Source organism: Kribbella turkmenica, from assembly GCF_004348725.1.
GTDB classification, from domain to species: Bacteria; Actinomycetota; Actinomycetes; order Propionibacteriales; family Kribbellaceae; genus Kribbella; species Kribbella turkmenica.
The window spans coordinates 1-57,671 of the sequence record NZ_SMKR01000004.1; the positions used below are offsets into that span (position 1 = coordinate 1).

General features: G+C 69.9%; 51 protein-coding genes and 1 pseudogene (1 of these 52 running past the window's edge). 15 read left to right on the plus strand and 37 right to left on the minus strand.

From position 1 onward, the window contains the following. Together E1218_RS01530 and E1218_RS01535 are read right to left on the minus strand one after the other, a co-directional pair. A pseudogene (locus tag E1218_RS01530) lies at positions 1–562 on the minus strand (prolyl oligopeptidase family serine peptidase); the annotation flags it as partial. A gap of 292 nt (positions 563–854) precedes the next feature. Then, positions 855–2,378, minus strand: coding sequence for an alkaline phosphatase D family protein (locus tag E1218_RS01535; protein WP_132315409.1), 1,524 nt, complete (start codon positions 2,376–2,378; stop codon positions 855–857). A gap of 125 nt (positions 2,379–2,503) precedes the next feature. On the opposite strand from E1218_RS01535, the gene E1218_RS01540 reads away from it, so the two are divergent. Both E1218_RS01540 and E1218_RS01545 read left to right on the plus strand, forming a co-directional pair. After that, positions 2,504–3,214 carry a GAF and ANTAR domain-containing protein gene (locus tag E1218_RS01540; RefSeq protein WP_132315411.1) on the plus strand — a complete coding sequence of 237 codons (711 nt, stop codon included), beginning with the start codon at positions 2,504–2,506 and terminating at the stop codon, positions 3,212–3,214. A 121-nt stretch (positions 3,215–3,335) separates the two neighbouring features. Beyond that, positions 3,336–4,415 (plus strand): fatty acid desaturase family protein, encoded by a 1,080-nt coding sequence (locus tag E1218_RS01545; protein ID WP_132315413.1) that lies wholly within the window; start codon positions 3,336–3,338, stop codon positions 4,413–4,415. A 3-nt stretch (positions 4,416–4,418) separates the two neighbouring features. Here the strand turns inward: E1218_RS01545 and E1218_RS01550 are convergent, their stop codons facing one another. Genes E1218_RS01550 through dapA form a run of 3 tightly spaced genes read right to left on the minus strand, consistent with a single transcriptional unit; the run spans position 4,419 to position 8,084 of the window. Next, positions 4,419–5,450 (minus strand): LacI family DNA-binding transcriptional regulator, encoded by a 1,032-nt coding sequence (locus E1218_RS01550; protein ID WP_132315415.1) that lies wholly within the window; start codon positions 5,448–5,450, stop codon positions 4,419–4,421. A gap of 28 nt (positions 5,451–5,478) precedes the next feature. Further along, entirely contained in the window at positions 5,479–7,173 is a 1,695-nt protein-coding gene (locus E1218_RS01555; protein ID WP_132315417.1) for a ribonuclease J, read from the minus strand. Next, a complete protein-coding gene (dapA, locus tag E1218_RS01560; RefSeq protein WP_132315419.1) occupies positions 7,170–8,084 on the minus strand; it encodes a 4-hydroxy-tetrahydrodipicolinate synthase in 915 nt (304 codons plus the stop codon). The genes E1218_RS01555 and dapA overlap by 4 nt, the downstream gene beginning before the upstream one ends. Before the next feature lie 228 nt (positions 8,085–8,312). On the opposite strand from dapA, the gene E1218_RS01565 reads away from it, so the two are divergent. Then, on the plus strand, positions 8,313–8,801 hold the full coding sequence (locus E1218_RS01565; RefSeq protein ID WP_132315421.1) for a hypothetical protein: 489 nt from the start codon (positions 8,313–8,315) through the stop codon (positions 8,799–8,801). On the opposite strand, the gene E1218_RS01570 is transcribed toward E1218_RS01565, so the two are convergent. Then, positions 8,795–9,589 carry a metal-dependent hydrolase gene (locus E1218_RS01570; RefSeq protein WP_325052800.1) on the minus strand — a complete coding sequence of 265 codons (795 nt, stop codon included), beginning with the start codon at positions 9,587–9,589 and terminating at the stop codon, positions 8,795–8,797. The genes E1218_RS01565 and E1218_RS01570 overlap by 7 nt on opposite strands. A gap of 119 nt (positions 9,590–9,708) precedes the next feature. Here E1218_RS01570 and argG point away from each other — a divergent pair, with 119 nt between their 5' ends. Further along, positions 9,709–11,142, plus strand: coding sequence for an argininosuccinate synthase (gene argG, locus E1218_RS01575; protein WP_132315423.1), 1,434 nt, complete (start codon positions 9,709–9,711; stop codon positions 11,140–11,142). Positions 11,143–11,388: 246 nt separating this feature from the next. Here the strand turns inward: argG and paaE are convergent, their stop codons facing one another. The 5 genes from paaE to paaA are packed head-to-tail and all read right to left on the minus strand — an operon-like array spanning position 11,389 to position 14,888. After that, complete coding sequence (paaE, locus tag E1218_RS01580) at positions 11,389–12,477, minus strand: 1,2-phenylacetyl-CoA epoxidase subunit PaaE (protein WP_202865707.1); 1,089 nt, start codon at positions 12,475–12,477, stop codon at positions 11,389–11,391. After that, the gene (paaD, locus tag E1218_RS01585) at positions 12,477–12,956 is read right to left on the minus strand and encodes a 1,2-phenylacetyl-CoA epoxidase subunit PaaD (RefSeq protein WP_132315427.1); all 480 of its coding nucleotides are present in this window, start codon (positions 12,954–12,956) and stop codon (positions 12,477–12,479) included. The genes paaE and paaD overlap by 1 nt, the downstream gene beginning before the upstream one ends. Continuing rightward, complete coding sequence (paaC, locus tag E1218_RS01590) at positions 12,950–13,690, minus strand: 1,2-phenylacetyl-CoA epoxidase subunit PaaC (protein ID WP_132315429.1); 741 nt, start codon at positions 13,688–13,690, stop codon at positions 12,950–12,952. Before paaC ends, paaD begins: the two co-directional genes overlap by 7 nt. Then, on the minus strand, positions 13,687–13,968 hold the full coding sequence (gene paaB / locus E1218_RS01595) for a 1,2-phenylacetyl-CoA epoxidase subunit PaaB (protein ID WP_132315431.1): 282 nt from the start codon (positions 13,966–13,968) through the stop codon (positions 13,687–13,689). Before paaB ends, paaC begins: the two co-directional genes overlap by 4 nt. Beyond that, the gene (gene paaA / locus E1218_RS01600; protein ID WP_233711928.1) at positions 13,965–14,888 is read right to left on the minus strand and encodes a 1,2-phenylacetyl-CoA epoxidase subunit PaaA; all 924 of its coding nucleotides are present in this window, start codon (positions 14,886–14,888) and stop codon (positions 13,965–13,967) included. Before paaA ends, paaB begins: the two co-directional genes overlap by 4 nt. A gap of 199 nt (positions 14,889–15,087) precedes the next feature. Between paaA and E1218_RS01605 the strand changes: the two genes are divergently transcribed. Beyond that, a complete protein-coding gene (locus E1218_RS01605; protein ID WP_132315435.1) occupies positions 15,088–15,693 on the plus strand; it encodes a GNAT family N-acetyltransferase in 606 nt (201 codons plus the stop codon). A gap of 30 nt (positions 15,694–15,723) precedes the next feature. Here the strand turns inward: E1218_RS01605 and E1218_RS01610 are convergent, their stop codons facing one another. Both E1218_RS01610 and E1218_RS01615 read right to left on the minus strand, forming a co-directional pair. Beyond that, positions 15,724–16,161 carry a VOC family protein gene (locus E1218_RS01610; protein WP_132315437.1) on the minus strand — a complete coding sequence of 146 codons (438 nt, stop codon included), beginning with the start codon at positions 16,159–16,161 and terminating at the stop codon, positions 15,724–15,726. Beyond that, on the minus strand, positions 16,148–16,723 hold the full coding sequence (locus E1218_RS01615; protein WP_132315439.1) for a DinB family protein: 576 nt from the start codon (positions 16,721–16,723) through the stop codon (positions 16,148–16,150). The genes E1218_RS01610 and E1218_RS01615 overlap by 14 nt, the downstream gene beginning before the upstream one ends. A gap of 135 nt (positions 16,724–16,858) precedes the next feature. On the opposite strand from E1218_RS01615, the gene E1218_RS01620 reads away from it, so the two are divergent. Next, positions 16,859–18,592 carry an alpha/beta hydrolase gene (locus E1218_RS01620; protein ID WP_132315440.1) on the plus strand — a complete coding sequence of 578 codons (1,734 nt, stop codon included), beginning with the start codon at positions 16,859–16,861 and terminating at the stop codon, positions 18,590–18,592. Positions 18,593–19,035: 443 nt separating this feature from the next. Here E1218_RS01620 and E1218_RS01625 read toward each other — a convergent pair whose 3' ends face one another. From E1218_RS01625 to E1218_RS01700, 16 genes are all read right to left on the minus strand, one after another. Continuing rightward, the gene (locus E1218_RS01625) at positions 19,036–21,507 is read right to left on the minus strand and encodes an ATP-binding protein (RefSeq protein ID WP_233711929.1); all 2,472 of its coding nucleotides are present in this window, start codon (positions 21,505–21,507) and stop codon (positions 19,036–19,038) included. Positions 21,508–21,674: 167 nt separating this feature from the next. Further along, on the minus strand, positions 21,675–22,118 hold the full coding sequence (locus tag E1218_RS01630; protein ID WP_233711930.1) for a hypothetical protein: 444 nt from the start codon (positions 22,116–22,118) through the stop codon (positions 21,675–21,677). Positions 22,119–22,125: 7 nt separating this feature from the next. After that, positions 22,126–22,872: a 4-hydroxy-tetrahydrodipicolinate reductase gene (gene dapB / locus E1218_RS01635; protein WP_132315442.1), complete on the minus strand. Its 747-nt coding sequence runs from the start codon at positions 22,870–22,872 to the stop codon at positions 22,126–22,128. A gap of 59 nt (positions 22,873–22,931) precedes the next feature. Beyond that, entirely contained in the window at positions 22,932–24,725 is a 1,794-nt protein-coding gene (locus tag E1218_RS01640) for a hypothetical protein (protein ID WP_132315443.1), read from the minus strand. 80 nt (positions 24,726–24,805) lie between these two features. Further along, complete coding sequence (locus E1218_RS01645; RefSeq protein ID WP_132315445.1) at positions 24,806–25,243, minus strand: GNAT family N-acetyltransferase; 438 nt, start codon at positions 25,241–25,243, stop codon at positions 24,806–24,808. Beyond that, entirely contained in the window at positions 25,243–26,247 is a 1,005-nt protein-coding gene (locus tag E1218_RS01650; RefSeq protein WP_132315447.1) for an ABC transporter ATP-binding protein, read from the minus strand. The genes E1218_RS01645 and E1218_RS01650 overlap by 1 nt, the downstream gene beginning before the upstream one ends. Then, the gene (locus E1218_RS01655; protein ID WP_132315449.1) at positions 26,247–27,248 is read right to left on the minus strand and encodes an ABC transporter ATP-binding protein; all 1,002 of its coding nucleotides are present in this window, start codon (positions 27,246–27,248) and stop codon (positions 26,247–26,249) included. The genes E1218_RS01650 and E1218_RS01655 overlap by 1 nt, the downstream gene beginning before the upstream one ends. 115 nt (positions 27,249–27,363) lie before the next feature. Further along, complete coding sequence (locus E1218_RS01660; RefSeq protein WP_132315451.1) at positions 27,364–28,260, minus strand: ABC transporter permease; 897 nt, start codon at positions 28,258–28,260, stop codon at positions 27,364–27,366. Then, complete coding sequence (locus tag E1218_RS01665; protein WP_132315453.1) at positions 28,253–29,179, minus strand: ABC transporter permease; 927 nt, start codon at positions 29,177–29,179, stop codon at positions 28,253–28,255. Before E1218_RS01665 ends, E1218_RS01660 begins: the two co-directional genes overlap by 8 nt. Then, the gene (locus tag E1218_RS01670) at positions 29,176–30,759 is read right to left on the minus strand and encodes a peptide ABC transporter substrate-binding protein (RefSeq protein ID WP_233711931.1); all 1,584 of its coding nucleotides are present in this window, start codon (positions 30,757–30,759) and stop codon (positions 29,176–29,178) included. The genes E1218_RS01665 and E1218_RS01670 overlap by 4 nt, the downstream gene beginning before the upstream one ends. A gap of 295 nt (positions 30,760–31,054) precedes the next feature. Then, positions 31,055–32,770 (minus strand): ATP-binding cassette domain-containing protein, encoded by a 1,716-nt coding sequence (locus E1218_RS01675; protein ID WP_233711932.1) that lies wholly within the window; start codon positions 32,768–32,770, stop codon positions 31,055–31,057. Positions 32,771–32,934: 164 nt separating this feature from the next. Continuing rightward, a complete protein-coding gene (locus E1218_RS01680) occupies positions 32,935–34,314 on the minus strand; it encodes an FAD-binding oxidoreductase (RefSeq protein ID WP_132315459.1) in 1,380 nt (459 codons plus the stop codon). A 77-nt stretch (positions 34,315–34,391) separates the two neighbouring features. Continuing rightward, positions 34,392–35,705: a M16 family metallopeptidase gene (locus E1218_RS01685; protein WP_132315461.1), complete on the minus strand. Its 1,314-nt coding sequence runs from the start codon at positions 35,703–35,705 to the stop codon at positions 34,392–34,394. Continuing rightward, positions 35,702–37,933 (minus strand): polyribonucleotide nucleotidyltransferase, encoded by a 2,232-nt coding sequence (locus tag E1218_RS01690; protein WP_132315463.1) that lies wholly within the window; start codon positions 37,931–37,933, stop codon positions 35,702–35,704. The genes E1218_RS01685 and E1218_RS01690 overlap by 4 nt, the downstream gene beginning before the upstream one ends. Positions 37,934–38,229: 296 nt before the next feature. After that, on the minus strand, positions 38,230–38,502 hold the full coding sequence (gene rpsO / locus E1218_RS01695) for a 30S ribosomal protein S15 (protein ID WP_131351575.1): 273 nt from the start codon (positions 38,500–38,502) through the stop codon (positions 38,230–38,232). A 115-nt stretch (positions 38,503–38,617) separates the two neighbouring features. After that, complete coding sequence (locus E1218_RS01700) at positions 38,618–39,595, minus strand: bifunctional riboflavin kinase/FAD synthetase (protein WP_132315465.1); 978 nt, start codon at positions 39,593–39,595, stop codon at positions 38,618–38,620. Between the two features lie 120 nt (positions 39,596–39,715). Here E1218_RS01700 and E1218_RS01705 point away from each other — a divergent pair, with 120 nt between their 5' ends. Beyond that, positions 39,716–40,753, plus strand: coding sequence for an SGNH/GDSL hydrolase family protein (locus E1218_RS01705; RefSeq protein ID WP_132315467.1), 1,038 nt, complete (start codon positions 39,716–39,718; stop codon positions 40,751–40,753). Positions 40,754–40,819: 66 nt separating this feature from the next. Here the strand turns inward: E1218_RS01705 and E1218_RS01710 are convergent, their stop codons facing one another. From E1218_RS01710 to rimP, 8 genes are all read right to left on the minus strand, one after another. Continuing rightward, complete coding sequence (locus E1218_RS01710; protein WP_132315469.1) at positions 40,820–41,698, minus strand: NAD-dependent protein deacetylase; 879 nt, start codon at positions 41,696–41,698, stop codon at positions 40,820–40,822. A gap of 60 nt (positions 41,699–41,758) precedes the next feature. Continuing rightward, positions 41,759–42,616: an LLM class flavin-dependent oxidoreductase gene (locus E1218_RS01715; protein ID WP_132315471.1), complete on the minus strand. Its 858-nt coding sequence runs from the start codon at positions 42,614–42,616 to the stop codon at positions 41,759–41,761. Between the two features lie 313 nt (positions 42,617–42,929). Continuing rightward, a complete protein-coding gene (truB, locus tag E1218_RS01720; RefSeq protein WP_132315473.1) occupies positions 42,930–43,832 on the minus strand; it encodes a tRNA pseudouridine(55) synthase TruB in 903 nt (300 codons plus the stop codon). Further along, positions 43,813–44,250 carry a 30S ribosome-binding factor RbfA gene (gene rbfA / locus E1218_RS01725; RefSeq protein ID WP_202865708.1) on the minus strand — a complete coding sequence of 146 codons (438 nt, stop codon included), beginning with the start codon at positions 44,248–44,250 and terminating at the stop codon, positions 43,813–43,815. The genes truB and rbfA overlap by 20 nt, the downstream gene beginning before the upstream one ends. Positions 44,251–44,350: 100 nt before the next feature. Continuing rightward, positions 44,351–47,467, minus strand: coding sequence for a translation initiation factor IF-2 (infB, locus tag E1218_RS01730; protein WP_132315477.1), 3,117 nt, complete (start codon positions 47,465–47,467; stop codon positions 44,351–44,353). Positions 47,468–47,601: 134 nt separating this feature from the next. Then, the gene (locus tag E1218_RS01735; RefSeq protein ID WP_132315479.1) at positions 47,602–47,904 is read right to left on the minus strand and encodes a YlxR family protein; all 303 of its coding nucleotides are present in this window, start codon (positions 47,902–47,904) and stop codon (positions 47,602–47,604) included. 45 nt (positions 47,905–47,949) lie between these two features. Next, entirely contained in the window at positions 47,950–48,942 is a 993-nt protein-coding gene (gene nusA, locus E1218_RS01740) for a transcription termination factor NusA (protein WP_132315481.1), read from the minus strand. Position 48,943: 1 nt separating this feature from the next. Continuing rightward, positions 48,944–49,477 carry a ribosome maturation factor RimP gene (rimP, locus tag E1218_RS01745; RefSeq protein ID WP_132315483.1) on the minus strand — a complete coding sequence of 178 codons (534 nt, stop codon included), beginning with the start codon at positions 49,475–49,477 and terminating at the stop codon, positions 48,944–48,946. Between the two features lie 155 nt (positions 49,478–49,632). Here rimP and E1218_RS01750 point away from each other — a divergent pair, with 155 nt between their 5' ends. The 8 genes from E1218_RS01750 to E1218_RS01790 form a co-directional block, all read left to right on the plus strand. Next, positions 49,633–50,181 carry a cell division protein FtsK gene (locus tag E1218_RS01750; RefSeq protein ID WP_132315485.1) on the plus strand — a complete coding sequence of 183 codons (549 nt, stop codon included), beginning with the start codon at positions 49,633–49,635 and terminating at the stop codon, positions 50,179–50,181. Next, positions 50,178–50,588 carry a ferritin-like domain-containing protein gene (locus E1218_RS01755; RefSeq protein ID WP_132315487.1) on the plus strand — a complete coding sequence of 137 codons (411 nt, stop codon included), beginning with the start codon at positions 50,178–50,180 and terminating at the stop codon, positions 50,586–50,588. Before E1218_RS01750 ends, E1218_RS01755 begins: the two co-directional genes overlap by 4 nt. A gap of 281 nt (positions 50,589–50,869) precedes the next feature. Then, positions 50,870–51,223 carry a cupin domain-containing protein gene (locus E1218_RS01760; protein ID WP_132315489.1) on the plus strand — a complete coding sequence of 118 codons (354 nt, stop codon included), beginning with the start codon at positions 50,870–50,872 and terminating at the stop codon, positions 51,221–51,223. Beyond that, positions 51,216–52,568 (plus strand): class I tRNA ligase family protein, encoded by a 1,353-nt coding sequence (locus E1218_RS01765; RefSeq protein WP_132315491.1) that lies wholly within the window; start codon positions 51,216–51,218, stop codon positions 52,566–52,568. Before E1218_RS01760 ends, E1218_RS01765 begins: the two co-directional genes overlap by 8 nt. 4 nt (positions 52,569–52,572) lie before the next feature. Further along, entirely contained in the window at positions 52,573–54,927 is a 2,355-nt protein-coding gene (locus E1218_RS36495; protein ID WP_202865709.1) for an FAD-dependent oxidoreductase, read from the plus strand. After that, positions 54,924–55,298 carry a hypothetical protein gene (locus tag E1218_RS01780; RefSeq protein ID WP_132315493.1) on the plus strand — a complete coding sequence of 125 codons (375 nt, stop codon included), beginning with the start codon at positions 54,924–54,926 and terminating at the stop codon, positions 55,296–55,298. Before E1218_RS36495 ends, E1218_RS01780 begins: the two co-directional genes overlap by 4 nt. A 1-nt stretch (position 55,299) precedes the next feature. After that, positions 55,300–56,556, plus strand: a complete 1,257-nt coding sequence (locus E1218_RS01785) for an ATP-grasp domain-containing protein (RefSeq protein ID WP_132315495.1) — start codon at positions 55,300–55,302, stop codon at positions 56,554–56,556. Continuing rightward, on the plus strand, positions 56,553–57,671 hold the 5' portion of the coding sequence (locus E1218_RS01790; protein ID WP_132315497.1) for an MFS transporter. Its footprint extends 153 nt past the window's final position; the window shows 1,119 of its 1,272 coding nt (coding positions 1–1,119); it begins with the start codon at positions 56,553–56,555; its stop codon lies beyond the right edge, outside the window. The genes E1218_RS01785 and E1218_RS01790 overlap by 4 nt, the downstream gene beginning before the upstream one ends.

A 57,671-nucleotide genomic window follows, 5' to 3' on the forward strand; every position in this document is an offset into this window, starting at 1 on the left:
GGTAGAGATACGCCGAGCTGTCCGGCATCCACGCCGCCTCGCAGAACTTGGCCTCTGTCACCGTGTCGTCGACGGGCGTGCCGGTGGCGATGTCGAGCAGCCGGAACGTCGTCCAGTCGCTGCCGCTCTCGTTGATGCCGTACGCGAAGTACTTGCCGTCCTGGCTGACGGTGAACGAGCCGAGCGAGTCGGTGCGGTCCGCGGACAGCGTGTTCGGGTCGATCAGCACCCGACCGCCGGAGACGAGTTCTTCGAGTGACTCGGCGACGTACACGACGTCCTGCGCCTGGGTGCCGTCGTTGCGGCCGACGAAGTACCAGCCGGACTTCTTCACCGGTACGCCGGCGCGCGGCCGGGCGAGGATCGCGGACATCGTGCGCTGGAACCAGGCGCGCACCGGATAGGTCGAGAGCTCGGCTTCCGTGAAGGCGTTCTGCCGAGTGACCCAGTCCTGGGTGTCGGGTGAGTCGGGGTCCTCCAGCCAGCGATACGGGTCGGCGATCTGGTGTCCGTGCAGCGTCTCGACCAGGTCGTCGCGACGGCTCTCGGGGTACGCGGTCATAGGGTCCAACTTAATGCCGCAGAGCAACCGCTTTGCCCGCGAAGCCGGTGGGTTGTGCCGGACGATCGGTGCACCCGGATTCGCGGTCGAGTCCGCCTGCCTGCTGGCCGAGACGGTCGGCCCGTTGTGCTGCCCCAGTTGGAAGGGCCGGGCGCGACCCGTCCCGCTGAGCGGCTCGCGGCAGGCAACTCGCGGGTCTGACCGGTCGCGGCCCGGAAGTCTGCGTCGTACCCACCGGCCCCGGTGGGCGGCATCCCGCACAGGCGCCGGGGCCGATGAGTACGACGGGCCCTCAGCGGGCCGGGTGGATGTCCTTGGACCAGAGAACGGTGCCGTACAGGTCGCGCAGCGACGCGGTGAAGACTCCGGTGCGCGGGTCGATGTCGACGTGCCCGAAGAACTGGTTGCCGCCGCTCGGCGGCTGGTTCGGAAAGTCGGCCGCCTTGACGAACTCGACCTTCGGCCCGAACGTCGGGTCGAGCGCGTTCGGCCCGAACGTGCCGGCGTTGACCGGTCCGGCGACCAGTTCCCAGAAGGGGTCGAAGTCGGTGAACGACGCGCGCGACGGGTCGTAGTGGTGCGCGGCGCAGTAGTGCACGTCCGCGGTCAGCCAGATCGCGTTGCGGACCTTGCGCCGCTTGAACTGGCGCAGTACCCAGGCGATCTCGTGCTCGCGACCGCCGGGCGCGCCCGCGAGGCCGTTCGCGACCGCCTCGATTTCGGTGCCGTCCGGGACGAGTACGCCGATCGGCATGTCGCTCGCGATCACCTTCCAGGTGGCCTTCGACCGGGCCACCTCACGGACCAGCCACTCGGCCTGCTCCCGGCCGAGGATCGCGACCTCACCCGCCGCGTCCGGTCTCGGGTTGGCATCCCGGTAGGTGCGCATGTCCAGGCAGAAGAGGTCGACCAGCGGCCCGTAGCTCACCTTCCGGTAGATCCGGCCCCGGCCCGCGATGTGCTCCATCGGCAGGTACTCGAGGAACGCCTTCCGCGCCCGGGCCGCGAGCACGTCGACCCGCTTCTCGGTGTACCGGTCGTCGGCCAGGATCTCACCCGGGTACCAGTTGTTGACCGTCTCGTGGTCGTCCCACTGGCTGACGATCGGTACGTCGGCGTACAGCGCGCGCACGTTGTCGTCGAGCAGGTTGTACTTGTACCGGCCGCGGTACTCGGCCAGCGTCTCGGCGACCTTCGCGACCTCCTCGGTCACGACGTTCCGCCAGATGGTGCCGTCGGCAACCTTCACCTCGGCCGCGATCGGGCCGTCGGCGTAGATGTTGTCGCCGGAGTGCAGGAAGAAGTCCGGCCGGGTCTCGTGCATCGCCTTGTACGCCACCATGCCGCCGAGGTCGGGGTTGATCCCGTAGCCCTGGCCGGCGGTGTCGCCGGTCCAGACGAACGACAGTCCGCGGTTGCGTCCCGGCGTACTGAACGAACCCTCGAGCGACTCGCCGCGGCGGCCGTCGGAGTCCTCGAACGCGATCCGGTAGTCGTACCGCTGCCCCGGGCGCAGGCCCTTCAGCGGGAGCTGCGCGGTGTAGTCGTCCTCGGGCCCGGTGATCGGCCCGCGCAACCGGATCGCCCGGTCGAACCGGCCATGGCTGGTCAGGTCGACGACGAGACGGGCCCGGCGGTCGGTGCGGGACCAGACGACGGCGGAGTTCGCGCTCACGTCGCCGGACATGATCCCGTACGGCAGCGCGGGCCGGCCGCGGCGGACGAGCTGGGGCGTCGCGCCGGCGGTCCCCGGCAAGGCCAGGGACGCACCCGCGACGGTCGATGCGGCCAGGAGCTGGCGGCGGCTCAAGTTCATGGTCCCAAAGTCGGCTCCCTCGATGACGGTCAGGTGACGACCGGGCGAACTGGGTACCAAATCAACCCGTTCCGGAGCGGATGCGGACAATGGAGGAGCCGGCCGGGTCGAAAGGGAACGCTGGGATGAGACGGGAACGCCGCATCACGCAGGTCTTCGTCGAGCTTGCCGATACGTTGGTCGACGACTTCGAGGTGGTCGACTTCCTCCGCACGCTGGCCGAGGTCAGTGTCGAGTTGCTGGACGTCGACGCGGCCGGACTGATGCTGGCCGACGAGGACGGCGTACTGCGGGTGATGGCGTCATCGGAGGACCAGGCGGAATTGCTGGAGTTGTTCGAGCTGCAGCAGGACGAAGGTCCGTGCCCGGAGTGTTTCCGGACCGGCACGCCGGTGGTCAACGTCGGCCTGCGCCGGTGGCCGGACTTCGCGGCGGCGGCAGCGGCGGGCGGTTACTTCACGGCTCACGCGCTGCCGCTCCGCCTGCGTCAGCAGGTGATCGGTGCTCTCAACCTCTTCCGGACCAGTACCGAACCACTCGGCGAGGAAGACGTCGCGCTCGGCCAGGCACTGGCCGACATCGCCACCATCGGCCTGCTGCACGAGCGGCGGGTCCGCGGGCAGCAGGTGCTCGCCGAGCAGCTCCAGCATGCGCTGAACAGCAGGATCCTGATCGAGCAGGCCAAGGGAATGCTGGCCGAACGCGTCGGTCTGAGCCCGGCCGCCGCGTTCACCGCGATGCGCTCGCACGCCCGCGGCACCGGACAACGCCTGAGCGCCGTCGCACAGGGCGTTCTGGACGGCTCTCTGGAGACCTCGGAGCTGCAGGCTCACTAGTTGAGCGTCAGCTTGCGTGTCGCGACTGAGCGTGGTGTCGTTGAGTTGAAAGCCACTTCTCGTGGCGCTGCCCCGGACCCGGTAGCGCATCGACCGATGCACTCCGGACTGAGGCGTTGTCATGTCACAATTCGTAGCGGATGATCACACTCCGTCACGACCGCAGCAGCGGTACACGAATCTCTACACCGACCTCGCGCGAACCGTCCGGGAGCTCGGACTGCTCCGGCGACGACGCGGGTACTACTGGACTCGCATCGGCCTGGTGACAGCGGCCTTCGCCGGTGTGTGGGTCGGTGTCGGCCTTCTCGGCAACTCCTGGCTGCAACTGCTGATGGCCGCTGTGCTCGCTCTGGTACTCACCCAGGTTGCCTTTCTCAGCCACGACGGCGCGCATCGACAGATCTTCGACTCCGCGGCCTGGAACGACTGGACCGCACGCCTGCTGGGCGGTGGACTGATCGGGATGAGTTCCAGTTGGTGGCGTTCGAAGCACAGCCGCCACCATCAGGCTCCAAACCACGTGGACCATGATCCGGACATCGGCGCCGGAGTCGTCGCCTTCACCCCGCAGCACGTCGAGAAGCGCACAGGTCTCAGCGGATGGCTCACCCGCCGCCAGGGATGGCTCTTCTTCCCACTGCTCACCCTCGAGGGCCTGAACCTGTATGTCTCGAGCCTGCGTCATCTGCTCCGCCGCTCGGCGACCAAAGTGGAACGCATCGAGGCCGCGATCATCCTGACCCGGCTCGGCGGCTACCTGGCGGTGCTGTTGATCCTGCTGCCGGTCGGCAAGGCCGGCGCCTTCCTGGGGCTGCAACTGGCCGTGTTCGGGATCTGCCTCGGGGGCTCGTTCGCACCGAACCACAAGGGGATGCCACTCGTACCGGCGACGATGAAGCTCGACTTCCTGCGCCGCCAGGTGCTGATGTCGCGCAACATCCGCGGCGGTGTGATGATCGACTTCGCGCTCGGCGGCCTCAACTACCAGATCGAGCACCACCTGTTCCCGAGCATGCCCAGGCCGACTCTCAAAGCTGTCCAGCCGATCGTGCGCGAGTACTGCGAGCTGCACGGGGTCAAGTACACCGAGGTCGGCCTGTTCACGTCGTACCGGATCGTCGTCGACTACCTGAACAACGTCGGTCTCCGGGCACGCGATCCGTTCCAGTGCCCGCTCGTCGCGCTCTACCGGAAGTAGCGCTCAGCCGGCCGGCGGGATCTCGCCCGAACCGCGGATGGTGAGCTTGACCGGGACGCGGACGGTGCGGCCCGGCCGGTGGGGCTCAGGGAGGCGCTCGGTCATCAGCTGGATCGCCGTTCGGGCCATCACGTCGGCCGACTGCGCGACCGCGGTGAGACCCGGGCTGAGCAGATCCCCGAGGGCCAGGTCGTCGAACGACACCAGCGCGACCTGGTCGCGCCGGCCGGCCAGACCGCGCAGTACCTCGGCCGTCGTCATGTTGTTCGCCGACAGCAGCGCGGTCGCCGGCTCCGGACGGTCCAGTACGGCGGACAGCGTGATGCCGATGCCCTCGGTCGTCGGCTCGGACAGGTGAACCAGGTCCTCGTCCACCTCGATCCGGTGCCGCGCCATCGCCGCCCGGTAGGCGACCACGCGCTCGCGGGCGGTGAAGATCCGCTCGTCGTCACCGAGGTAGGCGATCCGCCGGTGGCCCTGCCGGACCAGGTGGTCGATCGCCTGGTCGATCCCGCCGGCGTTGTCGGCGAGGACGGCGTCCGCCTCGATCCCGTGCGCCGGCCGGTCGATCGTGACCACCGCCATCCCGGCGTCGACGTGCGGCGCGAGGTACTCCTGGGTCTCACCGATCGGCGCCATGATCAGCGCGTCCGGCCGACGGGCGACGAACTCCAGGCAGACGTCCCGCTCGCGGTCCGGGTCCTCGTCGGTCAGCCCGATCATCACCACCGAGCCGGACGACCGGGCCCACAGCTCGACCGCCCGGCCGAGCGAGGCGAAGAACGGGTCGCCGATGTCGCGGATGACCACCGCGATCGTCCCGGTCTTGCCCCGGCGCAGCATCCGGGCACTCTCGTTCGGGGTGTAGTTGAGCTCCTTGATCGCGGCCTGGACCTTCGCGGTCAGCTCCGGGCTGACGTTCGGCTCCTCGTTCACCACCCGGGAGACGGTCTTCAGCGCCACCCCGGCCCGGGCCGCGACCTCCTTCATGGTGGGCCGGCGCTGGCCCGTCCCGTTCACTCCGCTGATGGTCATCGCCGGCCCTCTCTCCCCTGGTGTCCGATCAGCTCTCGACGACGACCGGGATGATCATCGGACGGCGGCGGTGGGTGTCGCTGACCCACTTGCCGACCACCCGGCGGATCACCTGCTGCAGCTGGTACATGTCGTCCACGCCGCCGCCGATCGCCTTCTCGATCTCGGCCTCGATCCGCGGCTTCAGGTCGTCGAAGACGGTGTCGTCCTCGGCGAACCCGCGCGCCTGGATCTCCGGTCCGGCCGTCAGTTTGCCGGTCACGGAGTCCATCACGGCGATCACCGAGATGAAACCCTCGTCGCCGAGGATCCGCCGGTCCTTCAGCGAGGTCTCGGTGATGTCGCCGACCGTCGACCCGTCGACGAACACGTACCCGCAGTCGACCTTGCCGGCCACGACGGCCTTGCGGTCGATCAGGTCGACCACCACACCGTCCTCGACGACGACCACGTTCTGCGCCGGTACGCCGGTCCGGATCGCCAGCTCGGCGTTCGCGTGCAGGTGCCGGATCTCGCCGTGCACCGGCATCACGTTGCGCGGCTTGACGATGTTGTAGCAGTAGAGCAGCTCGCCGGCGCTGGCGTGACCGGAGACGTGCACCAGCGCGTTGCCCTTGTGGATCACGTTCGCGCCGTGCCGGGTCAGGCCGTTGATCACCCGGTAGACCGAGTTCTCGTTGCCCGGGATCAGCGACGACGCCAGGACGACGGTGTCGCCCGGCTGGATCTGGACGACGTGGTGGTCGTTGGCCGCGATCCGCGACAGCGCCGACATCGGCTCGCCCTGGGAACCGGTCGAGACCAGCACGACCTGCTCCGGCGGGTAGTTGTCCAGGTCGCGCATGTCGATCAGCGTGTCGCCGGGGACGTTCAGGAAGCCGAGATCGCGGGCCACACCCATGTTGCGGACCATCGACCGGCCGACGTACGCCACCTTGCGGCGGTGCTTCACGGCCGCGTCCATCACCTGCTGGACGCGGTGCACGTGCGAGGCGAAGCAGGCCACGATGATCCGCTGGTTCTTCGCCTTGGTGAAGACCCCGTCCAGCACCGGCGCGATGTCGCGCTCGTGGGTGGTGAAGCCGGGGACCTCGGAGTTCGTGGAGTCGACGCAGAACAGGTCCACGCCCTCCTCGCCGAGCCGCGCGAACGCGCGCAGGTCGGTGATCCGGTTGTCCAGCGGCAGCTGGTCCATCTTGAAGTCGCCGGTGTGCAGCACCAGGCCGGCCGGGGTCTTGATCGCCACCGCGAGCGCGTCCGGGATGGAGTGGTTGACGGCGATGAACTCGCAGACGAACGGTCCGATCTGGAGCGACTCGCCCTCGACCACGGTCTGCTGCGGCACGTTGCGATGCCGGTGCTCCTTCAGCTTGCCCTCGAGCAGCGCGAGCGTGAGCTGCGAGCCGATGACCGGGATGTCACCCCGCTCGCGCAGCAGGTAGGGCAGGCCGCCGATGTGGTCCTCGTGGCCGTGCGTCAGCACGACCGCGACGATGTCGCCGAGCCGGTCCCGGATCGGCTGGAAGTCCGGCAGGATCAGGTCCACACCGGGCTGGTTCTCGTCCGGGAACAGCACGCCGCAGTCGACGATCAGCAGCTTGCCGTCGTACTCGAACACCGTCATATTGCGGCCGACCTCGCCGAGGCCGCCGAGCGGGATGACCCGCAAAGCGCCCGGTGTCAGCGGCCCGGGCGCGTCGAGATCTGGATGGGGATGGCTCATGCAATCAGTCCTGCCGTCTTGAGGTCGGTGGTGAGCCAGTCCACTTGCTCGACGGTCGCCTCAACCAACGGCGACCTGAGTGTCGCGTGCTCGATGACGCCGGCCAGCGTGAGCGCGGCCTTCACCATGATGGCGCCCTGGGTCCTGGTCATGATCGCCTCGACGGCGGGCACCAGCCGTCGGTCGATCTCTCGTGCGGTGGCGAGGTCGCCGGCCACCACGGCGTCGATCAGTTGCCGGTACTCCGGGCTCGCGACGTGCGCGACGACACTGGCAATGCCCACCGCACCGATCGCCAGCGAGGCGAGATTCAGCTCGTCGGCACCGCAGTAGTAGAACAGATCGGTGTTCGCGAGCACCTTGGTGGTCCCGGCGAGGTCGCCCTTGGCGTCCTTCACCGCGACGATCCGAGGGTGCTCGGCGAGCGCGATCAGCGTCTCGGTCCGGACCTCCACACCGGCCCGGCCGGGGATGTCGTAGACCATGTTCGGCAGGCCGGTGGCGTCGGCGACCGCGGTGAAATGCGCACGCAGCCCGTCCTGTGGAGGCTTGTTGTAGTACGGCGTGACCACGAGCAGCCCGTGCGCGCCGGCGGCCTCGGCCTGCTTCGCGCACTCGATCGTGTGCCTGGTGTCGTTGGTGCCGACCCCGGCGACCACCTTGGCGCGGTCACCGACCGCCGCCAGCACCGCCTCGATCAGCTGAATCTTCTCCTGGTCCGAGGTGGTCGGTGCCTCCCCCGTCGTCCCGTTGACGATCAGCGCGTCGTTGCCCCGGTCGACGAGGAACGTCGCGACCTTCTGCGCAGCGTCGAGATCGAGCGAGCCGTCGGGCCGGAACGGGGTGATCATCGCCGTCGTCAGGCGCCCGAAGGGCGGCACCGGTAAGGCAGTGATGGCTGCTGAGGACATGGGGGTCAGATTACCGCTCCGAAGCCTCTGAGAATGAGTAGGCCTGGTGGCTGTCCGCTCGGGGGTCCGGGCAGCCACCAGGCTCACTCGTCCTATCGGGCCGGGCCCGGTAGGCGTTACAGCTTCTCTCAAAAAAGTCAGGAAAAATTCTGTGTGTACTTTCTGTGATTTTGCGCTCGCTCAGCGTAGACAGATCGGGTGACTGCGGGAGCCGTTACGCTCTGCCGCGTGCCTCCCGCTCAGAAAGCCCTGACCAGCACCTGCGCCGCGATGGCCGCAGCGATCCCGCTCATCACGCTGGCCCTGTGGTTCGTGCTCGCCGCCGACGGGATCGGCGACTTCCCGCCGCTGTGGGCGCCGTCCGTCGTACTGCTGGCCGCCGCCGTCGCCTACGCGTTCTGCGAGCTGGCCGGCTTCCGGAGCGCTCCGGAAGAGCACACCGGCCGGCCGGCGGCCGAGATCGGGGCGTCGTCGTGGCAGCGGTTCACGGCGTCGACGTTCCTGCGGTTCGCGGTCTGCGAGGCGTCGTTCCTGGTCTCGATCCCGCTCGCGTTCGTGATCGACAGTTTCTGGGTCGTGCTGATCGGGGCCGCGCTCGCGCTGCCGCTGTTCTTCTACGAGGTCTGGCCGGGCGCCCGCAACCAGCAGCGGTTCGCGGCGTCGCTCGAGGCTCGCGGCGTGCCGTCGTACCTGACCGGCCGGGTGCAGGACTACTGACCGGCGAGCCAGATCGAGGTGGCGGTGAAGAGCCGCTCCACCGCCTGCAGAGCACCTGGCAGAAGGAGTGCGGCGGCGCCGAGTAGGAGCGGTACGACGATCAGGCGCTCGAACCGGCCGTTCGTGCGGAACCGGAGCGGACGTGGAAGGCGGATCTCGTACCAGGTCTCACCGCGGATCGGCAGCGGCCACAGCCATGGGCAGCCTGCTCGGGTCAGGCTGTCGCCCAGACAGTGAGCGAACATCCCGAGCGCGACGGCCACTCCGATCCAGCCGCCGATGCCGGTGAGACCCGCTTGGACGGCGTCCGCGGTCGTCGTACCGGGTAACGCCGTACCGGTCGCGGTCCACGCGGTGGCACCGAGCACCGAGACGATGAGCCAGTCGCCCAGTACGTCGGCCGCCAGCAGAAGACCGGTGACAGCTACCGCGAGGACGGCCCACTTGCCGCGATCACCCGCGCCGGCGGCGAGCATTCCGAGCAGGATCGCGGCGACCAGTGTGTGCGTCGCGTGGCGGTGCTTGCCGGTGCTGTCCTCGTCACGTGGGCCCTTGGTGAGCCGGTAGAGGACGCCGGAGAAGGCACGGACCGCCTCGGAGACGATGCGGGTGATCGGCCCGACCAGGCGCGACGCGCGCGCGTGCGGGTGATCCAGGTCCGGCACCAGTGCGTAGCCGGCCGTCGCCGCGGCGAACGGCACCACCTCGGCCACCGTGCCCAGCCCGATCAACGGTGCCACCAGGAGCCCCGCACACCACCCCGTCAACGCATGCGACCGCCCCATCATGGCGCCTCACTTCCCTCCTGATCAGCGCCGATTCTCTCAACTGCAGTCCCACAAGCCTCACCTGCCACGCGGGCCTCGAGCCGTTTGCATAATCATTCAGGTGAGTGCATACTTTTCATGTGTCCAAGGTACTTACCTCCCTCCCTGTTGGTGAACGGGTCGGCATCGCCTTCTCCGGCGGTCTCGACACGTCGGTCGCGGTCGCGTGGATGCGCGACAAGGGCGCCGTCCCCTGCACCTACACCGCCGACCTCGGTCAGTACGACGAGCCCGACATCGCCTCGGTCCCCGGCCGCGCGACGGCGTACGGCGCCGAGATCACCCGCCTGGTCGACTGCCGGGCGGCGCTGGTCGAGGAGGGCCTGGCCGCGCTCGCCTGCGGCGCCTTCCACATCCGGTCGGCCGGGCGGACGTACTTCAACACCACCCCGATCGGGCGGGCGGTCACCGGCACGCTGCTGGTCCGGGCGATGCTCGACGACGACGTCCAGATCTGGGGCGACGGGTCGACGTTCAAGGGCAACGACATCGAGCGGTTCTACCGCTACGGCCTGCTGGCGAACCCGCACCTGCGGATCTACAAGCCGTGGCTGGACGCCGACTTCGTCACCGAGCTCGGCGGCCGGAAGGAGATGTCCGAGTGGCTGGTCGCGCACGGCCTGCCGTACCGGGACAGCACCGAGAAGGCGTACTCCACCGACGCGAACATCTGGGGCGCCACCCACGAGGCGAAGACGCTCGAGCACCTCGACACCGGGGTCGAGACCGTCGACCCGATCATGGGCGTCAAGCACTGGGACCCGGCGGTCGAGATCTCGCCGGAGGACGTGACCATCGGGTTCGAGCAGGGCCGGCCGGTGACGATCAACGGCAAGGAGTTCGGCTCCGCGGTCGACCTGGTGCTGGAGGCCAACGCGATCGGCGGCCGGCACGGGCTGGGCATGTCGGACCAGATCGAGAACCGGGTGATCGAGGCCAAGAGCCGGGGGATCTACGAGGCGCCCGGGATGGCGCTGCTGCACGCGGCGTACGAGCGGCTGGTGAACGCGATCCACAACGAGGACACGCTGGCGAGCTACCACACCGAGGGGCGGAAGCTCGGGCGGCTGATGTACGAAGGCCGGTGGCTCGACCCGCAGTCGCTGATGCTGCGGGAGTCGCTGCAGCGGTGGGTCGGTACGGCGGTGAGCGGTGAGGTCACGTTGCGGCTCCGGCGGGGTGAGGACTACTCGATCCTCGACACCACCGGACCGGCGCTCAGCTACCACCCGGACAAGCTGTCGATGGAGCGGATCGAGGACTCCGCCTTCGGCCCGGTCGACCGGATCGGCCAGCTGACGATGCGGAACCTGGACATCGCCGACTCCCGGTCGAAGCTGGAGCAGTACGCCGGGCTCGGCATGTTCGGCTCCGCCAACCCGGCGCTCGCCTCCTCCACCGACCTCATCGGCGCCATGCCCACCGGCGGCGCCGAAGCCATCGCCTCCCGCGGCGAAGCCTCCGAAGAGGACGAACTCCTCGACCGGGCCGCCATGGAATCCGGCACCGACTGACCTGCAGTCCTGGCCGGGCCGCTCACCTGCCGCCGACCATGCACGCGGGGCTCCTCGCCACGACGGCCGAGAAGGTCGAACGCCGAGCCCGCGGGCTGCGGTGGGCGGCTGCCCGGGCACGGCCGAAGCCACCTCAGTCGGGAGGTGGCTCCGCGTTCAGCCAGCTCGGCCGCAGCGGCGAGCAGGTCACACGGCCTTGCCGGCCGTATGGTGGCGGGTCGGGAATGTGACCTGCTGAAGCCTTGGTCAGGCGTCGAAGTCCAGAGTCACTGCGGAAGTGGTGGGGTGGGACTGGCAGGTGAGGACGTAGCCGGCTCGGATTTCGTCGGGTTCGAGGGCCCAGTTGGTGTCCATGCGGACCGTGCCTTCGAGCACCTTGGCTCGGCAGGTGCCGCAGACGCCGCCCTTGCAGGCGAAGGGCGCGTCTGAGCGGACCGCCAGGGTCGCGTCCAGGACCGGCTTGGAGTGCTCGGCCAGCGCGAACGTCGAGCGGCGGCCGTCGAGGATGACGGTGACCTGGGCGGCGTCCTCGTCGACCGGAGCTTCGTCGATCGGAGCCGCCGGAGCATCGTCGCCGACGTGGAAGAGCTCGGCGTGCACGTGCTCACGAGCGACACCCAGGCCCAGCAGCAACTCCTGCGCGCCGACGACCATCGCGTAGGGCCCGCACAGGAACCACTCGTCGACCGTCCCCACCGGCAGGATGGTCCGGAACATCCGCTCCAGCCGCTCGGCGTCGATCCGCCCGCTGAACAGCTCGACCTCGGTCGACTCCCGCGACAGCACGTGCACCAGGTGGAACCGCTCGGCGTACCGGTCCTTCAGGTCGGCCAGCTCGTCGGCGAACATCACCGACCCGGCCGTCCGGTTGCCGTAGAGCAGTGTGACCCGGCTCGACGGCTCGGTGGCGAGGATGGTCGCGACCAGTGACAGCACCGGCGTGATCCCGCTGCCCGCGGCGACGAAGGCATAGTGCTTCGCGTTCGCCGGATCGAGCGTCGTCCCGAACCGCCCGAGGGGCGTCATCACCTCGAGCTCGTCGCCGACCTTCAGCTCGTGCGCGGCGTACGCCGAGAACTCGCCGCCCGGGATCCGCTTCACGCCGATTCGCAGGATGCCGGACCCGGCCGGTGAACAGATCGAGTAGCTGCGCCGCACGTCCTCGCCGGTACGGCGGATCGTCAGATGCTGTCCCGCGGTGAACGCGTAGTCGTCCGCCAGCTCGTCCGGGACCTCGAACGTGATCGCCACCGAGTCGTCGGTGATCGCCTCGATCGCCGCGACCTTCAGCGGATGGAAGACAGCGCGCCGGCGCGGCATCGTGGTCGTCGCCATCACAAAGCCTTGAAGTGGTCGAAAGGCTCCCGGCAGCTGTTGCAGCGCCAGAGCGACTTGCAGGAGGTGGAACCGAACCGGCTGAGCTCGGCAGTGTCGGACGAACCACACAACGGACAGCGGACCGTCAGACTCAGCATCACCGGACCACCGACAGCACGCCGGCCGGTCGGCGGAGCGATCCCGTACTCGACCAGCTTCGCCTTCCCCGCGGCACTCATCCACTCAGTCGTCCACGCCGGCGACAGCACGGTCTCGACCCGTCCGTCGACGCCCAGGTGGTCGAGAGTCAACTCGACCTCGTGCCGGATGACGTCCATCGCCGGACAGCCGGAGTACGTCGGTGTGATCATCACGACGACCTCATCGCCTTCGTGCCGGACCCCACGCAGTACGCCGAGGTCCGCGATCGTCAGCACCGGCACCTCAGGGTCCGCCACCTCGCCAACGGCCTCGAGGATGGCCGTGTCGGTCACCATGTCGCCTCTGGGTGTGAACGCGCCACGTGCTGCAGCTCCGCGAGCAGATAGCCCAGATGCTCGGTGTGCCGACCCGTGCGGCCACCACTGTGCTGGTACGACGCCTCAGGCCGGGTGCACGTGGATTCGTCGACGACCGCCAGTACCCGGCGATCCCACTCGTCGTGGAGCGTCGACGGGTCGACAGCAACCGGAAGGCGGCGGACGAGGTCGTCGGACTCGAACATCTCCGCGGTGTACGGCCACAGTGCGTCGAGCCCGGCCTGCATCCGGCGATGGCTCTCCTCGGTCCCGTCACCGAGGCGCAGCACCCACTGGGTCGCGTGGTCGACGTGGTACGCGACCTCCTTGACCGCCTTGCCGGCCACACCCGACAGCGTCTCGTCGGCGCAGGAAAGCAGCTCTTCGTACAGCAGTTGCTGGTAGGCCGCGAAGTACAGCAACCGTGCCATGGCGTGCGCGAAGTCGTCGTTCGGGAGCTCGCAGAGCTGCAGGTTGAGGAAGTCCCGTTCGTCCCGGAAGTAGGCCAGGTCGTCCTCGGACCGCCCCTCCCCCTCGACCTGGCCGGCGTACTGCAGCAGCGACCGGGCCTGGCCGAGCTGGTCCAGCCCGATGTTGCCCAGCGCAACGTCCTCCTCGAGCTGTGGGGCGGCCGCGATCCACTCGGCGGTGCGCTGCGCCGCGATCAGCGCGTCGTCACCGAGGCGGAGTGTGTAGACGAAGAGGTCGTTCATAGGTGCTCGACGCCTTCCGGGACCTGGTAGAAGGTCGGGTGCCGGTAGACCTTGTCGCCGGCCGGGTCGAAGAACTCGTCCTTCTCGTCCGGACTGGAGGCGGTGATGTCGGCCGCGCGCACGACCCAGATCGACACACCCTCCTGGCGGCGGGTGTACACGTCCCGCGCGTTGCGCAGCGCCATGGTCGCGTCCGGCGCGTGCAGGCTGCCCACATGCGTGTGCGACAAACCGCGACGCGACCGGACGAACACCTCCCACAATGGCTCGATGCTCATGCGGCCCCCTCCCGCGCAACGCGCTTGGCCGCGTACGCCGCAGCCGCCTCACGGACCCAGGCGCCGTCCTCGTGCGCCTTCACCCGGTGCGCCAGCCGTTGCTGGTTGCACGGCCCGTTGCCCTTCACCACTTCGTACAACTCGGTGTAGTCCGGCTCGCTGAAGCGGTAGTGCCCGGTCTCCTCGTCGTACGCCAGGCCGTCGTCAGGCACCCGCAGCCCGAGTACGTCGGCCTGCGGGACGGTCATGTCGACGAAGCGCTGGCGCAGTTCGTCGTTGCTGTGCCGCTTGATCCCCCACGCCATCGACTGCTCCGAGTGCGTCGACGCGGAGTCCGGCGGACCGAACATCATCAGCGACGGCCACCACCAGCGGTCGAGCGCGTCCTGGGCCATCGCCTTCTGCGCCTCGGTGCCGTTGCACAGCGTGTGCAGGATCTCGAACCCCTGCCGCTGGTGGAACGACTCCTCCTTGCAGACCCGGACCATCGCCCGCGCGTACGGCCCGTAGGAGCAGCGGCACAGCGGGACCTGGTTGACGATCGCGGCGCCGTCGACCAGCCAGCCGATCGCGCCGATGTCGGCCCAGGTGAGCGTCGGGTAGTTGAAGATGCTGGAGTACTTCTGCCGGCCGCTGTGCAGCAGGTCGAGCAGGTCCGCCCGGTCCACGCCGAGGGTCTCCGCGGCGGCGTACAGGTAGAGCCCGTGGCCGGCCTCGTCCTGCACCTTGGCCATCAGGATCGCCTTGCGGCGCAGCGATGGCGCGCGACTGATCCAGTTGCCCTCCGGCTGCATGCCGATGATCTCGGAGTGCGCGTGCTGCGCGATCTGCCGGATCAGGGTCTTGCGGTACCCCTCCGGCATCGCGTCCCGCGGCTCGATCCGGCCGTCGGCGTCGATGGTCGCCTGGAAGCTGTCCATGCCGGCCAGCATAGCCGAGATGTGACACTTCCTGTCCAGATCAGCGAGTAAGTGTCACAAAGTCGGACGGGAGGACCGATCCTCCCGAAAGCGGTGGCAGCGCGCCGGGCTACGGACTGGTCCAACGGGCCCGGCGGCAAGCGGTCCGGCCGAGACCCTGCTGCGGAACCTCGTCTCCTGACTTGGGAGGATGGCGGGTATGAGTGACTTCGGCGTCCCGGAACCCGCCAACCTCTCCGAACTGTCCGGCGAGAGCCCGATCGCGGAGACGAGTGTGCGGCTGGCGCTTCCGGCCGAGGCGAACGAGATCGGCGAGATCCAGGTCGCGTCCTGGCGGTCGTCGTACGCCGGCCTGCTGCCGGCCGACGTACTCGCCGATCTCAGCCCGGCGCAGTTCGCCGCGCAGTGGCGGGCGGCGCTGATCGCACCCGGCGAGGCGCGGAACCGGGTGATGGTCGCGCTGGCCGGCCGGACGCTGGTCGGGTTCGCCGCGATCACACCGTCGGACGACCCGGACGCCGATCCGCAGCGCGACGCGCTGATCGCCGAGCTCGCGATCAAGCCCGACGCCACCCGGGCCGGGCACGGGTCCCGGCTGCTCAACGCGGTCGTCGACACCGTTCGCGCCGACGGATTCGGCCGGGTCACCGTCTGGGTCAACTCAACCGACGACGTGCTGCGCGCCTTCTACACCGAGGCCGGCTGGGCTCCCGACGGCGCCCACCGCGAGCTCGACCTGTACGGCGACGAGTCGGTCCGCATCAAGCAGATCCGCCTGCACACCGACCCGAGCGCAGCCGACTGACCCCGGCGCGCTCGGAGTCGGCCGGCCGTTTCAGGCCAGGCAGAACTCGTTGCCCTCCGGGTCGCGCATGATCAGGTGGAAGCCGTCGTCCTCCATGCGCTCCGCGACCGAGCCGCCGAGCTCGATCAGGCGGCCGGCCTCGGCCTCGATCGCCGTACGACGGTCGTCGGCGGACAGTCCCTGGGCGACCTTGATGTCGAGGTGCACGCGGTTCTTGACCTGTTTGGACTCCGGGACCCGGAGGAAGAAGATGTCCGGCCGAGTGCCGCGTTCGGTGTCGACCAGGGTGCGGCCGCGGTTGCGCTGATCGACCGGGATGCCGTTGGCGTCGGCCCACTCGTCCCAGGTCGCGAAGCCGTCCGGGACACCCACCGGGAAGTCGTAGCCGCCGAGGGCGGCCATCCAGAACCGGGCGACCCGGTCCGGGTCGGCGCAGTCGAAGACGATGTGCAGGTCAAACGCGGGCACGCCGATCACCCGCCGCTCCGGCACGGCAGAGGTCGCGCAGCAGACAGATCTCGGCGCCGTGGTGGATCGCCTCGCGGCTCACGTGGACGACGAGACCGAGCATATTGTCGTCGGCGAAGTAGGCACCCTTCGGGCCGAGCGGTCGGTGCAACTCTTCCTCGGTGAGACCACGGACCGCCTGGCTCCATCGCCGGTACCAGTGCTCGAGGAAGGCCAGCCCACCCGCCGCCGTCGCGGGCAGGTCGGCCGGGATGTGCCGCGGGTCGAACATGTCCGCGTCGTCCGGCACGCTTCCGTCGCCGAAGAACGTGCTCACCCGGGTGGCGAAACAGCCGACGCCGATATGAACCAGCCGCCAGGCGATGGTGGTCAGGGGCGGCGGATCCGGGACCGGGTCCTCGTGGTCGACCACCATCCGCCCGCTCGCGTCCGGGCGCACCGACCACGCGCCCTCGGCCGGCTCCCACAGGTACTCCTCGTCCGTCAGTCCCTGGAGTCGCGGCCAGAGGTGGACGTCCCAGTAGAACTCCAGCTGCCCGGTCACCAAGTCTGCGCAGTCCATGGGGAGAAGATAGAACCGGCCGCCGACATATCACGACGTCGATCCGCGACCGGCCGGGGGTGGTGCTCGACCGATCCACCCAGGCATGACAGATTGTCACGGTCCCGTCACGCAAGGCCATCCGCTGGAGCCTAAATGAAGTACCTTCCCCTGGCCGTGGGCCTCGGGCTGTCCGCTGCCGCCGTCCTCGTCATCCCCGGATCCGGGGCAACCGCCTCGATGGAGCAGGTGACCGCGGTCGACCGGCCACATCGGGTGGCCAACCGCTACCTCGAGCAGAAGCTCGTCTGGAAGCCGTGCGGCGACCAGGAGCTGCGGACGTACTGCGCCAAGATCACAGCGCCCCGCGACTGGGCCAACCAGTACGCCGGCCACGACATCCAGCTCGCGGTCAGCAAGGTCGCGCCGGTCAAGGGCAAACCGAGCCGGGTGGTCTTCGGCAATCCGGGCGGGCCCGGTGGCGCCGGACTCGGGATGGCGCCGTACCTGGCGAGTCAGGCGCCGCTGGCCAAGGACCACCTCACCGTCGGCTTCGACCCACGCGGCACCGGTGACAGTACGAACGTCACCTGCCAGGGCGCACCCGGCTACACGATGGACGCCCGCGATCGCGACCCGTGGAACCTCGACCTGATCGCCGAGGCGTCGCGCCTCAGCCAGCCGTACTGCGACGGCCAGTCCCGCGGCCTGCTGCCGTACGTGACCACCGCGCAGACCGTGCAGGACATGGACCTGATCCGCCGGCTGCTCGGCTTCGATACGATCGACTTCGTCGGGTACTCCGGCGGCACCTGGCTGGGCGCGTACTACCAGACGTACTTCCCGCAGCACGTCGGCCGCTTCGTGCTGGACTCGAACGCCGACTTCACCCGGCCGTGGATCGACACCTTCGCCGCCCAGCCGCAAGGGTTCGAGCGCCGGTTCCGCGAGGACTTCGCGCCCTGGGCGGCGAAGTACGACAGCCGGCTGCACCTCGGCTCCTCGCCACGCGCGGTGATCAGGACGTACGAGAAGCTCCGGGCGGCGCTGAAGAAGCAGCCGGCGATCGAGGAGTACCTCGAGGGTTCGATCAAGATCAGCTACGACCAGAACACCCTGGACGAGATCGTCTCCGGGGATATGTACACAAAGCTCGACTTTCCGTCGCTCGCGGTCGACCTAGCATTTCTGCGTGACCTTTCCGCCGCGCAGACCAAAGGCGGTCCGCGCGCCGCGCAACGCACGGTGGACGCACTGTCACCGAGCCGGCAGCGCGAACTCGTCCGCCGCGCCTCCCGGGACACCGTCGGCCTCCGTCCGCTCGGCCGGATCGTCGGCGACGACGCCGAGGGCGCGACCTTCACCGCGGTCACCTGCAACGACACCCCGTGGCCGCAGGGGCGCGAGCACGGCGAACAGTTGGCCGCTCGGCTCGGACCGAAGTACCCCTTGATCGGCTGGAGCATGAACGAGAACCCGTGCTTCTACTGGGACCGGCCGCACCTGACCATGCCGCAGCCCACCGGTCAAGGCCTGCCGACCACGCTGATGGTGCAGTCGGCGCACGATCCGGCGACCCCCTACGAGCTCGCGGCGTCCGCCCACAGCCGGTACGCCGGCTCGCGGCTCGTCACCGTCAGCCGCGAAGGCGACCACGGCGTCTACGGCGGCGTGAACAAGTGCGCCGACAAGATCGTCAACACGTTCCTCATCACCGGGAAGGCACCGGCCGAGGACGTCACCTGCGTCGGCGAGGGCATCCCAGCGCCGTCGGCACCGCAGCCCGAGGCGGAGTACGGCGAAAGCACCGCACAGCACGGGTACGACGGCCACACCCCGCTGCGCCGGATCGCCGGATTCACCGAAGCCGTGTCCGGATATCTGCACTGAGCCTGCGCAATTCCGCGTGCCCGAACGGGCAGTAAATCCACCGCATTTCCCAGTCTCCTGACGCACGGGAATTTCGCGGTCACGTTCGGCGAATCCGGTGCCGGAGAATCGTTGTCAGGACATATTTGTCAGGGCGATGTCAGGGTTGCGTCCCTGTGCGACGGAGCGTGATTTCGACAACCTTATGTCAGCGCGGAGGAACCAGCCGTCGACTGGGAGGGCTCGACGCGAGGTGCCATCGCCGACGTGGCTTCGGCCGGCTGTGAGGTGGGGGGACTGCCTGGGGGGTCAGACAGGGACACAGCCGGCCGGGTCCGTCACGTGGGGCCCGCGCTCTCAGATCCCTCGCGGGGTACCGTCGATCCCCCAGGTCGTGGTGCTCCGCGAGGCACCAGCCGATCAGCAGCTCTGGTGGATTGCTGGTCGGTTCTGCACGTCCGGGGTCAGAGCCTGCCGGTGCGGTTCGGGCTGCTGGGCGCCGGTGGGTATCCGTCGGCCACCGCGGCGAGCGGCGCGGCTCGGCCGGCCGACCAGGCTGCTCGGAACGCCCGGCGATCGAGAGACTGCTCGATCGCGGTCCTGGTGGCCAGGTGGTCGGCCTTCTCGATTTCCGGCACCGGCGCGCCGATCACCTCGCGAACTCCGTCCGCGGCACCGAGCAGGAACGCGGCGTACTCGCTTCTCCCCCGCTGCTGCGCCACGCTCGCCAGCTCCTCGAGCACACTGGCCGACCGCCATCTGTCACCCAGGTCGCGATGCTCGGCGAGACTCTCGTCCAGCAGGTGTACGGCGCGTTCGGTCAGCCCGCGCCGCCGTTCGACGATGCCGAGCTGGTTCAGCGACCAGGCGACACCTTCGCGGTAGCCGAGCCGCTGGGACAGCGCCAGGCTCTCCTGCAGCAGGTCCTCCGCCTCGACCAGCTCACCGCGGTACTGCGCGATCGTGCCGAGGCTGATCAGCGACCAGGCGATGCCTTCACCGTCACCCAGCAGGCGGAAGCTGTCCCGCGCCCGCCGGCACCGGCGCGCACCGACGTCCAGGTCGCCGCGCAACCAGGCGACGAAACCCAGGTGGTTGTGCGCCCACGCCATCCCGGACCGGTCGCCGAGGCTCTCGTAGAGATCGAAGCTCTGGCAGTGCAGGTCCTCGGCGGCCGCGTAGTCCCCGCGTTCCCGGGCCACGCCACCGAGGCGCTGCAGCACGAGCGCCGTACCGGCGGTGTCTTCCAGCTGCTTGTACTGCGCGAGCGCGGTTTCCAGTCGTGCGGTCGCGGCGTCGTACTCGCACTGCAGGAAGGCGAGCATGCCTGCGCCGAGGTTCGCCTTCGCGCACGCGGCCGCCAGGCCTTCGACCTCCAAGGCAGGGGCTGTGTCGGCCAGCACCAGTGCGCGCTCCAGCCACTGACCGCCCTCGGCGTAGTGGCCGCGCAAGTAGCAGAACAGCCACAGCCCACCAGCCAGCCGCAGGGCCTCGTCGACCGACCTCGTCCGCAGTGACCACGCCATGGCGGCCCGGAGGTTGTCCAGCTCCGCGTCGAGCCGATCCAGCCACTGCAACTGGTTCACACCACGCAGCTGGCCTTCCGCCTCCTCGGCGAGCGCGATGTAGAAGTGCGCGTGCCGGCGGGCCGCCTCCTCCGCCATCCCGGCGGCCGCCAGCCGGCCGGCGGCGAACTCCCGGATCACCGCGAGCATGTAGTACCGCGCGACCCCATTGTGCCGAATCACCCGGATCAGCGACTTGTCCACCAGTCGTCCGGTCAGGTCGAGTGCCTCGGCCCGCTCCAGTGGACCCGGCGACAGCTGACCGGACATCACCGTGGCGGCCGCGCTCAACGTCCAGCCGCCGACGAACACCGACAACTGCGCGAACACGTCCCGCTCGGCCGGGGTCAGCAGGTCGTGACTCCACTCGATCGCGCCGTACATCGACTGCTGCCGAGGCGACGCCGTCCGCGAGCCACCGGCCAGGATGCCGAACGACGTCTCTAGTTCCGACGCCAGCTCCTCGATCGTCATCACGTTCGTCCGGGCGGCGGCCAGCTCGATGGCGAGCGGCATCCCCTCCAGCCGCCGGACCACTCTGGCGACCTGGTCGAGCTGCCCGTCGACGTCGTAGCCGCGGGCGGTCGCGCGGTCGACGAACAACCGGACGGCGGCCGACGCCTCGAGGTTGTCCTCGTCGTGCGGCAGCGCCAGCGCCGGTACGACGTACACGCTCTCGCCGGGGACGCGCAGAAGCTCGCGGCTCGAGGCGAGGACGGAGAGATTCGGGCAGTACTCCAGCAGGGCGGCGCAGACCTGGCCGACCGTGGCGACGACGTGCGAGCAGTTGTCGAACACCAGCAGCATGGTCCGGCGGCCGATCTGCTCGGCGATCACCTCGACCAGCCCGGCGGTGTCCATCGGGTGCAGGCCGGTCGCGGCCGCGACCGCCGGCGCCACGCCGGACGGGTCGGTGAGTGACGCCAGCGGAATCCAGCAGACGCCGTCCTGGAAGCTGTCCTCGAGCTCGGCGGCCAGTGCCAGCGTCAGCCGCGTCTTCCCGACGCCGCCCGGGCCGGTCAGGGTCAGCAACCGCGTGATGCGTTGGCCCAGCAAACGTTTGGTTGCGGTGAGTTCGGTGGTGCGGCCGATCAACGCGTTGGGTGGTGCGGGCACCCGGCGCAATTGTGGTTGCGGAGACTCGGTGTCGCGGCGCGCGGCCGCGGTGAGCTCGGCACGGTCCGCCGCGGCGAGGTGAAGAGCGTCCGCGAGCAGGCGCAACGTGTGCGCGCGTGGCGCGCGCCGACGACCCCGCTCCAATGCCGCGATCGCGTCGACACTCAGGCCGGCGAGCTCGGCCAGGCCTTCCTGCGACAGCCCGGCCTCACGCCGGTGCCGGCGCAACAGGCCACCGAAACCCGCCCCTTGCACGTCGTCCGATCCCCGGCGAGACCCGTCAGATGGCACAGGACGGCTCCACCCAGTTTCCGACCCACACGTGGCGGTTGCCACGCGCCTTCCACTGAAAATAGCCCGTTTTACACCGCGTTGTCAGTTACCTCGGTGTCGTTCGCGGCCAACTCCCAGGTAACTGCGGGCTAACCGCGGTCGTGGTGTGCGATCGCGGTCCGCATGGCGGCGCGGGCCCGCCGGCGATCGCCGGCCGCGTCGTACGCGGTCGACAGCCGGAACCAGACCCGCCAGTCCTCGGGCGCGGCTTCGGCCTCGGCGCGGTACTTCCCGAACGCCGCGTCGGCGGCCGCGCGATCGATCCGCCCGGACGGACGGCGCGGCAGGTCGTCGACCGGAAGCCACCCGGACGCCGCCAGCTCGCGCGCCAGTTCCTCGGTACGGCGGCCGAACTGGAGCTCCCGCCAGACCAGGTAAGCCCCGAGGACCGGGATCACCAGGACAGCGATCCCGAGACCGGCCGCGACCGGATCGCCGGTGCCGACCAGCAGGACCCCGCGCCACCCGAGCAGGACGGCGTACACCGCGAAGACGACCGCGAGCAGGATCGCGGTCCTCTTGGAGGTCAGCACAGCTCGGTCACGCGAGATCCATGAAGTGCTCGAGACCGACGGTCAGGCCGGGAGCGCCGCCGATCCGGCGGACACCGAGCAGGACGCCGGCCATGAAGGAGACCCGGGCCATCGAGTCGTGCCGGATCGTCAGCGTCTCGCCGGTGTCGCCGAACAGCACCTCCTGGTGCGCGATCAGCCCCCGCAGCCGGACGCCGTGCACCCGGACGCCGTCGACATCCGCCCCGCGGGCACCGTCGAGGGCCGTGGTGGTGGCGTCCGGGATCGGCCCGGAGCCGGCCTCCCGGCGGGCGGCGGCGATCAGCTCCGCGGTCCGGCGGGCCGTCCCGGACGGTGCATCGACCTTGTCCGGGTGGTGCAACTCGATGATCTCGACCGACTCGTAGTACTTCGCGGCCTTCGCGGCGAACTGCATCATCAGGACGGCGCCGATGGAGAAGTTGGGCGCGATCAGCACGCCGGTCCCCGGATTCGCGGCCAGCAGGTCGCGCAGGGTCGCGAGCCGGTCGCCGTCGAACCCGGTGGTGCCGACGACCGCGTGCACGCCGTGCTCGATGCACCACGCGAGGTTGTCCATCACCACCTCGGGGCGGGTGAAGTCGACGACCACCTCGGCGCCGGCCGTGGTCAGCTCGTCGAGCTGGTCGCCCTGGTCGAGCCGCGCGACCAGCTCGCAGTCGTCGGCCTCCTCGACCGCGAGACACGTCTGAGCGCCCATCTTGCCCTTGGCTCCCAGCACACCGACCTTGATCATCCGCACCCTTTCGAGAGACTTCGACCGCCCAAGGATCTCATCACGGCGGACGGGGGCGATCAGGGCGTCGTGGTCGCCCGCTCGTCGCGCGGCACGTAGACCTGGAGCTGCATCGTCTGCCCCGGCGGCGCGAGCAGTTCGTAGTCGGCGGCGAAGTCGAGCGCGCACGCGTGCAGCGCGGCGATCTCCACCTCGGAGATCCGCCGGTTCAGCAGGATGACCGGCGGCCGCCCGGGACTCCACGGCTGGCCGGTCCGGCAGGCCTCCTCGATCCCCGACGCGGTCCGCTGCCGCTCCTTGGGGGCGACCCAGGCCTCGCCGACCGGCCGTCCCTGCAGCATCAGCACCAGGCCGGCCATCTTGTCGAACGCCAGGATCGGCCGCCCGGCCGGCCGCAGGTACGGCTCCAGCCGGCTCTGGAGCTCGGCGTAGTTCCGCGCGTCCTCGGGCCGCAGGTACAGCCCGCGCAGCGGCGCCGGCGTCGCCGGGGCGGTCAGTTGGGAGTGCTCGAACGAGCGGTAGGGGTACACGAAGGTGCCGCTGTACGCGATCGACGCGACCGCCGCCACCGACGCCATCGCGACCACACCCACCGTCAGCCGGGCGGCGACGGGCGCCGGCCGGACGCCGGTCACGACGGCGATCATGACCGCGGCCCAACTGGCGAAAGTGCCGAGCCCGATGACGAAGAGCGGGTTGTTCGTGCCGAAGGACACCACCATCGGCACGACGAGCAGCAGCGCGAGGACCACCCAGCCGCGAAGGTTCTCCCGGCCCAGCCGCGAGCCGGCCGTGACGCCGAGCCGACCGCCGATCAGGACGGCCGCCGCGACCGCGACGGCGACCAGTACGGCGGCCAGCAGCGTCGCCGGGTAGGAGTAGACATGGATCGATCCACCCACCGCCCCGTCGTCGACGACCACGTTGCGCACCGACAGGATCAATGCGACCAGCACGAGCACACCCGCCGCGATCTGCGCGCGACGGCCGCGGGCGATCACCGCCACCACGGCCGCGACGAGCAGCAGGCCGTGATCACGCAGCGTCCGTCCGAGCAGGTCGACCGCGGTCGTCCAGTAGATCCTCAGCAGGTCCGCGGGCGAATACGACGTACCCGCGATGAACTTGTTCACCGTCACGATCCCGGGGATCGCCTCGCCCAGCCGGACCACGAACAACTGGACGACGACCGTCGTCAGCACCAGCCCGGCGAGCGCGAATCCGATGCTTCGGGCAACGGCTCGCAGGCCCTGTGCGGCCGGCACGACCACGGCGGCGACCACGATCAGGCCGATCACCACCACCGAGCTCCACTTGGCCAGTACCATCGGGCCGATGAGCACGCCCGCCGCCGTCGGCAGCCAGAACGGCACCCGACGCCCGCGGTCCACCGCGGTCGCCATCGCCAGCACCAAGGCGACCAGCAGCAGCGCACCGAGCAGTACGACGTCGTTGTAGCCGGGTGACTGCGGCATCCAGGCGTAGAACATCCCGCCCGCGGCCAGGATCACCGCCGTCCCGGCCAGCTCCCAGAGTGTGGTCGGTGCGGCTCCCGGCCGGCGCCCGCGCAGCCAGCGCATGAAGCTGTAGCCGAAGAGCAGGTGGACGACGACGATCGTCAGCAACCGGAACAACCGCAACCTGACGATGTCCCGACCGAGCAACTCGAAGACAGGGCCGTAGACGTACTGCACTCCGGTCAGCGCGAGCGGGTTCTGGTCCCACCACCGGTAGGACAACAGGTAGTAGCCCTCGTCGGTGATGTCGAAGCCCTCGTTGGCGGCCCGCCCGGCCGTCAGCATCCACCACGCCGCGAGCGCGCCCGCCACCACGGTCACCACCAGAAGCACCACCGACCGACTACGCAGGGTGCTGCCTCCGCCCTCCGGTTCCACGGCCGACACCTTAGGGCATCAACTTACGGTCAGCTCGGTCAGCCGAGTTCCTTGCGGTAGCAGCGGGCGAACGGGTCGTCGACGTACTTCCCGTACGGCGGCGTCGGCCGGTAGCCGGCCGATTCGTAGAGGGCGACCGCCTCGGGCTGCCGGGTCCCGGTGGCGAGCCGGAGCGAGGTCGCGCCCCGGTGCCGGGCCACCGCCTCCACCGAGGTGACCAGCCGGCGCGCGATCCCGCGACCGCGGTGGGCCTCGTGCACGAACATGCGCTTGATCTCGCCCACCCCGTCGACGACCGGCATCAGGCCGATGCAGCCGACCACATCGCCGTCGGCGGCCGCGACCAGGTAGTCGGTCGCCCGGTCGACCGCATGGGTCGACGAGCTGTCCGGGTAGCGGCTGATCAGTTCCTTCAGCGCTAGGTCGAGCAACAGGACCAGGCCGAGGTCGTCGGAGCGGCGGGGTTCGATCAGCATCAAGCGGTGGCCGCCGGGGTGTAGGAGGTTTGGGCGTCCTCGGCGAAGTGGCAGGACACGGTCTGCCCGGACGGTATCAGCCGCAACACCGGCTCGTCCGTGCCGCACTTCGACTCTGCCCGGAGACACCGGGTGTGGAAGCGGCAGCCGGACGGCGGCATCACCGGCGACGGCGGGTCGCCGGCCAGCACGATCCGCTTGCGTCCCTGGCGGGCCAGGCCGGGCTCGGCCGACAGCAGCGCCTGGGTGTACGGGTGCGCGGGAACGTCGTACACCTGTTGGTGCTCCCCCAGCTCGGCGACCCGGCCGAGGTACATGACCGCGACCCGGTCGGACACGTGCCGGACGACGGACAGGTCGTGCGCGACGAAGATGATGCTCAGGCCCAGCTCTCGCTGCAGCCGCATCAGCAGGTTCACCACCTGCGCCTGCACGGAGAGGTCGAGCGCGGACACGGGCTCGTCGCACAGCAGCACGTCCGGGTTGAGGGCGATCGCCCGCGCGATCCCGATCCGCTGCCGCTGCCCGCCGGAGAACTGGTGCGGGAACTTCGTCTCGTCCTCGGCCCGCAGGCCGACGAGTTCGAGCAGCTCCCGCACCCGGTTCCGGATGTCCAGCCCCATGGAGACGTCCGGATGCACCTGGAGCGGCTCGGCCACGATCTCGCCGACCCGCATCCGCGGGTTCAGGCTGGAGTAGGGGTCCTGGAACACCACCTGGACGTTCCGCCGCCACCGGCGCAGCTCCCGGCTCCGCAGCGTGCTCACGTCGACCCCGCCGTACGAGATCTCGCCGGCGGTCGGCTTCTCCAGGGCGGCGAGCAGCCGGACCAGCGTCGACTTCCCGCAGCCGGACTCGCCGACGATGCCGAGCGACTCGCCCTTGCGCAGCGTCAGGTCGACGCCGTCGACGGCGCGGACCAGCGTCTTGGTGCCGAAACTGAACGCCGGGCTGATGTCGTAGTGCTTCACCAGGCCTCGGGCCACCAGCAGGTCGTCGGCCATCACACTGCCTCCTTCGCGGCGATCGACGGACGCCGGATGCACGCGGCGTCACGCCCTGGTGCGACCCTGAGCAACGGCGGCACCGCCGCCGCGCAGTCGTCGATCGCGATCGGGCACCGGGTGCGGAACGCGCAACCGGACGGGATCGCCCGCAACGACGGCGGCACGCCCGGAATCGTCGGCAGCTCCTGACCCTTGAGGTCCGCCGACGGCATCGAGCCGAGCAGACCCTCGGTGTACGGATGCACCGGATACTCCAGCGCCGCCGCGGTCGAGGCCCGCTCGACGACCTGACCGGCGTACATCACCACCACGTTGTCGGCGACGTCCGAGACCACGCCGAGGTCGTGCGTGATCAGCACGACACCCATGTCCCGCTCGGCCTGCAGTTCGGCGATCAGCTCCAGGATCTGCGCCTGCACGGTGACGTCCAGCGCGGTCGTCGGCTCGTCCGCGATCAGTACGTCGGGATCAAGCGCGAGCGCCATCGCGAGCATCACCCGCTGCCGCATGCCGCCGGAGAACTCGTGCGGGTAGTCGCGCACCCGCTTCGCCGCGGCCGGGATCCGCACCTGGTCGAGCATCTCCGCCGCCCGCCTGAGCGCGTCCTGCTTCGACAGCCCACGGTGCACCCGGTAGCACTCGGCGATCTGGGTGCCGACGGACTGCACCGGGTTCAGCGCCGACAGCGAGTCCTGGAACACCATCGTGATCCGGTCCCCGACGATCTTGCGGCGTTCCTTCACGGTCATCGCGATCAGGTCGGCGCCGCGGTACTGCGCCGTTCCGGAGACGATCCGGCCGGGCGGCATCTCCAGGATCCCGGTCAGCGCCTGGGTGGACACGCTCTTGCCCGAGCCGGACTCCCCCAGGATCGCCAGCGTCTCGCCGGCCCGGACCTGCCAGGACACTCCGTCCACGGCACGCACCGGCCCCTGCGGTGTGTCGAACTCGACGGTCAGGTCGTCGACCTTGAGCAGCACTTCGCCGTGTCTGGTCATCGGGCCTCCCGGTCTGGACTGAGGAGTGCAGGGAGCGAAGCGACCGGTCCGACGAGGGAAGACCGGGAGCCAAGGCCCGGTACCCCACCGAGCCGGAGGCGAGGAATGTGCACAGTCATCGCAGCAACTTCGGGTCGAGGGCGTCGCGGATCGAGTCGCCGATGATCATGAACGAGATCGTCATCGTCGAGATGAACAGCGCCGGCCAGATGAACAGGTGCGGGGTGTCCCGGTACGCCGCGGCGACGCCGAACTGCGATCCCCAGGAGATCGACGGCGGTTGCAGCCCGACCCCGAGGAACGTCAGCGCCGCCTCCAGGCCGACCATGCCGCCGATGCCGAGTGTGGTCATCGCCAGCAGTGGCGCCATCGCGTTCGGGAACACGTGCTTGCGCAGGATCCGGACCGGCGGCACCCCGATCGACCGGGCCGCGAGCACGTACTCCCGGTTCCGCACCGAGAACACCGTGGCCCGCATCAGCCGCATCCCGCCCGGCCAGCCGATCAGCAGGATGACCCCGACGATGATCCAGATGCTGCGGTTGGGCACGGAGTTCAGGATCACGATCAGCACCACGATGCCCGGCACGCTGAACAGCACGTCGGCCGTCCGCGAGATCAGCCCGTCGACGAACCCCGGGAAGTAGCCGGCCAGCAGGCCGAGCGACCCGGCCAGGACGAACACGCCGAAGCTCGCGCAGATGCTGACCAGCACCGACGGCCGGGCGCCGTGCACGACGTTCGCGAAGTAGTCGCAGCCCTGGATGTCGAAGCCGAACGGGTGCCCGGCACTGCGGCCCTGCCGGCTCCTGGTGAGCTCGCAGAACCGCGGGTCGACCGACGTGAACAGCTTCGGCACCGCCGCCATCGTGAAGAACAGCAGCAGCAACAGGCTGCAGGCGACGAACTGCGGTTTGCGCAGCAGGGCCCGCAGGAGCTCCCGGTTCGACAGCGTCCGGCCGTCGCCGAGCTCCTGCGCCTCCGCGCCGACGACCGCTTGCAGCTCAGACATTGCGCACCCTCGGGTCCAGGACGCCGTACAGGAGGTCGACCAGCAGGTTGATCAGGATGAACGAGATGAAAGCCAGCGTCGACAGCAGCACCACCACACCGCCCTCCTTCAGCTTGATCGCCTGGAACATGAACTGCCCCAGGCCGGGCAGGTTGAAGATGCTCTCGGTGATGATCGCCCCGCCGAACATGCCGGCCAGGTCGATCCCGACGAAGGTGACGATCGGGAGCAGCGCGTTCGGCAGAATGTGCCGCCACAGCACCCGCTGCTCCCCCAGCCCCTTGGCCCGCGCCGTCTTCACGAAGTCGGCGTTCACCGTCTCCACGATCGACGTCCGCATCAGCCGGGCCAGCCCGGCGAAGCCGAGGACGCCGATCACCAGCGCGGGCAGCAGGTACGACTTCGGGAAACCCTCGAGCACCCCGGACACCGGGAACCACTTCAGCTCGACGCCGAACACGTACTGCGCGGCGAAGTACGCCACCAGCCCGGGCACGGCCAGCAACACCAAGGTTGCCAGCAGCAACGACTTGTCGATCAGCCCGTTCCGCTTGAAGCCGGCGTAGATCCCGAAGAACAGGCCGAGCGTCCACTGGAACGCGTTCGCCAGCAGGGTCAGCTTCAGCGTCACCGGGATCCGCAGCGCGAGCTGGTCGCGGATGTCGGCGCCGGCGAACGTGGTCCCGAAGTTGCCGGTCAGGATGTCCTTCATGCTCAGCAGGTACTGGACGATGAACGGGTCGTCAAGGTGGAACTGGGCCCGCTTGGCCGCCAGCACGGCGGCCGGGATCGGCTTGTCACCGGCCAGTTCCCGCAGGGGGTCCCCGGGCATCGCGAACACGAGCGCGAAGACCCCCAGCGTGACGATCAGCCCGATCGGGATCGCCGTCAGGATCCGGCGGAGGACGAACCGGATCACTTGAACGTCGAGTACAGCGCCGACACCCCGGTGTACTTCGACACCCGCGGCTCGATCTTGGCCGAGTGCAGGTAGGCGTTCGACTTGGTGTACAGCGGGATCAGCGGCATGTCCTCGAGCGCGATGTCCTCGGCCTGCTGGTAGATCGCGATCGCCTTGTCCGAATCCGGCTCGGCGTCGCCCTTGGCCAGGACGGAGTCCAGCGCGGGGTTGTCGTAGCCGGAGAAGTTGGCGTCACCGTTGGACTTGAACATCGGGGTCAGGTAGTCCTCGATCGACGGGTAGTCGTGACCCCAGCCGCTGAACCGCAGACCGTCCAGCTTGCGGGTGTCGGCCAGCTCCGTGATCTCCGAGCCCTGCTTGCCGGTGTACTTCACCTCGAGGCCGAGGTTCTGCCGGAGCATGTTGCCGATCGCCTCGGCGAAGATCTGGCCGGTCGCCGACGTGGTGTTGTAGTTGATGTTCAGCGGACCGGAGAAACCACCGGACTCCTGCAGCAGTTGCTTGGCCTTGGCCGCGTCGAACTCGCAGTACTCGCAGGCGTCGTCGCGGTACCCGGCCATGTCCGGGGCGATCAGGCCCTTCGCCGGCTCGGCCAGGCCGACCAGGTCGGCGAACGCCTTCCGGTCGATCGCCATCGAGAACGCGTGCCGCAGCTTCGGGTTCTTGAACCGGGCGTCCCAGGCCGGGACGACCAGGTAGTTCGCACCGGAGCTGACGCTCGTCACCCACTGGTCGGGCGCGTCGGTCTTGAAGCTCTTCACCTTGGTCGACGGCACGTCGACGAAGTCCACGTTGCCGGCCAGGAACTCGTTGTACGCCGTGTCCGCGTTCGGGATGAACCGGTAGGTGATGGCGTCGGCCGCCGGCGGGTTCGGGCCCTTGTAACCGTCCCACCTCACCAGCTTGATGTCCTCACCGGCGTTCCAGGTGCCATCGAGCTTGAACGGCCCGTTGCCGATCGGCTTGCGCTTGTAGGCGTCCGGGTCCTTGCGCACCTCCTCCGGCAGCGGCGCCAGGCCGAGGTACTGCAGGGTCAGGCCGAACTGCGAGAACGGCACCTTGAGCTTGACCGAGAAGGTCAGGTCGTCGATCTGCTTCAGGCCGCTGAGCGTCTTCACCGCGGTCGGCTTCGGGGTGGCGCCGTCCGGGGTCTCCGGGTTCAGGGCGTCGTACCCCTCGACCTTGGAGAAGAAGCCGTTGTTCTTCCACGCGTTCGAACCCTGCGCGGTCATGTTCCAGCTGTCCACGTAGTCCTTCGCGGTCAGCGGCTGGCCGTTCTGGAAGGTGTTGCCGGCCTTGAGCTTGATCGTCCAGGTCTGGCTGCTCTTGTCCGGCGTGACCGAGTCGGCCAGCACGTTGACGGTCTTGCCGGTCTCCGGGTCCGTGGTCACCAGCGGGGCGAACATCGCCATCGCGACCTGGATCCCCGGACTGCCGTTCTCGTTCAGCGGGTTGATGTACTCCAGCGGGTCGGCGGCGATCGCGATGATCTCGCTCTTCACCCCGTTACCGGAGCCACTGCCGCTGGACTTGCCGTCACCACAGGAGGCGAGCACCAGCGACAAGCCGAGTGCCACCCCCACAACCCCAGTCAGACGTCGCACGGTCGAAACCAACTTCCTCGGCGGGAGGGCCGTTAGGCGGGCGGATCAAGCGTCATGGTTGCTGGTCGAAACTGCGCATGTCAACGTTGTCAGGCACAAAGCGGCGGCGCGTAACGCAGGCGTTACTTTTCCAAGACCTCAGATGACCCTCGGAAGGCTGGGCGCAGCCGCCTGCCATTGATCCGCTAACCTGCCCAAGTCATCAGACCTCACGTCAAGATTTAATCAAATCCCTTTGTGCGCACAAATGCACACTTGCCGGTAACTGCTAGTGCGGAGCCGAGTTCAGCGGGTGTTCGCCCTGAGTGGCGAACAGTCGGGCGAACCGCCCGTCGGGCTGCGAGATGAGGTCTTGGTAGGTTCCCCGCTGGACCACCGCGCCGTCGTCCATGACGTAGATGCCGTCCATTCCCACCAGCGTCGAGGCGCGGTGCGACACCACGATCGTGATCCGGGTGTGCCTGGTCCGGCGGAGCTCGGCGAAGACCGCCCGCTCGGCCTCGGCGTCGATCGCCGAGGTCGGCTCGTCCAGGATCCACACGCCGGCGTTGCGCAGGTGGATCCGGGCCAGGGCCACTCGCTGCCACTGTCCGCCGGAGATGCCGGTACCGCCCCACTGCTGGCCCAGTTGGGTGTCGAGCGGGAGATCCTTGGCGAAGGCGGCGGCCAGAGCGGTCCGCAGGTGCTCGTCCGGCACGTCCGTCGGCGACCCGAGGGCGACCGCGTCGCGAAGGGCGAACTCGAAACGCCCGAACTCCTGCACCAGCAGGCCGAAGTGCCCCAGCCGCTCGGTCTCGGTCAGTCCGCCGGCATCAGTGCCGTCGATCAGCACCCGGCCGCGATCCGGTGCCAGACTGCCCACCAGCAGGTTGATCGCCGTCGACTTGCCGGCCCCGTTGACACCGACCAACGCGATCATCTCTCCCCGTCGCGCCTCGATGCGGACGTCCCGCAGGGCCGGTGCGGCCGCGCCGGGGTACTGGAAACTCACGTTGTCCAAAGCAACAGACTGCACCGTCCGGACGATCGACTGCGGCGGTGCCGGCGGCACGCTCCGGACGAACCGCCGGTACATGGTGGCCTGCGGAGCCGCGGTGACGATCGTCCCGAACGCGTAGCCGCACTGGCGGATCGCGTTGAGTCCGGAGATGGTGCCGGCGATCGCCGCGGCTGCCGCCGCCCCGCCGGCGTCCTCGAGGACGAGCGCGACCAGCGCACCGCCGAACAGCACCGCCGTCAGCACCGCCGCGGCGACCTCGAGCGTCATCGCGGTCCGGATCATCCGGTCCAGGACCCAGGTCGCCTCGGCCCGGCGGTCCGCGATCAGTCCGGCCACCTTCGGCCCCGAGCCGAGGATCGCCAGCTCGGTGCCGGAGCGTTGCTGGATCAGCTGCTCGGTCGCGTACGCCGCCTTCCGGTCGTGCTCGGCCACCTGCGGCCAGCCCTTCGACTCGATCCGCGAGATCAGCGTGAACGCGAGCACCGTCGGCACCAACGCGGCCAGCACCAGCAGGCCGGACAGCGGGTTGAACGACCAGATCGCGGCGCACAGGACGGCGGATGTCGCGGCCGCGCCCAGCACCTGGACCGGCCTGCTGGCGATGTCGCTCATCGGGTGCGTCGCGGACTGACTGGCCTCCAGCTCGGTCACCACGTCCGGCATCGCCAGCCGGCTCGGACTGAGCCGGGCGGCCGCGTGGGCGAGCTCGACCCGGTAGTGCAGGCGCAGACGCAACATCATCCGCTGCGCGACCGTCGTCGTCACCTGGGCGAACGGGTACATCGCCCCGACGACGACCGTCAGGCCGAGCAGTGAGCCCCAGGCACCGGAGCCACCCTCGATCAGGTCTTCGATCAGCACGACCTGAGCGCCGGGCAGGCCGGCCTGGACCAGGACGAGCACGCAGTACAGCAACAGCCAGCCCGGGGTGATCCCGGCGGCGTCGGACAAGGACTCACGGGCGGTGCGGAACGCGGCAAGCACAGTGATCTTCCTTCGCGGAGACGGCAGGCCAGACCGCGCTGGGTCGACCCAGCGCGGTGCGGCACGTCGGCCGTCAAATGCATGACACCCCCGCGAAGGACACAGCCGTTCGGCGAGGAATCCAGGGGCAGATCACGTGGTGACGCGACACAACTCCGACGAGACTACACCGGGGAGATGTTCTGGTTCAGGTGGAAGAGGTTGCCGGGGTCGTACTTGCGTTTGAGGGTCTGCAGGCGGTCGTACGTCGTGGCGCCGTAGGCGGACCGGATGCGGTCGGGGCCCTCGTCGCTGAGGAAGTTGACGTAGGCGCCGACCTGGTGGGGTTCCATCGCGCGCCACGAGTCGCGGACCCAGTCGCGCTGGTGCTCGAAGCCGTCCCGGCCGACGGTGCAGCCGACGAAGTTGAAGGTGTGGCCGTGCGAGCGGCCGCCGAACGCCGTCGCGTCCTCGGGCACCCGGGCGATCGCGCCGCCGAGATGGAAGATCGGGTACGACGTCAGCGGTCCGTCGATCGCCAGACCACGCTCGGAGGCGATGTCGATCACGTCGTCGGTCAGTTCCGCGACGTCGCACGAGCGCATGTAGTACCACCGGCCGTGCGGGAAGCTCAGGTCGAACATCGCCTGCAGGTCGACGAAGGGCTTCGGCGCGCACAGGTCCAGCAGCGGCGGCGCGAACGCCTTGAGCGGTGCCAGCACGCGCTCGCCGTCCTCGATCGGCCCGGCGTAACAGGCCAGGACGACGACCACCCGGCGGCCGTGGAACTCGGCCGGGATCGTCGGCAGCGACGGGATCCACCGGTGGATCACCGCGGTGGTCAGCTCGTCCGGGACGTCGGTGACGAAGTCGCGGTAGAACCGCAGCAGGTCCGGCGACTGCTCCATCGGCCACATGATCGGGCCGGCGTACACGATCGGCCCGACCGGGTGCAGCCGGAACTCGAACTCGGTGACGATCCCGAAGTTCCCGCCGCCGCCCCGGATCCCCCAGAACAGGTCGGCGTTCACGTCCTCGCCGGCAGTCACCAGCTCACCCTCGGCGGTCACCAGGTCGACCGAGAGGAGGTTGTCGATGCTCAGCCCGTACTTCCGCATCAGCCAGCCGATCCCGCCGCCCAGGGTCAGCCCGGCCAGGCCGGTGTGGGTGACGATGCCGGCCGGCGTGGCGAGCCCGAACGCCTGGGTCTCGCGGTCGAGCTCCCCGAGCAGCACGCCCGCCTGCGCGCGGGCGGTCCGCCGGACCGGGTCGACCCGGATGCCCTTCAGCGGCGCCAGGTCGAGCAGGATGCCGCCGTCGCAGGTCGAGTGTCCTGGGAAGCTGTGCCCGCCGCCGCGGACCGCGACCGGCCCACCGGTACGGCGGGCGAACGCCAGCGCGGACCGGATGTCGGCGACTCCGGTGCAGCGCGCGATCAGTCCCGGCCGGCGGTCGACCGACCCGTTCCAGACTTTCCGGAGGTCGTCGTAGGCCGGGTCGCCTGGCCGGACCAGCTCCCCCCGGAAGTCCTCGAGTGCCTCAATCTCCGGAGTAATCGTGCTCATGACCCACTCCCCGCAGCCCTCCCCCAGGCCACCTGACACCAGCCAGTCTGCTCCTGCCGCGCGGGGGCTGTGAAGGCTCAGAGGGTGAAAGCGGTGGTGTCCTCGTCGAAGGGTCCCATCACGGTCAGTGCCGGGGTGCCGGCGTACAGGTCGGCGGCCAGGGCGGCCACGTCGTCGAGGGTGACGGCGTCGATCCGGTGCAGGATCTCGTCCACCGTGGGCAGCTCGCCGTAGACGAGTTCGGACTTGGCGATCCGGGTCATCTTGGCGCCGGTGTCCTCCAGGCCCATCACCACCGAGCCACGCATCTGCCCCTTGCCGCGGAGCAGTTCGTCCGGCGTGATGCTGCCGCCGGCGATCGACTCGAGCTCGGACCGGACCACGTCCAGCACCTCGCCGGCCTTCTTCGGCAGACAGCCCGCGTACACGCCGACCATGCCGGCGTCGGAGTACGCCGACCCGAAGGTGAAGACCGAGTAGGCCAGCCCGCGCTTCTCCCGGACCTCCTGGAACAGCCGGGACGACATGCCGCCGCCGACGATCCCATGCAGTACGCCCGCGACGTACCGGCGCTCGTCGTTGCGCACGAGGCCCGGCATCCCGAGCACCAGGTGCGCCTGCTCGACGTCCCGGTGGTGCACCCGCACCCCGCCGTACGTCGGCACCGGCTTGGCGGCGCCACGGCGTACCGGGGCCGGCTCGGCCTCGGCGGTCACCCAGTGGCGCTCGAACGCCTTGCGGACCAGGCGGACGACATCGGTGTGGTCGACGTTCCCGGCGACCGAGACGACGATGTTGGCCGGCTTGTAGCGGCGGCGGTACCAGCCGGTGACCTGCCGGCGGGACAGACCGGCGACCGATTCCGGCGTACCTGTGATCGAGCGGCCGAGCGGGGACGAGCCCCACAGCTGCTCGGCGAAGAGGTCGTGGATGTGGTCCGACGTCTCGTCGGCGTGCATCGCGATCTCCTCGTCGATGACGTCGCGTTCACTCTCCACATCCGCACTCGTCAGCGTGGCGGAGGTGATCATGTCGCAGATGACGTCGACCGCGAGCGGCAGGTCGGAGTCGAGCACCCGCGCGTAGTAGCAGGTGTACTCCTTGCCGGTGAACGCGTTCATCTCGCCGCCGACCGCGTCGATCGCGGCGGAGATCTCGAGCGCGTCCCGGCGCTCGGTGCCCTTGAACAGCAGGTGCTCGAGGAAGTGCGTGGCGCCGGCCAGGTGCTCCGGTTCGTCCCGCGAGCCGACGCCGACCCAGACTCCGAACGTGACCGAGCGGAAGCCGGGCACGGACTGGGAGAGCACACGAAGCCCGGAGGGCAGGACGGTCCGTTTCACCGGACCGCCCGCCTCCGGGCTCAGCAGTGTGCTGGTGATCGCTCGGGTCACTCGGCGGACTCGGCCGCCTTCTCCGCGCCCTGGTCGCCGTCCTTCTTCTCGTCCTCCTCGAGGACCGGGACGAGGGACAGCTTGCCGCGGTCGTCGATCTCGGCGATCTCGACCTGAAGCTTCTGGCCGACCGAGAGCACGTCCTCCACCGCCTCGACCCGCTTGCCGCCGGCCAGGCCGCGCAGCTTGCTGATGTGCAGCAGGCCGTCCTTGCCCGGCAGCAGGCTGATGAACGCACCGAAGTTGGTCGTCTTCACGACCGTGCCCAGGTAGCGCTCGCCCTTCTCCGGCATGGTCGGGTTCGCGATCGCGTTGATCGCGGCCCGGGCGGCCTCGGCCGACGGGCCGTCGGTCGCGCCGATGTAGACGGTGCCGTCGTCCTCGATCGAGATGTCGGCGCCGGTGTCCTCGGTGATCTGGTTGATCATCTTGCCCTTCGGGCCGATGACCTCGCCGATCTTGTCGACCGGGACCTTCACCGAGATGACCCGCGGCGCGAACTCGCTCATCTCGCCCGGGGCGTCGATGGCCTTGGCCATCACGTCCAGGATCGTCAGCCGCGCGTCCTTGGCCTGCGTCAGCGCCGCGCCCAGCACGCTGGCCGGGATGCCGTCCAGCTTGGTGTCCAACTGCAGGGCGGTGACGAAGTCCTTCGTACCGGCGACCTTGAAGTCCATGTCGCCGAACGCGTCCTCCGCGCCCAGGATGTCGGTCAGCGCGACGTACTCCGTCTCGCCGTCGACCTCGCCGGAGATCAGGCCCATCGCGATCCCGGCGACCGGGGCCTTCAGCGGCACACCGGCGGACAGCAGCGACAGCGTCGAGGCGCAGACCGATCCCATCGAGGTCGAACCGTTCGAGCCGAGCGCTTCGGACACCTGACGCAGTGCGTACGGGAAATCCTCGCGCGACGGCAGCACAGGCACCAGGGCCCGCTCGGCCAGCGCGCCGTGCCCGATCTCGCGGCGCTTCGGCGACCCGACCCGGCCGGTCTCACCGGTCGAGTAGGGCGGGAAGTTGTAGTTGTGCATGTAGCGCTTGCGGGTCTCCGGGGAGAGCGTGTCCAGCTGCTGCTCCATCCGGAGCATGTTCAGTGTGGTGACACCCATGATCTGGGTCTCGCCGCGCTCGAACAGCGCCGAGCCGTGCACCCGCGGCAGTACCCGCACCTGCGCCTTGAGCGGCCGGATGTCGGCCAGCCCGCGGCCGTCGATGCGGACCTTGTCCTTGAGCACGCGCTGCCGGACCAGCTTCTTGGTCAGAGACCGGAACGCGGCGGACAGCTCCTTCTCGCGACCCTCGAAGTCGGCGGCCAGCTTGTCCACCACGGCGACCTTGACCGCTTCGGTGGCGGACTCACGCTCGGCCTTGCCGGCGATGGTCAGCGCCTGGCTGAGCTCCTCGGTGGCGGCGGCCTCGACCGCGGCGAACGCGTCGTCCTGGTAATCCGGGAAGACCGGGAACTCGCCGGTCGGCTTGGCCGCACGCGCGGCCAGGTCGGCCTGGGCCTCGACCAGGGTCTTGATGAAGGCCTTGGAGGCCTCCAGGCCCTCGGCGACGATCTCCTCGGTCGGCGCCTGCACACCGGCGGCGACCTTGTCGAAGGTGCCCGGGGTGGACTCGGCCTCCACCATCATGATGGCGACGTCACCGGTGTCGGTCACCCGGCCCGCGACCACCATGTCGAAGACCGCGTCCTCGAGCTCGGTGTGGGTCGGGAACGCCACCCACTGGCCCTCGATCAGGGCGACGCGGACGCCGCCGATCGGGCCGGAGAACGGCAGGCCGGCCAGCTGGGTCGACATCGACGCGGCGTTGATCGCGAGCACGTCGTACAACGCGTCCGGGTTGAGCGCCAGGACGGTGATGACGACCTGGATCTCGTTGCGCAGGCCGGACACGAACGACGGCCGCAGCGGGCGGTCGATCAGCCGGCAGGTCAGGATGGCCTCCTCGGACGGGCGGCCCTCCCGGCGGAAGAACGAGCCGGGGATCCGGCCCGCGGCGTACATCCGCTCCTCGACGTCGACCGTCAGCGGGAAGAAGTCGAACTGGTCCTTGGGCTTCTTGCTGGCCGTGGTGGCCGACAGCACCATCGTGTCGCCGTCGAGGTACGCGGCGGCCGAACCGGCGGCCTGCTGGGCCAGGCGGCCCGTCTCGAAGCGGATGGTACGGGTGCCGAAGCTGCCGTTGTCGATGACGGCTTCAGCGAACTGTGCGCCCTCCATGGGCGCGCTTGTGGATCCCGACACGGGATACCCCTCTCTTGCAGTGTGACGACTGCGAGGCGCGAGCTTCCGGGGTGCCGGTCTTCGATCGAGGCCCGCGGGTGCTGGTCTGCTGTGCAGCCGTACCCGAAAGCCACTACCGAGGACCGGTCGTCCTCCCGCCACGCGCTTCGCGTCGCCTCGTTCGTCTTGCGTGCTTCTGTCTTCAGTTGTCCGTATTCAGTTGTACTCGGTCGTGCCTGGGCACGGATACGCCAGGAGCGGCCACCCGGGGTCGGGGGCCGCTCCTCGCGACGTCATCGGCGGAGGCCGAGCCGCTCGATCAGGGACCGGTAGCGGTTGATGTCCTTCTTCGCCAGGTAGTTCAGCAGCCGGCGGCGCTGACCGACGAGCAGCAGCAGACCACGACGGCTGTGGTGGTCGTGCTTGTGCTCCTTGAGGTGCTCGGTCAGATCGGCGATCCGGTGCGTGAGCAGCGCCACCTGAACCTCGGGGGACCCGGTGTCACCCTCGGTCAGGGCGTACTCACCGATGATCTTCTTCTTCGTTGCGGCATCAACAGATGACACGGAGTTCCTCTCGATTCCGTTGCGCGGCGCACCGGGGCATTCGTCACCCGAGCACTCTCGATCCGCGGCCGTTCAGACGGCAGCAGCCAGCGTATCAGTCCGTGGACGCGTCACCCTAATTGCCGGTCAGGGGCCCGTCTCGGAGAACGCGGCGGGCCCCGTCGACGTCGGCCTTCATCTGCACCAGCAGCTCGTCGATCGTGTCGAACCGGATCTGGGTGCCGCGCAGCCGGGCGACGAAGTCCACCGCGATCCGGGCGCCGTACAGCTCCAGGTCGTCGCGGTCCAGCACGTACGTCTCCACCCGGCGGTCCACGCCGTCGAAGGTCGGGTTGCTGCCGACGCTGATCGCCGCGGGCATCGCGTCCGGGTACGCCGGCGCGCCGGGCGCGGGGGTCAGGACGGTCAGCCAGCCGGCGTACACGCCGTCCTGCGGGACCGCCGCGGCCGGGTCGGCGGGGACGTTGGCCGTCGGGTAGCCGAGCTCGCGGCCGCGCTTGTCGCCCTCGACGACCACGCCGGTGACCCGCAGCGGCCGTCCGAGCGCCTCGGCGGCGCCCTCGACGTCACCGTCGGCGATCCGTTGCCGGACGTACGTCGACGACCACGGCTCCCGGTCTCCCGCCAGACTCAGGCCCTCGACCTCGAACCCGTACCGCGTACCGGCCTCGACGAGGGTGTCGACGTGTCCGGCCGCCCTGTGGCCGAACCGGAAGTTCTCGCCGACGACGACGGCCTTCGCGTGCAGCGCGCCGGTCAGCACCCGGTCGATGAACTCCTCCGGCGACCAGCCCGACACCCCCTTGGTGAACGGGAGGATCAGCACGGCGTCGGCGCCATGCCGGCCGAGCAGCTCGGCGCGGTGACCGGCGTCGCTGAGCATCAGCGGCGCGTGGTCCGGCCGCAGCACCCGCATCGGGTGCGGGTCGAAGGTGAGCGCGACCACCGGCAGACCACCCAGCTCGGCTGCCCGCGCCCGGGCACGCGCGAGCACCTCCTGGTGTCCGCGGTGCACGCCGTCGAAGTTGCCGATGGTGACCACGGACGGGCCGAATCCCGGCTCCACCTGGTCCAAACCGTGCCAGACACGCATGGCAGCAGGATTCCATGCCCGTGCCCGGTCCGGTGCGGCAGGTCGGCGGTCACCCCTTGTAATCGGCGTGTCACTCAACTTAGGGTGTGTCGGCACCGTCGTTTTCCGGGGAGGTCACTGATGAAGCTCCGTCGAGTCGCCGCGGCTGCACTGGCGTTCCTGCTGCTCCCCGGTACGGCGCTGACCGCGACAGCGCCCGCGTCGGCCGCCTGGGAGCCGCCACCCTACAAGCACTACGTGGCCCTCGGCGACTCCTACACTTCGGCGCCGCTGGTGCCGTTGCCCGACCTGCTCTCACTGGGTTGCCTGCGCTCGATCAGCAACTACCCGAAACTGCTGGCGGCAAAGCTGCGGGTCTACCAATTCACCGACGTCAGCTGCGGCGGCGCCGACACCACGAACATGACCCAGCCGCAGGGCACACCGCTCGGCACGGCCGCGCCGCAGTTCGACGCGCTGCGGCCGGACACCGATCTGGTCACGCTCGGGATCGGCGGCAACGACTTCGGCGTGTTCGGCGACATCATCGGCACCTGCCCGGGGCTGCGGGCGAGCGATCCGGCCGGGGCGCCCTGCAAGGAGCACTTCACCGTCAACGGCGTGGACACGCTGCGGCTGCGGATCGCCCAGACCCAGGTCCGGATCACGGCCGTCGTCCAGGGCATCAGGGAACGCTCGCCGCAGGCCACGATCGCGCTGATCGGCTACCCGAAGATCGCGCCGGAGTCCGGCACCTGCCCGGCGATCCTGCCGTTCGCGGACGGCGACTACGCGTACCTGTACTCGGTCGAGGAGGCGCTGAACGCGGCCGTCGCGAACGCCGCCGCCGCGACCGGGGCGACGTACGTGGACACGTTCGGGCCGTCGACCGGGCACGACGCCTGCGCACCGGACGGGCAGGCGTGGATCCAGGGCAAGGACATCAACCTGCTCCGGGCGCTGAACTACCATCCGCGCTACGAAGGACAGGCCGGCGTCGCCTCGCTGACCTACAAGACGCTGACCGGTGCGCCGGCCGTGGTGACCGCGGCCGAGCAGGCCGCCTGGTCCGCCCGTGGCCGGGAGCTGTCCCGGCAGGCGGCGGCCCACAAGGCCGGCATCACCCCACAGGCCCTCGAGGCCTCCTCGAACCGCCTACGGACCAGCGCGCAACGCTGACCCTTTCCAATCCGTAGAGCGGACCCCGGGTCGAGCCACCTCACGCATGGCTCGGCCCGGCGGTGTTTACAGCCGGTGCGTCAGATCGGTCAGCGCCTGGCCCAGCGGGAGGTCGACGCGATGGGCGGCGTACGGATCGCCGCGGGTGACCCCCTGGTTGATGATCAGCACCGGCTTCCCGGCCTTGACGGCGTGCCGGACGAAGCGGAAACCGGACATCACCGTCAGGGACGAGCCGAGGACGAGCATCGCGGACGCGTCGTCGATCAGGCGGTAGCAGCGTTCGACCCGCGGCTTCGGCACGTTCTCGCCGAAGAACACCACGTCGGGTTTGAGGATGCCCCCGCAGACCGTGCAGTCCACCAGCCGGAAGCCACGGACCGCCTGCTCCGGGAGCTCCGCGTCGCCGTCCGGGTTGATCCGGGTCACCTCGGCCTCGAACTCCGGGTTCGCCGCGCGGAGACGGTGGTCGAGAACCTCGCGGGCCGACGTCGTCCGGCAGTTCAGGCAGATGACCCGGTCGAGGTTGCCGTGCAACTCGATCACGTCGCGGGCGCCGGCGGCCTGGTGGAGGCCGTCGACGTTCTGGGTGATGACGCCGTTGAGGTATCCGCGGGCCTGGAGGGCCGCGACCGCCAGGTGGCCCTCGTTCGGCTGCGCGCGGGCGATCGTGCGCCAGCCCAGGTGGCTGCGCGCCCAGTAGCGCCGCCGGCCGGACTCGCCGGCCACGAAGTCGCCGTACGTCATCGGGCTGTGGGTCCGCAGGCTGCCGGTCTCGCCGCGGTAGTCCGGGATGCCGGACTCGGTGGAGATGCCTGCCCCGGTCAGTACGGCGACGTCGCCCGCGGCCACGACGTCCGCAACCGGCGTGACGTCCGTCGTACCGGGCTCGAGCGCCGACACGTCAGGGCCGGGTTCCCATTGCAGTGTCGGACGCGAACGCACCCTTTCAGGGTAACCAGCTACCGGCAACGGCCACCGAGCACGCACGTCAGAGCGGGTTGCTCAGCTGACTCTGGGTGGACCGGCTCTGAGGCGGCGCTCGGCGGCGGCGCGAACCTCGGTGGCGTCCATCGACGACCAGTCGGCGTCGATCCACCAGGTCGCGCCCGCCTCGGCCCAGGGACGCACGGTGTCGGCGGCCTTGGGGTCGTGCGCGGCGGTGGTGCCTTCGACGACGACGTCGTACCCGTCCGTGGTCAGGCCGTGCTCGGCGCGTTCACGACGGATCCACTCGATCCCCTTCGACAGGAGCTCCGGCGTCCACTCCCCTCGCTCCGCACCGGGCGGCACGACGTAGGCCGGCAGCCAGCCGTCCTGCAGGGCGGCGCGGCGCATCGACTTCGGCCGCGGCCAGGCGCCGACCACCCAGGTCGGGATCCGCGGCTGCTGGACGGGCGGCGGCGGCGCCGGCGGCATCAGGGCGGCGATCTTCCGTGACCGGTAGTGCTTCCCGGCGTACTCGAACGGCTGGTCGCGCCACAGGTGCTGCAGCATCTCCAGCGAGTCGTCCATCAACTCGGCGCGGACCTTGCGTCCCGGATCGTCCTCGAACAACCAGAACCGGTCCTCCCCGGTGACTCCGAGCCCGACCGACAACGTCACCCGGCCGTTGCTCAGGTTGTCCACCGTCGACGTCTGACCGGCCAGGTCCCACGGTGTGCGCCGCGGCAGCGGGGTCAGCATCGTCCCGAGGCGGATCCGCTCGGTCGTCATCGCGGCCGCGGCCAGCATCGCCCAGGCGTCGATTCCCCACACCGACTCCCAGACGAAGAACCCGTCCCACCCGTGCTCTTCGGCCAGCGCCGCCAGCTCGGCGGCCGCCCGGGCATCGCCGTACGCCATCACGAAGCCGTATCTCATGCCTCTGGACGCTAGCGCCCGGCACCGACAATCACCCGACCGCGGCGAACCCCTCGTCGGAGGACAACGACGGATCGACTCGCCGGTGCGCACGTGTCCGCTCAGCGGTGCACTTTCCCCACATTCCGGTACGGCCCGGTCCGTATCCCCGTATGGTGTGGGTGTTCGCCTGGCGGAGAAACCCCACTTCCCGGACAGCCAGGCCGACACGCAGGGCCTGCGACTCTCCCCCACGAGCGTCGCCCCGTTGCCCCGATCGGCCGCCGACGTTGTCCGGGCCCGCCAGGCGGGCTCGCGTCCGGGTCGGCCAGCGCTAACCGACGAACACCGCGGTGGGTTTCGCCACCGGGCCGTGGGCCTCGTACAGCGCCAGGAAGGTCCCGGTGGGGTCGAACATCGCCGTCTGGCCGGCCGGGAGCTTCACCCCGGACAACGGCCGGCCGGTGCGGATCGCGGCGGCCTGCTCGGCGTCCGCGTCGTACCGGGGGAACGTGCCGGCGGCAACCTCGGCGATGGGCAGCCACGCGAACGACTGCGCCAGTGATTCGAGCGTGTGCGCGACCGAGAGGTCGAAGGAGCCCACCCGCGTACGGCGGAGGGCAGTGAGGTGACCGCCGACGCCCAGCTCGGCGCCGAGGTCGCGGGCGAGCGCCCGGATGTAGGTGCCGCTGGAGCAGTCGACCGAGATGTCGACCGCCAGCCCGGACGGCCCCGGGCGGACGTCGAGCACGTCGTACCGGGAGACCGTGACGCTCCGGGCCTTGAGCGCAACCTCCTCGCCGGCCCGGACGCGTTCGTACGCGCGCCGGCCGTCGACCTTGATCGCGGACACCTTGGACGGCACCTGCGAGATCTCCCCGCGGAACCGGGACACCGCGGCCTCGATCGCCTCGGCCGTCACGCCGTCGACCGGCGCGGTGGTCAGGATCTCGCCCTCCGCGTCGTCGGTCGTCGTGGCCGCGCCGAGCAGGACGGTCGCGTCGTACGACTTGTCGGCCAGCTGCAGGTGGCCCAGCAGCCGGGTCGCGCGGTTGAGGCCGACGACCAGCACGCCGGTCGCCATCGGGTCCAGCGTGCCGGCGTGACCGACCTTGCGGGTCCCGGCCAGCCGGCGGATCCGGGCGACCACGGTGTGCGAGGTCAGCCCGGCCGGCTTGTCGACGACGACAATGCCGTCGGCAACGACCGGGGCACCGTCACTCGTCGTCGCTGTCATCGTCCCCGCGGTGCTTGTAGGGGTCGGGCTCGCCGGCCGGCTTGGCCTGGGCGGCCGCCTTGGCCACTTCGGCGTCGGCCTCGCGCGCCTTGGCCAGCAGTTCCTCGATGTGCCCCGCGCTCTCCGGGACAGCGTCCAGGAAGAACGCCACGCTCGGGGTGTGCCGCAGGCCGAGGGCCTTGCCGACCTCGCTGCGGATCAGCCCGCGCGCCGACTCCAGGGCGGCCGCGGTCGAGGCCCGCGCCTGCTCGTCGCCGTACACGGTGTAGAAGATGCTGGCCTCGCGCAGGTCGCCGGTCAGCCGCGCGTCCGTCACGGTGACGAAGCCCAGCCGCGGGTCCTTCACCCGGCGCTCGAGCAGCTCCGCCACGAGTACCTGGATCCGGTCGGCCAACTGCTTCGCCCTTGCTTCACCCATCAGGGCTCACTCCCTCATTCATGCGTAACGTCCGGAGAGAACACCGCCTCCCCGGACGTTACCCCGGTGGCCCGGCAGACGCCGGGCCACCGTCGGCGGATCAGTTGCGCGGCTTCTCGCGCAGCTCGAACGACTCCACGACGTCGCCGATCTTGATGTCGTTGTAGCCGTTGATGGTCAGACCGCACTCGAAGCCCTCACGGACCTCGGACGCGTCGTCCTTGAACCTCTTCAGCGACGACAGCTCGGTGTTGTCGACCACCACCGCGCCGTCCCGGATCAACCGGACCTTGGCGTTGCGGCGGATGACGCCACTGGTCACCCAGCAACCGGCGATGTTGCCCACCTTCGAGGAGCGGAAGATCTCCCGGATCTCCGCCTGGCCCAGGGTGGCCTCCTCGTAGATCGGCTTGAGCATGCCCTTCAGGGCGGCCTCGATGTCGTCGATGGCCGAGTAGATGACCGAGTAGTACCGGACATCCACGCCCTCGCGCTCGGCCAGGTCACCGGCCTTGCCCGCCGGCCGCACGTTGAAGCCGATGATGACGGCGTTCGAGGCGATGGCCAGGTTGACATCGTTCTCGTTGATCGCACCGACACCGCGGTCGATGACGCGCAGGTTGACCTCGTCGCCGACCTCGATCCGGACCAGCGCGTCCTCCAGCGCCTCGACAGAACCGGACACGTCGCCCTTGAGGATGAGCAGCAGCTCCTGGGTCTCGCCCTTCTCCATCGAGGCCATGAAGTCCTCGAGGGTCCGGCGCGCGCGCCGCTTGGCGTTCGCCGCCGCCCGGGCCCGGGCTTCCCGCTTCTCCGCGATCTGCCGGGCCCTGCGGTCGTCGTCGACCACCAGGAACTTGTCACCCGCACCCGGTACGGCGGTCAGGCCGAGCACCAGGACCGGACGCGACGGCGTCGCCTCCTCGACCGGGTCGCCGTGCTCGTCGAGCATGGCCCGGACCCGGCCGTACGCCGGACCCGCCACCATCGAGTCGCCGACCCGCAGCGTGCCGCGCTGCACCAGCACGGTCGCCACCGGACCACGGCCCTTGTCCAGGTTGGCCTCGATCGCGATGCCCTCGGCGTGCATGTTCGGGTTGGCCCGCAGGTCCAGCGCCGCGTCAGCGGTCAGCACGACGCTCTCGAGCAGCCCGTCGATGTTGATCCGGGACTTCGCCGAGACGTCGACGAACATGGTGTCGCCGCCGTACTCCTCGGGAACCAGGCCGTACTCGGTCAGCTGACCGCGCACCTTGGCCGGATCGGCGCTCGGGACGTCGATCTTGTTCACCGCGACCACGATCGGCACACCGGCCGCGCGGGCGTGGTTCAGCGCCTCGATCGTCTGCGGCATCACGCCGTCGTCGGCCGCGACCACCAGGATGACGATGTCGGTGGCCTGCGCACCACGGGCACGCATGGCGGTGAACGCCTCGTGACCCGGGGTGTCGACGAAGGTGATGGCCCGCTGCTCGCCGTCGACCTCGGTGGTCACCTGGTACGCACCGATGTGCTGGGTGATGCCACCGGCCTCCTTGGCGACCACGTTCGCCTCGCGGACGGCGTCCAGCAGCTTCGTCTTACCGTGGTCGACGTGACCCATGACGGTCACCACCGGCGGCCGCTTGACCAGGTCGCTCTCGTCGCCCTCGTCAGAACCGAAGTCGATGTCGAACGACTGCAGCAGCTCGCGGTCCTCGTCCTCCGGGGACACGATCTGGACGTCGTAGTTCAGCTCGGTGCCGAGCAGCTGCAGCGTCTCCTCGTTGACCGACTGGGTCGCGGTCACCATCTCGCCGAGGTGGAACAGCACCTGCACCAGCGACGCCGGGTCGACGCCGACCTTCTCGGCGAAGTCCGTCAGCGACGCGCCGCGGGCCAGCCGGACGACCTCGCCGTCACCGTGCTTGACGCGGACGCCGCCGACCGCCGGCGCCTGCATGTTGTCGAACTCCTGGCGCTTCGCCCGCTTCGACTTGCGGCCACGTCTCGCCGGACCACCCGGACGGCCGAAGGCACCCTGGGTGCCGCCGCGGCCGCGGTTGCCCGGACCTGGACGGCCACCGCCGCCACCGGGCGGGCCGCTGGGGCCGCCGCCACCCGGGCGGAAACCACCGCCGCCACCACCGGCGCGCGCACCGGCACCGGGTCCACCCGGACCACCGCTGGGACGGCCGCGGCCACCGCCGCCGCCACTACCACCACCGGGACCGGACGGGCGGCCGGTGAACGTACCGGCCGACGACTTCGGCATCATCGCCGGGTTGGGGCGCGGCGCGCCGGGCACACCCGACGGACGCGGGCGGTCGCTGCCGCCGCCGCCGCGACCCTGCGGCGGACGCGGCGGCATGCCGGCCGGGCTCGCACCCTGACCGGAGCCACCCTGGCCGCCGGGACCCGGGCGGGCGCCACCGCGCTGCATGCCCTGGGTCGAGCTGAAGGGGTTGTTGCCCGGACGCGGAGCACCCGGACGGGCGCCACCCGCCTGGCCGCCCGGAGCACCCGGCCGCGGCGCACCACCGGGACGCGGGGCGCCGGGACGCGGCGCATTGCCCGGACGCGGGGTCGCACCCGGGGCACCCGGACGCGGACCGGAACCCTGGCCACCCGGACGCGGTGCCGGACGGGCCGGGGACTCGGCGGCCGGACGCTGCTCCTGCGGCGTGGCCGGCTGGGCCGGCGTACGCCTCGGCGCCTCGGGGGACGCCTTGGCGGCCGGAGCCTCGAACGACGGCGCGGGCGCCTCGGCCGGAGCCGCCGGAGCGGTCTCCTGCCGCGGACCCGGCTTGGGACCAGGACGCGGACCCGGCTTCACCGGGGACGGCGCGGCCTTGGCCGGAGCCGGCGCGGCCTGCTCGGTCGCGGCCGGCTCGGCCGCCACCGGAGCCGGTGCCGACTCGGCGGCCGGCGCAGGACGCTCGGCGGCCGGCGCAGGACGCTCGGCCGGGGCCGCCGGAGCGGCCTTCTTCGCCGGCTCGGCAGGCGCGACCGGAGCGGTCGCCTGCGGCGCGGCGGACGTGCTGGCGGCGGCCTTCTTGGCCGCGCGCTTCTTCGGCGGGTTCTTCTCGAACTCTTCCGCCAACCTACGGACTACCGGTGCCTCGATCGTCGAGGATGCCGATCGGACGAACTCGCCCATGTCGTTCAGTCTGGTCAGAACGACCTTGCTGGTAACTCCGAGCTCCTTCGCGAGCTCGTAGACCCGGACCTTTGCCACTACTCTCCCTCTGGTCCGAGCCTGGGCGCGGACCGTTAGTTGACGTACGTGCTCATCGCTTTGCACTCATCGGTAAACACTCATCGAGTGGTCATGAGTCGATGACCCGCCTTCATGTCGGTCACACGGTCCGGTCAGACCGTGTGTACATCTTTGCTATCACGCTGCGCGACGTACTCCCGCAGCCCGGTCAGTTCGAGCGGACCCGGGACCCTGAAGGCCCGCGGGAACGCCTTGCGTCGGACAGCGAGCTCGAAGCACTCGGCCGTGGGGTGCAGGTGCGCACCACGGCCGGGCGCCCGATGCCCGGGATCCGGGAGGACAAGTCCTCCGGACGCCGTCATCCGCAGCAGGTCTGCCGGACAGGACCGCTTCCGGCACCCGATACAGGTACGCTCCCGGGGCTTGCCAGGGCGCGCGTCTGCAGTCACTGTCACGTGATCCTCAGGGTGTGGTTGCGACTCAGTCGACGGACCGAGAGATCAGTCTACCTTCTCGCCCTCACGAGTCACATCGGTATCCGGCCGGATGTCGATCCGCCAGCCGGTCAGCCGGGCGGCGAGGCGGGCGTTCTGCCCCTCCTTGCCGATCGCCAGCGACAACTGGTAGTCGGGTACGACGACCCGCGCGGCGCGGGCCGCGGCGTCCACGACCTCCACCGACGTAACCTGCGCCGGCGACAGCGCATTCCCGACGAAGGTGGCCGGGTCGTCGCTGTGGTCGATGATGTCGATCTTCTCGCCGTGCAGCTCGTGCATGATGTTGCGCACCCGCTGACCCATCGGCCCGATGCACGCGCCCTTGCCGTTGACCGACGGATTCAGCGTCCGGACGGCGATCTTGGTGCGGTGACCGGCCTCGCGCGCGATCGCGGTGATCTCCACCGTGCCGTCGGCGATCTCCGGCACCTCGAGCGCGAACAGCTTCTTCACCAGGTTCGGGTGCGTCCGGCTGACGGTGATCTGCGGGCCCTTGAAGCCCTTGCGGACCCCGACGACGTAGACCCGCAGCCGCGAGCCGTGCTCGTACTTCTCCCCCGGCACCTGCTCCGGGGCCGGCAGCACGGCCTCGATCTTGCCGAGGTCGACCATCACCGAGCGCGGGTCGCGGCCCTGCTGGATCACACCGGACACGATGTCGCCCTCCTTGCCGGAGAACTCGCCGTACCGGACCTCGTCCTCGGCGTCGCGCAGCCGCTGCAGGATGATCTGCTTGGCCGTGGTGGCTGCGATCCGGCCGAAGTCGTGCGGCGTGTCGTCGTACTCCCGGGCCAGCGTGCCGTCCTCGGCGAACTCGCGCGCGTACACGGTGACGTGCCCGGTCTTGCGGTCCAGCTCGGCCCGGGCATGCTGCTGGGCGCCCTCGGTGCGGTGGTACGCCACCAGCAGCGCCTGCTCGATCGCCTCGACGACGACGTCCAGGGAGATGTCCTTCTCCCGTTCCAGCGACCGCAGGACGGCCATGTCGATGTCCATGTCAGTTCTCCTCCACCGTGCCGTCAGCCGGCGTCTCGGGGTCGTCCTTGCCGGCAGCCCGGTTGAATTCGATCTGGACCTTGGCCTTGGCCACGTCGGCGTACGCGACCGTGCGGACCTTGCCGTCCACGTCCAGCTCGGCCGCCTCGTCGGAGGCGGACTTGATCCGGCCGGTCACCGCGCCGCCGGCGGTCAGCGTGACCGCGACCAGCCGGCTGACGTTGCGGCGCCAGTGCCGGGGAAGGGTGAGCGGGCGGTCCACGCCCGGGCTGGAGACCTCCAGCGTGTACGCGCCGTCGCCGATGAAAGAGTCCGCGGCGCCTTCTCGATCCAACGCCTTGGAGATGGCCCGGGTGACCTCGGCGACGTCGTCCAGGCTGATCCCGCCGTCGCGGTCGACGAGCACGCGCAGCAACCGCCGTCGGCCGGCCGGCGCGATGTCGGCGGCCTCCAGGTCGCAGCCGAACTGCTCGACGATCGGCCGCAGGAAGTTCTCGAGGCTCGAGGTGTCCGTGTGGTCAGTCCTTCGGCTCACAGGTAGACCTGCCTCTCTCTCCAATTGTGCACCCGTTCCACCGCCCGGCGATCCGACCGAGGGCAGTAGCCCACCATATCGGGCCGACGGCGATGCTTACGTCACCGGCTCGTCCCAGGCCGGTCACCGGCACGTCACCGGGGTATCGTTCCGCCGTGCCGAATCACCCGCGCCTGTCGCGTCGCCGTGTCGTCGTCACTGCCGCCATGGTGCCCGGCGCGGTGGCGTTGGCCTCCTGCACCGACGACTCGGGCGGCTCCGGCACCGCGGGCGGAGCGAAGAGCCCCGACGGCGTTCAGCCTGCCGAGGAGACACCCAGCACCGATCCGGCGATCGTCGCGGCACTCACCGCAGCGGCCACCCTGTCGACCCAGCTGTCGCTGCAATACACCGCCCTCAGCACCAAGTTCCCCGCCCTGCGTACCCGGCTCGCCGCAGGGGCGAAGTACCACGCGAGCCACCTGACACGTCTCAAGGCGGTCCCCGGCGTGCAAGCGGTCACCGGCAAGGCGCAGGCGGTCCCGAGTACGTCGGCCGCCGCGCTGACCGACCTGGCCAAACGGGAGAAGGCCGCCGCGGTCGCTCATGCCGCGGCCGCCGCCAAGGTGTCCGGCGAGCACGCGCGGCTGCTCGCGATGATCGCCGCGGCCGAGACCCAGCTGGCGATCACGCTCACCCCGAAGAAGAAGGCGGACCAGCAGTGACCGAGGTGGAGGCGCTCCAGGCGGCGCTCGCCGGCGAGCACGCGGCCATGTACGGCGTGGGCGTGGCCGGCGGCAAGCTCAGCGGCGCCCGGTTCCGCGCGGCGACTGACACCTTCGAGCAGCACCGCCGCAATCGCGACCGGCTGACCCGGTTGGTGATCGCGGCCGGCGAGACCCCGGTGGCCGCGGAAGCGGCGTACGACCTGCCGCAGGCGGTGTCGAACACCGCGACCGCCGCCGCCCTGGTCCTGCTGATCGAACGCCGGCTGACTGCCGTGTACGGCGACCTGGTCGAGGCGGCCGGGCAACCGGCCGTCCGGGCGTTCGCGATCCAGACCCTGCTGGCGACCGCGAGCGCCCAGCTCGCCTGGGGCGGTGCGCCGGTGGCGTTCCCTGGTGATGTCTGAGCGTAGTCATTCGGACACGAAACGCCGCTACAACGAATAACTTCCGGTCTGGTTACGCATTGACCGGAAATTCGTTGCGTATTCCTCTTTACTCGCAGCGCGACCTTACCTATATTTTCGGCCACGGAGACTGGGGGGTCGCCGAAGCTTTCACGACTACGTTGGTGGCGTTGGTCGTGCGCATCCACAGCTGATTCCAGCGCGTCTGTTCCGTGTCCCATTTCCGCTGTCATTCAACTTCTTGAGCCGCGCCCTGAGCCGGCTACGGAGGGTGGCGAAGCATGCGCACTTTCGACCTGAGCACCGGCGACGACCAGTTCGTGAAGGACATCCGGGTGGTCCGCTGGGAGCAGTACGCGCTGGAGCGGGACCTCCCGTTCCAGGCGATGTGGTACTCCGTCCCGCCGGGTTCGGAGAGCCCGCTCGACCAGCACCCCGAGCTCGAGTTGTCGGTGGTCGTCGCCGGCACCGCGCACATCCTGGCCGGCGGCCGGGAGTACGAGGTCCCGCAGGGTGACGCGTTCCTGCTCAGCAGCACCGAGCAGCATGTCGTCCAGAACCGCTCGGCCGACGTACCGCTGACCGTGTTCAGCGCGTACTGGATGCCGCTGGCCGAGGCGGCCGACCATGACTGATCCGGTCACCGTCCTCACGTTCCCGCAGCCGACCATCAACGGGCCGCTGCACGTCGGTCACCTGTCCGGCCCGTACGTGGCCGCCGACATCGCCGCCCGGGCCGCGCGCGCCCGCGGGGAGCGCGTCGTGGTCACCACCGGCCTGGACGTCCACCAGAACTACGTGCTCACCCGCGCCGAGCACGAAGGGATCGAGGTCGGCGTGATGACGGCCGACTTCCGGGACGACATCAAGGACACCTACGACCTGGCCAGGATTGGCTTCGACTACTTCACCGACCCGCTCGGCGAGGTGCACACGCCGATCATCCGGGAGCTGATGAACCACCTCGTGACCAGCGGCGCGACCCCGCTGCGCGAGGTGACCCTGTACGCCTGCGCCGACTGCGGCCGGACCCTGCACGAGTCCTACCTCAGCGGCCTCTGCGGCGAATGCAAGGCTCCCGCGGCGGGCGGTGCCTGCGAGCAGTGCGGCAGCTTCACCCAGGTCGACACCATGGTCGATCCGGTCTGCGGCCGCTGCGGCGGCGAACCCCGCCCGTTCACGGCGGCGGTGCCCGTGCTGCGGATGGAGGACCACCGCGAAGCGCTCGTCGAGACGTGGTTGCGGGCCGACCTGCCGCCGGCCGTCCGGGATCTGATCGACCGCACGCTGGCGGCCGGACTGCCGGAGATCGCCCTGGCCTACCCGACCAACTGGGGTATCGAGGGCGACGGCCCGCTGGCCGGTCTGCGGATCGGCCCGTACACCGAGATCGCACTCTCCGACCTGTACGGCGTCGCCCGGGCCGTCGACCCCGGTGCCGCCGACGTGACCGGCTACCTGGCCGCACTCGACCAGGTGGACCACCTGTGGCACTTCCTCGGCCTCGACAACGCGTTCTGGTACGCGATCTACTGGCCCGCGGTCTGGTCGGCGGCCGGTGTCGCCCGCCTTCCCCTGGCCGGGCTCGTGGTCAACGAGTTCTACACATTCGACGGTGAGAAATTCTCGACCAGCCGCAGTCACGGAATCTCCGCGACCGAATTGCTGCGCACCGCCGATCCCTCAATCGTTCGTTTGTTTCTGGCCTGGGACCGGCCGGACCGGTACCGCAGTAATTTCACCTTCAATTCTTTTCGCGCGTTCGCGGAGCGGGTCGAGCCCCTGCTGGCCGGGACCCATCAGGTCACCGAGCCGCTCGACCCGGCGCTGGCGGCGATCGAGCGGTCCCGGGGTGAGAGCGCGCTCCGGCCGGACGGGTTCGACCTGCCGCTGGCGGCCCGGAGCCTGCTGACCCTGCTGGCCGGCGGCGTCGAGGACACCGGCTCGCTGCGGGCCGCGCTGACCGGGCAAGGCGGGTAGAGCGATGCGAGTCTGCGTGATCGGGGCCGGCATCGCCGGCACGCTGCTCGCCTGGCGGCTGAGCGACCACGTCGAGGTCGACCTGGTGACCGGACCGGTCCGCCTTGACGCGACCGCGGTGTCCGGCGGCGGCGTCCGGGGGTTCGAGACGCATCCGGTGCAGCGCCGGCTGGCGATCGAGAGCCTGACCGAGCTGTTCGAGACTCTCCAGGAGCCGGCCGGCTACACCGAGACCGGCTGCACCTACCTCCTGTCGTCGTACGCAGGACTCGAACGGGCGGTCGCCGAGGTCGAGGACGCGCACCCGGGCTCGACGGAGATCCTCGACCGCGACCAGCTGCACCGCCGGGGCTGGCACGGCCTGCCCGACGGGACGGTCGGCGTGTGCGAGAAGCGGGCCGGCTTCATCCGGCCGGACCAGCTACGGACGGCGGTGCTCCGGCGGCTCGGGGCAGGCCCTAGGAGCCAGGTGCTCGGCGGACCGGTCCATGGGCTCGTCCCGCACCCGGACGGCTCGGTCAGCTGTCGCCTTCCGGGCGGGAGCCACCGGTACGACGCCGTCGTGGTCGCGGCCGGCCCGTGGACACCTGGGCTGCTCAGCGGCAGCGCACTGCCGGCCGAGCCGTACCGGACCAAGTCGATCCAGATCGCCGTCTACGCCGTGGACGGCGCCCTCCCGACCATGTTCGTGGACGAGACCAGCGACCTGTTCGGGCGGCCCACGGCCGACGGCCGGTTGCTGCTCGGCGTCGACACGCACCACTGGTCCGTTCCACCGGGCAGCAGCACCCCGATCCCGGATCTGGCCGCTCGGGCCGTCCGGATCGCCGGCGAGCGACTGCCCCACCTCAAGCTGTCGGCGCCCGACCACCTGGTCAGCCACGCCGACTGTTACGCCGATCCGCCGGTACTGACCCTCTGGTCGGTGCTCGGCAGCACACATCGGCTCTTCACCTTCACCGGTGGGTCCGGCGGCAGCGTGAAAACCGCGCTGGCCGCAAGCCGGGCCGCAGCGAGCGATCTGCTCACCGGCGGTGAGACGCGCACCACCACTTCGCGGACGGAGAAACAGCGCATGACCATCACGGAACCAGGCAAGCAGCGAACGACGCCCCGCTACCACACGATCGGTATCGGGGCCGGGCCCTCCAACCTGTCGCTGGCCGCCCTCTACAAGAACGTCACCACCGAGAAGCTGGCCCTGTTCGACGCCCGCCCGGGCGCCGGCTGGCACACTCCGCTGCTCTACCCGGGCGTCCGGATGCAGACCGGCTGGATGAAGGACCTGGTCTCGCTGGTCGACCCCCGGCACGAGCTGACGTTCCTGAACTACCTGGTCACCTCCGGGCGGCTGTACGCGCTGATCAACTCCCAGTTCGACTCGCTCCCCCGGATCGAGTACGAGCGCTACCTGGCCTGGGCCACCGAGCGGCTCGGCGTGGTGAACTTCAGCTCGCGGGTGGAGTCGATCTCGATCACCGACGACGGGTTCGAGGTCACCGTCGACGGTGAGCCGGCCGCGGTCTCGGAGCACCTGGTGCTCGGGCTCGGTACCCGCCCGGTCCGCCCGGCGTACCTGCACGGGCTGCCCGAGGAGCGGGCGTTCATCGCCGACGAACTGGGCGCCCGGATGCCGGCGCTGGATCACAACGCGCCGACCGCGGTCGTCGGTGGCGGCCAGACCGGTCTCGAGTGCATCCTGCGGCTGCTCGGGTCGGGCTTCACCGACATCCGCTGGCTCGGCCGGAACCAGTGGTTCCGCAGCATCGACGACTCGCCGATGGCCAACGAGCTCTACCGGCCGTCGCACATCGAGTTCCTGCAGGGGCTGAACCGCAGCAAACGCCGGGAGATGATCGACGACTCCCGCTACAGCGGCGACGCCATCACCCCGGGCGGCCTGCGGGCGCTCTACCAGTCGAACTACGACGGCCTGCTGACGCTCGGCCGCTTCCCGGTCACCCTGCTGCCCGGCCGCGACGTCCGCTCGTCCACACCGTTGCCGGACGGCGACATCCGGCTCTGCTGCACGACGTCCACCACGCCGGAGGAGCACGACGTCCGCCAGGTCGTCGTCGCCGGCGGCCGGGAGCACGTCGAGGCACCGTTCGACGACGAGCTGCGGGAGCGAATCGAGTTCGACGACGACGGGCAACTGCTGGTCGAGCCGGACTACTCGGTGCGCTGGAAGGGCATGAACGGTCACCGGATCTACACGTTCAACGCCAGCCGGTACAGCCACGGCCTGACCAACGCGGGCCTGACACAACTGCCGGTCCGGGCCGCGATCGTGCTGAACTCCATGTTCGACCGCGAGATCTACCCGATCTCCGACGAACTCTGCGCGGTGCAGTGGTGACCGCGGCGGTCCCGGAACCCTTGGTCCCCGACGTCGACGGGGTGTGGTTCCGGCTCGAGGTCGACGACCCGGCGGCGGGTGCCCCGTACGGGCAGTACCACCGCGAGGACGATGTGGTCTGGGCGGAGTTCTACGCCGGCGGCGGCCTGCGCAGCGGCCGGCTGGTCGGGCACCTGCGGACGGACGGGACGTTCGACGCGGCGTACTGCCTGCTCGGCGCCGGCGGTGAGCTGGTCATCGGCGAGTGCCACAGCGTCCCGGAGTTCGATGCTCAGGGCAACATCTTGATCACCGACCACTTCCGTCGCAGCGACGGCACCACCGGGGCGAGCCGGATCCGGCAGATCCCCGCACCCGTCAGGGAGGCATGAGATGACCGACAGACCTCACCTGCTGGTGGTCGCCACCGGCATGCGGCTGTTCCGCGAGTACATCCTGCGGTCGATCGCACCGCGGTACCGGATCCACATGTTCCTGCACGCCGAACCGACCTGGGAGAAGGACTACATCGAGGGCTGGACCGTGCTCGAGTCCACCCTCGACGCCGACACCCTGGTCGCGGCCGCGAACGAGTTGCACGATCGGGAGGCGATCGACGGCGTGCTGTGCTGGGACGAGGCCCGGATCCTGCAGACCGCCCACGTCGCCGCGGCGCTCGGCCTGCCGGGCGGTGACGTCGCGATGGTGAACCGCTGCCGCGACAAGCACCTCACCCGGACGGCGCTCGCCGAGCACGGCGTCCCGCAACCGGTGTCGGTCCTCGTGGACACCGTCGAGGACGCGCTCGCCGTGGACGTCGGCTACCCGCGGATCCTCAAGCCGCGGGCCCTGGCCGCGAGCCTCGGCGTGGTGAAGGTGAACTCGCCGGCCGAACTCCGCGAGCACTGGGCGTTCGCGCACGACACGACCGTGCCGGAGGCGCCGCACTACGACGTCAAGGTGCTGGTCGAGGAGTTCGCCGACGGTTACGAGATCAGCATCGACGCAGCCGTGTTCCAGGGCCAGGTGACGCCGTTCTGCCTGGCCCGCAAGGAGATCGGCTACCCGCCGTACGCCGAGGAGGTCGGCCACTTCGTCGACGCGGCGGACCCGCTGCTCGTCGACGACCAGCTGATGCAGGTGCTGGTCGACGCGCACAAGGCGATCGCGTTCACCGACGGTGTCACCCACACCGAGATCATGATGACGGCCGACGGCCCGAAGGTGATCGAGATCAACGCGCGGATCGGCGGCGACCTGATCCCCTACCTCGGCCTGCAGGCGACCGGGGTCGACCCGGGCCTGGCCGCGGCCGCGGTGGCCTGCGGGCGGGCACCGGAACTCGTCCCGGACCGCACGATGGTCGGTGGGGTCCGGTTCTTCTACGTGGAAGAGAACGACACCGTCCTGGACGAGGTCGCCTTCGACGCGGACGGCCTGCCGGGCTCGATCGACCTGCTGGTCCCGCTGATGGCGGCCGGTCAGACGACCAGCCCGCCGCCGGACGGGACGCTGTGGGGCCGGATCGCCTACGCGACCGCGGTCGCGACCACGATCGAGGAGTGCCGGGCCGGGCTGGACGCCGCCGGGAAGGCGCTGCGCTGGTCGGGCAAGGTCAAGGCGAAGGAACCCGAGGAGGCGGCCGGATGACGTCCACCGACGAGAGCACCGGTGTCTGGGCGACCATCCGGGAGGCCCCGGTACCGGTGAAGGCGCTGCTGGTCGGCGTCTTCGTGAACAAGCTCGGCTGGTTCCTGCAGGTCTACCTGGTGTTGTTCCTGACCACCTCGAAGGGCTTCACCCCGGTCCAGGCCGGGACGGCGCTCGGCGTGTACGGCGCCGGATCGGTGGTCGGCCTGATCATCGGCGGATCGCTGTCGGACAAGGTCGGCCCGCGGGCCGCGGTGATGATCAGCATGTTCGGCATGGCCGGATTCGTGCTGGCGATCGCCTACGTGCCGAGCTACGCGGCCGTGGTCACCGTGGTCGCCCTGGCCGGGGCGGTCGGGCAGTTCTACCGCCCGGCCTCGGCCGCGTTGCTGACCGAACTGACCCCGAAGAACCGCCAGGTGATGATTTTCGCGGTCTACCGGCTGGCGATGAACCTCGGGACGACCGCGGCACCGCTGATCGGTGCAGCTTTGGTCGCGGTGTCGTGGAACCTGCTGTTCATCGGCGAGGCGATCGCGGCCCTGGCGTACGCCCTGGTCGCGATCGTCGCCCTGCCGAAGCGGGCCCCACGCACCGCGCAGGACACGACCGCGGACGAACCCGAGCAGGCGGGCGGCGGCTACGTCGCGGTCCTGCGGGACTACAAGTACGTGCTGTTCCTGCTCTGCATGTTCATCAACGCGGCGATCTACATGCAGTACCTGGCCGTGCTGCCGCTGCACATGAAGGCCGACGGGTTGTCGACCTGGTGGTTCAGCGCGGTGGTCGCACTCAACGGCTTCATCGTCATCACCTGCGAGCTGCTGGTGACGAAGGTGGTGCAGAACTGGCCGGCCCGGCTCGTCGCGATGACCGGGTTCGTGCTGCTCGGCGGCGGGCTCGCGTTCTACGCGCTGCCGGGCGGGGTGGCGATCTTCGTGATCGGCACGCTGCTGTGGACGCTGGCCGAGATCATCGGCGGGCCGACGATGTTCGCCTACCCGGGAATGGCCGCGCCGAAGCGGCTCCTCGGCCGGTACGTCGGTTCCGCGCACGCGATGTTCGGACTCGGCTCCGCGCTCGGTCCGTTCCTCGGTGTCTGGGTGTGGAACGCG

Bases quoted from the DNA above. Each gene is read 5' to 3' on its own strand.
- E1218_RS01535 (WP_132315409.1), bottom strand. From the start codon at position 2,378: ATGAACTTGAGCCGCCGCCAGCTCCTGGCCGCATCGACCGTCGCGGGT.
- E1218_RS01540 (WP_132315411.1), top strand. From the start codon at position 2,504: ATGAGACGGGAACGCCGCATCACGCAGGTCTTCGTCGAGCTTGCCGAT.
- E1218_RS01545 (WP_132315413.1), top strand. From the start codon at position 3,336: ATGTCACAATTCGTAGCGGATGATCACACTCCGTCACGACCGCAGCAG.
- E1218_RS01550 (WP_132315415.1), bottom strand. From the start codon at position 5,450: ATGACCATCAGCGGAGTGAACGGGACGGGCCAGCGCCGGCCCACCATG.
- E1218_RS01555 (WP_132315417.1), bottom strand. From the start codon at position 7,173: ATGAGCCATCCCCATCCAGATCTCGACGCGCCCGGGCCGCTGACACCG.
- dapA (WP_132315419.1), bottom strand. From the start codon at position 8,084: ATGTCCTCAGCAGCCATCACTGCCTTACCGGTGCCGCCCTTCGGGCGC.
- E1218_RS01570 (WP_325052800.1), bottom strand. From the start codon at position 9,589: ATGATGGGGCGGTCGCATGCGTTGACGGGGTGGTGTGCGGGGCTCCTG.
- paaE (WP_202865707.1), bottom strand. From the start codon at position 12,477: ATGGCGACGACCACGATGCCGCGCCGGCGCGCTGTCTTCCATCCGCTG.
- paaD (WP_132315427.1), bottom strand. From the start codon at position 12,956: ATGGTGACCGACACGGCCATCCTCGAGGCCGTTGGCGAGGTGGCGGAC.
- paaC (WP_132315429.1), bottom strand. From the start codon at position 13,690: ATGAACGACCTCTTCGTCTACACACTCCGCCTCGGTGACGACGCGCTG.
- paaB (WP_132315431.1), bottom strand. From the start codon at position 13,968: ATGAGCATCGAGCCATTGTGGGAGGTGTTCGTCCGGTCGCGTCGCGGT.
- paaA (WP_233711928.1), bottom strand. From the start codon at position 14,888: ATGGACAGCTTCCAGGCGACCATCGACGCCGACGGCCGGATCGAGCCG.
- E1218_RS01605 (WP_132315435.1), top strand. From the start codon at position 15,088: ATGAGTGACTTCGGCGTCCCGGAACCCGCCAACCTCTCCGAACTGTCC.
- E1218_RS01615 (WP_132315439.1), bottom strand. From the start codon at position 16,723: ATGGACTGCGCAGACTTGGTGACCGGGCAGCTGGAGTTCTACTGGGAC.
- E1218_RS01620 (WP_132315440.1), top strand. From the start codon at position 16,859: ATGAAGTACCTTCCCCTGGCCGTGGGCCTCGGGCTGTCCGCTGCCGCC.
- dapB (WP_132315442.1), bottom strand. From the start codon at position 22,872: ATGATCAAGGTCGGTGTGCTGGGAGCCAAGGGCAAGATGGGCGCTCAG.
- E1218_RS01645 (WP_132315445.1), bottom strand. From the start codon at position 25,243: ATGCTGATCGAACCCCGCCGCTCCGACGACCTCGGCCTGGTCCTGTTG.
- E1218_RS01650 (WP_132315447.1), bottom strand. From the start codon at position 26,247: ATGGCCGACGACCTGCTGGTGGCCCGAGGCCTGGTGAAGCACTACGAC.
- E1218_RS01655 (WP_132315449.1), bottom strand. From the start codon at position 27,248: ATGACCAGACACGGCGAAGTGCTGCTCAAGGTCGACGACCTGACCGTC.
- E1218_RS01660 (WP_132315451.1), bottom strand. From the start codon at position 28,260: ATGTCTGAGCTGCAAGCGGTCGTCGGCGCGGAGGCGCAGGAGCTCGGC.
- E1218_RS01680 (WP_132315459.1), bottom strand. From the start codon at position 34,314: ATGAGCACGATTACTCCGGAGATTGAGGCACTCGAGGACTTCCGGGGG.
- E1218_RS01690 (WP_132315463.1), bottom strand. From the start codon at position 37,933: ATGGAGGGCGCACAGTTCGCTGAAGCCGTCATCGACAACGGCAGCTTC.
- E1218_RS01700 (WP_132315465.1), bottom strand. From the start codon at position 39,595: ATGCGTGTCTGGCACGGTTTGGACCAGGTGGAGCCGGGATTCGGCCCG.
- E1218_RS01705 (WP_132315467.1), top strand. From the start codon at position 39,716: ATGAAGCTCCGTCGAGTCGCCGCGGCTGCACTGGCGTTCCTGCTGCTC.
- E1218_RS01715 (WP_132315471.1), bottom strand. From the start codon at position 42,616: ATGAGATACGGCTTCGTGATGGCGTACGGCGATGCCCGGGCGGCCGCC.
- truB (WP_132315473.1), bottom strand. From the start codon at position 43,832: ATGACAGCGACGACGAGTGACGGTGCCCCGGTCGTTGCCGACGGCATT.
- rbfA (WP_202865708.1), bottom strand. From the start codon at position 44,250: ATGGGTGAAGCAAGGGCGAAGCAGTTGGCCGACCGGATCCAGGTACTC.
- nusA (WP_132315481.1), bottom strand. From the start codon at position 48,942: ATGGACATCGACATGGCCGTCCTGCGGTCGCTGGAACGGGAGAAGGAC.
- E1218_RS01760 (WP_132315489.1), top strand. From the start codon at position 50,870: ATGCGCACTTTCGACCTGAGCACCGGCGACGACCAGTTCGTGAAGGAC.
- E1218_RS01765 (WP_132315491.1), top strand. From the start codon at position 51,216: ATGACTGATCCGGTCACCGTCCTCACGTTCCCGCAGCCGACCATCAAC.
- E1218_RS36495 (WP_202865709.1), top strand. From the start codon at position 52,573: ATGCGAGTCTGCGTGATCGGGGCCGGCATCGCCGGCACGCTGCTCGCC.
- E1218_RS01785 (WP_132315495.1), top strand. From the start codon at position 55,300: ATGACCGACAGACCTCACCTGCTGGTGGTCGCCACCGGCATGCGGCTG.